Here is a 54,465-nt window from a genome sequence, read left to right as displayed (position 1 = left end):
ATTCGAGGTCACCGCGGTCTGCTGGTTGATGTCCTCCCAGCCGACGAAGTCGACCTTGACCTCGACGCCTGTCTCCTTGGTGAATTTCGCCGCGTTGGCGCGGAACACGTCCTCGTCGGCCTGGACGAAGCGCACCGGGCGCAGCATGCGTAGCGATGCGCCTTTCTCGATCTCGAGCTTGGGTGCCGGAACATCGGCAGCTTTGATAGTGGATGGCTGTGTTTGCGCTGCAGCACCGGTGGCAGCGAGCGTTGCGGCGGACAGGCCCAGCGCCAAGGCGTCACGACGTGTAAGGTCGTTCCTCATCAGTTCCTCCCTGTTGTCGTCCCTTCCCGGCGTTGATCGCCGGTGAAGGGTCTCTTCCGTCTGTGGCGCCTGTGCGCGCCGTCCGCCTAGCTGTTCGGCCCGCGATCCATGCTGACGGGCTGCCAGCGGCGGAGCGCGGTGTCTTGCAGCACCGACGGATTGACACAGCTTACCGGCCACATGCCCTGAAGCACCAGTGACAATTCGTAGCCCACGCGGCGCTTGCGCGCCTCGTCGAACCGTGCCGAGGCCGAGGCGACATGGGCGGTCAGGGTCACGTTCTCCATGCTGAGGATCGGGTTGTTGTGCGAGGGCGGTTCCTTCTCCAGCACGTCGAGCGCGGCGTGCGCGATCCAGCCCTCCTGCAGCGCCTTGATCAGGCTCTCCTCGTCGACCGTGGCGCCGCGGCCGGTGTTGATGAAGATCGAGCCCTTCTTCATCTGCCGAAAGTGCTTCTCGGTCAGCATGTGATGCACCTCGGGCCTTGCCGGAGCGTGCATCGAGACGAAGTCGGATTGCGACAGCACCTCGTTCAGCGTCGCCGGGATGACGCCGTGGTCGTACATCAGCGTCTCCTGGATGAAGGGATCGTAGGCCATCATGCGCAGGCCGAACGGCGCTGCGCGTTTCGCAACCGCGCGCGCGACGCGGCCGAACGAGACGAAGCCGAGCGTCTGGCCCATCAGCCGCGGAATCTTCAGGAGCGCCGGCCGGCCCTCGGCCCAGCGGCCGTCGCGCACCATGCGGTCCTGCTCGACCAGACGGCGGAACCCCGCGAGCAGCAGCATCATGGCGTGGTCGGCGACCTCCTCGATGAAGGTGTCGGGGATGTTGGTGACGGGAATGCCACGGGCGGTGGCGGCCTTGACGTCGACGCTGTCGACGCCGACCGAGCCGAGCGTGATGACCTTGCAATTGTCCAGCGCGTCGATGATCGACTTGGTGATCGGGATGCCCTTGGCGTAGATGGCGTCGGCGGTCTTCGCGGCGGCGATGAATTCGGCCTCGTTGGCGGGGGCCTCGACGATCTCGGCGTCGATCGGATCGAGCGCCTCGCGCTCGTAGGAATAATCGCTGCCCGCGACCGTGAAGCTCGCGCCCTTCGGCGTCACCACCCTGTATTTCGGCATGTCTTGCTCCCGATTTGGTTTGTCGGTTCTTGTTGCGACCCGGCCTTCTTGAGCGGGCCTTTGCGTCTTTTACGCGAAATCGATGCGAGCGCGTACAATTCCCGGTTGTCCGTCGCGAGGATTTTTGCCGATTTCAGCGGCATGTTCCGGGCTTCTACGGAGGCACGTAAGTAACTTGCTAAGGGGTCTCACACTAAAAGTTGATTCAATTTGTATCGATTCACTCGCGTGCCGTATCCCTTTCTCGCCGGAGCCATCCCGTGAAGTTGAGCAATCTGAAGATCGCCCCCAAGCTGGGCATCCTTGTCGGCGTCACCCTGTTCGGTCTGTGCATCTCCGGCGTTCTGGCCGGGTACCTGATGAAGCAGGAGATGCTGAGCGCCCGTATCGAGCAGACCAAATCGATCGTCGATCTCGGACGCAATTATGCGGCCGCGCTGAAGAAGCGCGTCGACGCCGGCGAGATGACGAAGGACGCGGCCATGGCCGAGCTTCGCCGCTACGGCAACGCGATGACCTACGACAACGGCGCCGGCTATCTGTTCGGCACGTCCTATGACGGCATCACGCAGCTCGCGCCCGATCCGAAGCAGATCGGCACCAACCGCATGGACGTCGTGACCAACGGTCGCAAGCTGTCCGTCGAGCTGATGGACGGCGTCAAGGCCAACGGCTCGATCCTGCTGCATTATGAATATGTGAAGCCCGGCCAGGAGAAGCCAATCCGCAAGATCGGCTATGCCGTGGCCGTTCCCGGTTTCGACATGTATCTCGGCACCGGCGCCTATCTCGAGGACATCGATGCCAAGATGGGGCCGGTCTACTGGATGCTCGGCTTCGCCATGCTCGGCATCGTCATCGTCGCCGGCAGCGTCGCCTGGATGATCGGCCGCAGCATCAGCCGTCCGCTCGCTCTGCTCGGCGCCCGCATGAAGGACCTCGCCGACGGCAAGCTCGAGGGTGATATCCCCGGCGTCGGCCGCGGCGACGAGGTCGGCGCGATGGCGTCCACCGTCCAGATCTTCAAGGACAACGCAGTGCGCATCCGCGACCTCGAGAAGACCGAGGCGGACGCCAAGGAACGTGTCGCGGCGGAACGTCGCAGCGCGATGGAGGGAATCGCCAACGACTTCGAACGCAGCGTCAACGGCATCGTCCGCTCGGTCTCCTCGGCCGCGGCGGGCATGCAGTCGACGGCGCAGTCGATGACCGCGACCGCGAGCGATGCCTCCTCGCGAGCGGCCACCGTCGGCGCGGCCTCGTCGAAGGCCTCCGGCAATGTCGGCACGGTTGCCGCCGCCGCGGAAGAGCTGTCTAGCTCGGTTGCGGAAATCTCCCGCCAGGTCACCCGCTCGACCGAGGTGGCGAGCAAGGCCGTCAACGACGCCGAGCGCACCAACGCCACCGTCCAGGTGCTCTCCTCCGGCGCCGAGAAGATCGGCGAGGTCGTCAAGCTGATCCATTCGATCGCGGCGCAGACCAACCTGCTCGCGCTCAACGCCACCATCGAGGCGGCGCGCGCCGGTGAATCCGGCCGCGGCTTCGCCGTCGTCGCCTCCGAGGTCAAGGCGCTCGCCAACCAGACCGCGAAGGCGACCGAGGAGATCTCGGCGCAGGTGGCGGCGATGCAGACCTCGACCAGCGACGCGGTCGCGGCCATCACCGGCATCACGCAGACGATTGCCGAGATGAGCGAGATCACCGCCGGCATCTCCGCCTCGATCGAGCAGCAGGGCGAAGCCACCCGCGAGATCGCCCGCAACATCCAGTCGGTCGCGGCCGGCTCGAGCGAGATCAACGCCCATATCGGCAGCGTCACCTCGGCTGCGGAGGCGACCGGCACGGCGGCCACCGACGTGCTCACCAACGCCCGCGAGCTGGATCACCAGTCCGGCGCGCTGCGCAGCGCGGTGGACGGCTTCCTCGCCAAGGTCCGCGCGGCGTAAGTTCTTGCACTGAATTCGTAGGGTGGGCAAAGACGCGAAGCGTCTTGCCCACCTTTTCTTTTTGAACTTTGTCAGCTGTCATGCCCCGCGAAGGCGGGGCATCCAGTACGCCGCGGCCCATCGGGTCAATCACTGCCGTCTCGGAATACTGGATCGCCCGCTTTCGCGGGCGATGACACCTTCCTAGAACGCTACTGCTTCTCGATCCCCGCGTCCCGGATCAGCCGTTCCCACAGCACCAGCTGCTCGTTTACGAACGTACCGAGCTCCTCCGGCGTGCCGGAGAACGCGTCCATGCCGAGGATGGCAAGCTGGGCCTTGATCTCCGGCTTCTCGACGATCTTGCGGATCTCGGCATTGAGCCGCGTCACGATCTCCTTGGGCATGCCGGCGGGGCCGAAATAGCCCTGCCATGAGGAGATGTCGAAATCAGGCACGCCGGCCTCCTGCATCGAGGGCAGGCTCGGGATCAGCGGCGTGCGCTCCTTGGTGGTGACGGCGAGCGCGCGCAGCGCGTTGCCCTGGACGTGGGGCAGGCCGGTGAGGATGTCCACGAACATCATCGAGACGCGGCCGCCCATGACGTCGTTGAGCGCCGGCGGCGAGCTCTTGTAGGGCACGTGCAAGAGGTCGAGCCCGGCATTGTGCGCAAAGGTCGCACCCGACACGATCGCCGAGGACGAGCCCGAGGCGTAACTCAGCTTGCCCGGATTGGCCTTGCCGTAGGCGACGAGCTCGGCGACCGTCTTGGCCGGCACGTCGGGGTGGATCACCAGCATGAAGGGCAGATCGCCGGTCCGCGCGATCGGCGTGAAATCCTTGACGGGATCGTAGGTCAGGCTCTTGAGCAGATAGGGATTGGCCGAATGCGTGGTGTTGGTCGTCACCAGCAGCGTGTAGCCGTCGGGCGCGGCGCGCGCGACATAGGTCGCGGCGATCATGCCGTTGGCGCCGGCCTTGTTCTCGATCACGATGCCGACGCCGAGCGCCTGCGACAAATGCTGCGAGATCAGCCGCGTCGTGGTGTCGGTGCCGCTGCCGGCCGCGAACGGCAGCACCAGCGTGATGTTGCGGCTCGGCCAGGTATCGGCCTGCGCGGTGGACGCGGCGGCGAGGCACAGCGCGGCGGTGCCGATCGTGCGCAGGTTTCGAAGCAGCCCTGAAAGCATGTGTGGTCGTTCCCTCATTTTCGTTGGCGGGGAACCTAGCCGGTCCACATCAAAATCGGAAGACGGCAGGCAGGCGCAGCGCGCCCGCGGCGCGGAATTACTTCACCGCAGAGCCCTGGCGCGAGGCGATCACGACGCCGGCGAGCACCAGAACGTAGCCGATCAGATGAAACGGCTGCAGCTTCTCGCCGAGCAGCAGGATCGCCATCGCCGAGCCGAACACCGGCACCAGATGGAAGAACGGCGCGGCGCGGTTCGGGCCGATCAGCGCGACGCCGCGGTTGAAGAAGAGATAGGCGAGCGTCGAGGGGAAGATCAGGATGTAGCCCAGCGTCGCCAGCGTCACGGTGTCGAATTGCAGCACGCTGCCGCTCCAGGTCTCCCAGATGGCGGCCGGCAGCAGCATCGTCGCGCCGCAGCAGGTGGTGAAGGAGAGAAAGGAGAGCTGGTGGATCTTCGGCCGGCGCGGGATGAAGGCGGAATAGAGTCCGAACGCCACCAGCGAGGAGGCGAACATGAGGTCGCCCCTGTTGAAGCTGATGCCGGCGAGCGCGGCGAGATCGCCGCGCAGGATGATGATCAGTACGCCGAGCAACGAGATCGCGATGCCGGCGAGCTGTCCGCCGGTCAGCCGCACGCCGAACAGCACCAGCGACCACAGCGCCACGAACAGGGGACCTGCCGACTGGATCAGCAACGCGTTCAGCGCCTCCGTGTACTGCATCGCCCAGTACGAGATCGCGTTGTTGAAGGCAAAGCCGACCAGCGACAGGAACAGCATCAGGGGCAGGCTGTTGCGCAAGGCGGGCCAGTCGCGCTTCAGATGCGGCCAGGAGAATGGCAGCAGGATCAGGAACACGCCGAACCAGCGGATCGTGGTCACTGTCAATGGCGGCACATGCGCGCCGACATGGCGCGCGAGCACGATGTTGCCGGCCCAGAACAGCGAGCTCAGGCTGAGCAGCAGGTAAGGCTGGTTGTTGAGCCAGCTGGCCGGATTGGCGGCCGGTGGCGCGGGCGAAGCAATCGTCATGGGCGTTCGATACGAGCTTGCGCCGGATCGCCGTCATGACACAAGTCACGCCGCCGCAATGCTACAATGCGCGCACCAGCTGAGGAGGTGTCATTGGCGGTTAATATGTTGAACATCGAAGGCCTGGAACGCCTCGACCGGAACGCGCCTGTGGTGATGCTGAACCTGATGCGTTTCCACGCGCGCTCGCGCGACGGCGACGGTTCGGGCTGGGATGCTTATCTCCGCTACAGCGCGGTGACAGTGCCGATGATCAAGGCGCGCGGCGGCACGCTGCTGTGGACCGGCGAGGCCAAGGCGATCGCGCTCGGCCCGCATGCGGGCAATGCGTGGGATTTCGTCGCGCTGGTCTATTATCCGACGGTCGCGGCGTTCCTGGACATGATGACGTCGCAGGCCTACGAGCTTGAAGCCGACCCGCACCGCGTCAACGGCTGCGCCGAGCACGTCATCATCGCGACGAGCGAGGCCTACAGCAAGTTCAAGATGAAGTAGCTTATGTCTCCGCGAGTCCGAAATCGTAGGGTGGGCAAAGGCGCACTTGCGCCGTGCCCACCACCTCTCAATTATTACCAAAGAACGTGGGCACGCTTCGCTTTGCCCACCCTACGATATCTGTACGCTCGGCACTCATTTCTTCGGCTCCACCACCGCATCCACGGCGTCACGACAGGTCTTCTGCAACAGGCGGCAGACCTCCTCCACCGATCGCTGCCGGCTCAGCGATGCAAAGGTCGGATAGCTTGTCAGCACGAAGATCAGATCGACCGCATCCTGCACGGCGCCCTTTGCTGCCTGCTTGCCGACGATCCGCGGCAACAGCGCAGCCAGCAGCTCGCGCCGGCGCTCGTTGCGTCCGCGCAGGGAGTCGCCGAATTCGGGATCGGTCGCGATCGCCTGGTTGAGCCCGCCAATGGCAGGATCGTGCGACCAGAACCGACAGAAGATCGCGACCACCCGGTCGAGTGCGGCCCGCGGGTCCGCCATCGTCATCACCTCGGCCAGTTCGAACAGGCCGCCCTCGCGGGCAATGTGGTCGAACACGGCTTCCAGCAAGCCGCCCCGCGATCCGAACTGGTTGTAGACGGTGAGCCGCGTGACGCCGGCCGCCTTCGCCACGACGTCGAGGGAGAAGTTCGCGATGCCGGCATCCTTGCGCAACAGACGCGCGCCCGCCGCGATGACGCGCGCGCGTGTCTCCGCGGCCGCGGAGGCCCTCGCCGGGCTGACGTAGTTGCGCTTCGTCACGGCCTTGCGGTGTCCATAAATTGACTATACAATATGTATATCAAAATTGGAAAGCCGGAGCGTGCCATGCAGACTGCCCTCGTGATCGCCCTGTCGCTTCATGTCTTGTCGTCCGTGTTCTGGGCGGGATCAAGCTTCGCACTGGCGCGCACCGGCGGTGCCGGCGGGGAGCAACTCGTCTTTCCACAGCTTGGCGCAGCCATGATCGCAATCGTGACCGGAGGCTATCTCGGCCATCTCGTTCATGCCGGCAGCTTCGGCACGACGGAGCAGGTGCTGGCGCTTGGCGCGGCGTGCGCCTTGATCGCCGTCGGCGTTCAGGCGGCGATCGGCCCTCGCGCGGTCATCACCTTGCGTCGTGGCACCGGCGATCTCCAGGGCGTGCGTTCGCGCATTGCGACCGCGCAGCGCGTGGCGGCGGGGCTGCTCGGCATCACCGCGCTCTGCATGGGCGCCGCGCGCTATATCTGAGGGCGACCTTACGTCGTCTGCTTCCTTGACGCCACGAACACGCCCGACAGCACCAGCGCAAATCCGATGAAGTGGAACGCCTGCGGGTGCTCGCCGAGGAATGCCATCGCCATGATCGAGCCGAACACCGGCACGACGTGAAAGAACGGCGCGGCGCGGTTGGCGCCGATCAGGCGGACGCCGCGATTGAAGCAGAGATAGGCGAGCGTCGAGGGGAACACCGCGACATAGAACAGCGTCAAGAGGTTCGGCCCGTCGAGCTTCATCACGGGGCGCGCTGACAGCTCCCAGATCTCCAGCGGAATGAGACAGGCCGCGCCGGCGCCGAAGGTGAAGGCGAGGAACGACAGGCCGTGCATCGGCGGCCGCTTCAGGGTCAGCACCGAATACAGCGCGAAGATGATCAGCGCGCCGATGAAGATGAGGTCGCCCTTGTTGAACGCGATGTTCGACAGCGCGGTGAAATCGCCGTGCAGCAGGATGGTCAGCACGCCGCACATCGACAGCAGGACGCCGAACGCCTGGCCTGCGGTGAGGCGGACGCCGAGGATGGCCAGCGACCACAGCGCCACGATCAGTGGTGCGGCCGACTGCAGCAAGAGCGTGTTGAGGGCCTGAGTGTGCTCCAGCGCCCAATATTGCAGCGTGTTGAAGGCGCCGATGCCGGTGATCGAGAGCGTGATCATCAGGCCGAGCCGCCCCCGGATCGCGGGCCAGTCCTGGGCGAGGTGCTTCCAGGCGAACGGCAGCACCAGCAGGAAGGCGAAGGTCCAGCGCAGGAACGACAGTGTCACCGGCGGGATGTGGCCGGCGGCCAGCCGCCCGACGATGGCATTGCCGGCCCAGCACAGCGCGGTGATGCTGAGCAGCAGATAAGGCTGGTTGGCGATCCAGTTGTGGCGGGAGGTCTCGGTGGCTGTGGTCTGCCCGGTGGCGGTCATTGTGATTGTTATGGCCCCGCGTCATGCGCCGAGGCCCCGGCCCAGCGATATCAGGGCCGGCTGATAGCCCAGCCTGGCTCAAAGACACGGAAATCGCGGCTGCATCAACGGGGGGCGGACGCATCGCGACCATGCAGCGGCGAAGGCGGCTTCTCACGCTTTGGTCGAAGCCATGGCGCCGGCCGCCAAGGTTGCGAGATTTTAAGGGGATATCAAAGGCTTGGAGGGGCTTCCGAGCCCCGAAAAAGCCCCGTTCTTGCTTGCCTAGAAGGGCCGCTTCCTTTATCCGGTTGGGCTGCCTCGCGTGCGAACGGCCTTGGGCCGGGAATTGGGCTGGGCGCTAGGCGCGATCTTAGGAAAAGTGGATTCCGGTTTTCCGTTCGGATCGTGCCACCTACAGATAAATCTTCGAAGGATTACCCGCGAATGGCCAATGTTGTCGTCGTCGGCGCCCAGTGGGGCGACGAAGGGAAGGGCAAGATCGTCGACTGGTTGTCGGAGCAGGCGGACATCGTCGTCCGCTTCCAGGGCGGCCACAATGCCGGCCACACGCTGGTGATCAACGGCAAGACCTACAAGCTCGCGCTCCTGCCCTCGGGCGTGCTGCGCGAGGGCAAGCTCTCCGTGATCGGCAACGGCGTGGTGTTCGACCCCACCGCCTTCCTCGACGAGGTGACGAAGCTGCGCGCGCAGGGCGTTGCGGTCTCGCCAGAGAATCTGCGTGTCGCCGAGAACGTCACCCTGATCCTGCCGTTGCACCGTGAGCTCGATGCGCTGCGCGAGTCCTCCAACGCGGCGACCGCGATCGGCACCACCCGCCGCGGCATCGGCCCGGCCTATGAGGACAAGGTCGGCCGCCGCGCCATCCGCCTGATGGACCTCGCCGACCTCAACACCCTGCCGCACAAGATCGACCGCCTGCTGGCGCATCACAACGCGCTGCGCCGTGGTCTCAACCTGCCGGAGTTCGACGGCAAGGAGATCCTGAAGGAACTGAGCGCGCTGGCGCCGCAGCTGTTGCCCTACGCCGAGACGGTGTGGCGGCTGCTCGACATCGAGCGCCGCGCCGGCAAGCGCATGCTGTTCGAGGGCGCGCAGGGCGCACTGCTCGACGTCGATCACGGCACCTATCCCTACGTCACCTCGTCCAACACGGTGGCGGCGCAGGCCGCGACCGGTGCCGGCCTCGGGCCGGGCGCCGTCGGCTATGTGCTCGGCCTGTGCAAGGCCTACACGACCCGTGTCGGCCAGGGCCCGTTCCCGACCGAGCAGGACAATGAGATCGGCCGCAAGATCGGCGAGCGTGGCCGCGAGTTCGGCACCAACACCGGCCGTCCGCGCCGCTGCGGCTGGTTCGACGCCGTGCTGGTCCGCCAGGCGGTTCGCACCTGCGGCATCAACGGCCTGGCGCTGACCAAGCTCGACATCCTCGACGGCTTCGACACCATCGAGGTCTGCACCGGCTACAAGCTCGACGGCAAGGAGATCGACCATTTCCCGGCCGGCGAGGGCGCCCAGGCCCGGGTCGAGCCGATCTACGAGACCATCGAGGGCTGGAAGGAGCCGACTGCCAATGCACGGTCTTGGGCGGACCTGCCGGCCCAGGCCATCAAATATGTCCGCCGGATCGAGGAATTGGTGGGGTGCCCGGTGGCGTTGCTTTCCACCAGCCCCGAACGTGAAGATACTATCCTGGTGCAAAATCCGTTTGAGGCTTAACGAAATCTTACTGGGACGCGCGTATAGTTGAGTAGAAATGGCTGATTACTATCCGCTGATCGCCCGCGCTATTGCTGCCCTGGACCCGAACGCTCCCGGCGAGAGCCGTCGTGCGCTCTATGAGCGCGCGCGCACGGCGCTGATCGCGCAGCTGCGCAGCGTGCAGCCGCCGCTCTCCGAATCCGAGATCACCCGCGAACGGCTGTCGCTGGAAGAGGCGGTTCGCAAGGTCGAATCGGAGGCTGCCCAGCGCGCCCGCGAGGCCTCGCGGCCGGGTGGCGGCGGCACTGGGCGCAGTGGCAGCGGCGATGCGTTCCGGAAAGCCAGCACCCGCGCTGCCGAGGGCAATTCGGCCGCGCCTCCGCCGGGGGGCCCGCCGCGCACCCGTCCGGCCCCGACGCCGCCGCGGGCCGACCGTCCGTCCTTTAACGTCGATGACCAGGGCGATGCCCAGCGTCCGCCGCGGGCGCCGCGCTTCGACGCCCCGCGCCAGCCGGGTCCGCCCGGTCCGCCGATGCCGGAGCCGCCGGCGCCTCCGCAGGCCGGGCGCGATCGCGCCGGCGGGCGCCGTCCGCCGGACATCGGACCTCCGCCGCCGCTGCCGCCGGCGCCTGGCGTGCGCGGCTTCCGCGACATCACGGCAGATGCCAACGATCTCGGCGGCGCCGCCGCGCAGGCCAACCGCGCCGCGCGCCGCACCTACGCCAACGTGCCCTCGCCCTCGCCGGAATTCGACCGGCTGGAGCCGAGCCTGGAAAACCGCGCCGGCGGCGAGCAGGATCCGCCCTATTCCTACGACGAGTCGATCGAGGAGGCCGAGCGCTACGCGCCGCAGCCGCCGTCGCCGCGTCCGCGCATCGCGCCCGAGCGCGAGGCCAAGAAGCGCGCCCGCACCGGCTCGATGTTCCCGTTCAAGAGCGCGATCGCGGTCGGCATCGTGCTGATCCTGGTCGGCGCCGGCATCCTCTGGGGCAAGCAGCTGGTCCAGACCGCGACCAATCTGTTCAAGTCCTCGCCCACCCAGGTGGTGGAGGCGCCGAAGGATTCCTCGCAGCCGCAGAGCAAGCCGAAGATTCCGGACCGCGTCGGCCAGCCCTCGGCCAGCGACCAGCCGGTCGCGCCGGTGGCGCAGAAGGTCGTGCTCTATGACGAGGATCCGTCGGATCCCAAGGGTAAGCAATATGTCGGCTCGGTGGTGTGGCGGCTCGAGCCGATCAAGGCGTCGGGCAACCAGAAAGCCGACGTCGCCGTGCGCGCCGACATCGAGATCCCCGACCGCAAGTTCAAGATGACGATGTCGTTCCGCCGCAATACCGACTCCTCGCTGCCGGCGAGCCACACGGCGGAATTGACCTTCATCCTGCCGCCGGATTTCCCGGGCGGCAGCGTCTCCAACGTGCCGGGCATTCTGATGAAGTCGAACGAGCAGGCGCGCGGCACGCCGCTTGCCGGCCTCGCGGTCAAGGTCACCGACGGCTTCTTCTTGGTCGGCCTCTCCAACGTCGACGCCGACCGCGCCCGCAACGTCCAGCTCCTGAAGGAGCGCTCGTGGTTCGACGTGCCGCTGGTCTATGCCAACCAGCGCCGCGCCATCATCGCCATCGAGAAGGGCGCCCCGGGCGAGCGCGCCTTCAACGACGCCTTCGCGCAGTGGGGCGACTAGCCCGTTACCTCGACGTCGAGCCGATCGGATGCTCCGGCGAGCCAAGGCCCGAGCCGGAGCTGCCAATAGGCTGCCCGTTGGCGGTATGACCGACGCCGACACCGGCCGCGCCGACGGCGCCGGATGACTGGTCCGCTCCCGGTGCCGTGTTCGAACCGTTGATGGCCGTACTCCTCTGAGCGGACGCTGTCGCGCTCGGACCAATGAGTGACGGATCGGACGGCACGAAATAGTTCGTCGCCTTCCTCGGCGTTGGGACTAGGCCTGGGGTGCCTGTCGTTCCCACCGTGCTGCCTGTTGTTCCGCTCGTGCTGCCGGTCGGTCCCAGATTGGTCGCAGGCCGGATGGTGCCGGTCCCGCTATAAGCGCCGTAACCACCGGCACCATAGGCGCCGTTCCCGTAGGCGCCCGTCGAACCCGCTGCAGCGGCCGCGGCCGCGGAACCGGTGCCGCCCGAGCCGGCGGCAGCTCCGCTTGTGCCTTGCGCAAGGGCCGGCGTGACGATGCCGGCAAGGACGATCGCGACCAGCGTTCCAGATGTCCATGAAGCCATGATCCCCTCCGATGCTCGTTCGAAACGGATCAATGTCGGGAACCCGACAATGGTTTCCCTTGATGTCCAAGCGCGCGGCGCGCGCGTTGTCGCACCCGCCGCTGCTCGACGCTGTCGCCGGCGGAGCGCTTATTGCGCGGCTGCCTCCCGCTTGCGCGCGGCTGCGGCCGCGGCGTGCTCGCGGTCCATCACGGCGCGGCAGCCGGGGCTGACATGCGACTTGTTCCGGACCATGCAGGCGGTGATCCTGGGGATGTCCGGGATCTCGCTGGAGCACAACCGCATCGCGTCGGCGGAGCACATCTGCTGTGCTTCCGACGAGAAGGCGAGGCCGGGTGATGTCTGGAGTGCGATGGCGGCGGTGAAGGCGAATAGCGAAGCGATGGTGTGATAGCGTGACATGTAGAATACGTCCCCGAGTTCCTAGGGCTTGAGCCACTTGATTTTGGGGCGCCGCACGCGGCTTGATCTGCCGCATGTCACAGCCTTCACGCCGGGAGCCCGCTCCCGCATGTGGTCGCTCGATTTCCTGATGTCCGAATCGAAAAGTGCTGCGCCGCCCGATTCGAGTATGCGCCATTGTCACGGAGCTGCAATGGCTGGCGTGAAGGAATTCGCAGTTGTTGCACGCACGTCACTCGGAAAGCAGCAACGTGCGGGTCAGATCAGCCGATCGGACGATGCGTTCGCCTCGTCCGCATCATCAGCGCCGAGCGCGGCAGCGTGTTCCTCGACCGCGCTGATGCCCTTTGGTGTGAGCTCGAACAGATCTCCGTCCTTCATCACATAGCCGTCGGCGATCAGCTCGCCGATCTTGCCGTGTCGGTCGTCGGCGAAGGCAACGGATTGGCTGATGTCCCTGAGGATCGAGAGCTGTTCGTCGCGCAGCATGTCTGACATCTCCGATCTCGGCAGGGACTCGATCCTCACATGCCGTGGCTCTGGAAGACCTTGCTGCAGGCGCGCGACAGCTTGGCGCGGTTGGCTTGCAGGCAGCTCTGCACCGCACCGTCATTGCCAAGCTCCTTGCGGCAGAGCCGCGATGCGTCCCGCGAGCAGGCGTTCTGCTCCTGCGGCGTGCCCATGTGGCCTTGCGCAAGAGCGGGGGATAGGCCGCTCATGGCGACCAGCGTGATCGTCGCCAGGACAAGTTTGCGGGACATCGGCGGCTCCAATCCGGCAGGAATGTTTCAGGTCCTGTCTGAACTCGGCGCCTTGCCACTTGTTCCCCTCGAGACAGCGCCCGCGGCCGCTGTTCAAGGTTCCCGCAGCGCTGCTATAACGGGGCGAAGTAACGAGGGTGTTCGATGAAACGCTATCTGGTGTTTGCGCTGGTCGGTCCTTTCGTCGGCGGGTTCCTGCTGCTGCTGACCACCACCTACCAGTCCGGCTATTGGGCCCAGACCAACCTCGGCGAGGTCGGCAAGCTGTTCGCGGTGTTCTTCAAGTCCCTGCAATACAGCTATCTGTTCGGCTTCCTGCCCTCGCTGATGATCGGCGCGGTCGACGACATCCTGCTCCATGTCAGGCGGATCGGCCCGGTCGTGCGCATGCTGCTGGTCGGACTGTTCGCCTTCCTCCTGGCTTCCCTGACCTACAGCTCGCGCGGGCCGGACTCCGGCGCGGTTCAGTTCATCCTGTACGGCCTGGTCGGGTTCGTGCCGGCCGTGATTTCATCCTGGCTCGTGCATAGATATGTCGAGGAGCCGCGACCGGCGGCGGCCCCGACCTGAGCGCGCGACGTTCGGGCGCAGCAGCAACCTCCGCTGCGCCGGTGCGTTCTCAGAAGGCCATGACCATGTCCGACGACGACATCCTTGCTCCGCGCAAATCCCGTTCGGGAGAGCGCTCGCGTTTTTCGGACCGCGAGGCGCGCGGGCCGATCATCGACCAGGAGGGGCATGAGATCCGCCCTGAGACGCTGGACCAGGGCTTTCGCGAGTTTCGCTTCGAGTTCGGCAAGGATAATCCGTTCGGCAATCTCACCCGCGAGCAGCGCATCGCGCGGCTCGAGGCGATCGCCAAGCTGCTCGACGTCGCCTTCATCCTGCCCGGCACCAATATCCGCTATGGCATCGACGGGCTGATCGGGCTGATCCCCGTCGTTGGCGACATCATCACCACCGCGATCTCGCTGTGGCTGGTGCGCGAGGCGCGCGCCTTGGGCGCGCCCTGGTACATCACGGCGCGCATGCTCGGCAATGTCGCGGTCGACGGCGTGGTCGGCATGGTGCCGTTCGCCGGCGATGCCTTCGACGTCATGTTCCGCGCCAACATGCGCAACGTGCGCCTGCTCCGCCGCTGGCTCGACAAGCAGCCGCGGATGTGAGGTCCCCAAAAACGCAAAAAGCGCGATGGCCCTTCGGCAATCGCGCTTGCTGCGCACATCGGAGGCTTGCGAAGAAACTTACGCCGCGTCGGCGTCGGTCTCGGCGGCCGGGGCCGGCTTGGGACGGCGGGGCAGCGGGAAGGCTTCGCTCTCATAGAGCGAGCGGATGCCGTTCTGGTCGAAGCGCGCTTCCTCGACCTGGAGATAGGCGCCGTTCAGCGAATCCGTCGGCAACTGCTCCATCGCGAACTGCACGGCTTCGGCCGCGGTGCCGAACCGGCGATAGGTGAAGCCCGCGCGCTTCTTCTTGCGGATTGCGGCGGGGAACAGTTCGGCGGAAGTATTGAAGTTGAACGGACGCAGTGGACGCATGGTCAAAGACCTCGTGAGCTTCTCTGGGGCTTTAAGCGCGTGGGGTTTGGGAGGGCAGGGGCCGCAATCGAGCGGGCCCGCCGCACATGTCATTTTCGCCCACTAATATAGGCCGATTTGACAGAATTGCGACCCCTGCGATGGGAGATGATGAATCCACGCATGGCAGCCCCGCAGGGACGATAAGATAAGTAATTTCAATTACTTATATGGTTTACAGTTTGCCAAGAAGCAGCAGCACCAGCAACACCACCAGCACGACGCCGCCGATCCCCATACCGGAATGGCCCATGCCGTAGCCGTAGCCGCCGATCCGGCCGGACCAGCCGCCCAAGAGATAGATGATCACCAGGATGATCAGGATGGTCCCAAGCGTCATGGCATCCTCCCTGGCGGCCGGCGGACTGTGCGCATCGGCCGCACCGCCAGGAGAGAAAAGCATAAAGGTGCCATCGGGTTCCACTGGGGAACCCGATGGCACGCAATATTATTTCGGCTCGAGCTTCAGCGCCGCCGAATTGATGCAGTAGCGCAGGCCGTTCGGCCCGGGACCGTCAGGGAAGACGTGGCCGAGATGGCCGCTGCACTTGGAGCACAGGACCTCGGTGCGGATCATGCCGTGGCTCATGTCCCGCTCCTCGTCGATATGGCTCTCGACGGCGGGCTGGGTGAAGCTCGGCCAGCCGCAGCCGGAATCGAACTTGGCGTCGGATTCGAACAGCACATTGCCGCAGCCGGCGCAGACATAGGTGCCGGCGCGCGGGTCGTGCTCATACTCGCCCGTGAAGGGACGCTCGGTCGCCTTCTCGCGCAGCACCGCGTATTGCATCGGCGTCAGCTCGCGCCGCCACTGCTCCTCGCTCTTGATGACCTTGTCGTCGGTGGTTTTCGCTTTGGTGTCGGGCATGGGTCTCCCGTTTCTCTTGCGATCTTTCGATCAGTTGGTCGCCTTGCTGGCACTGACCAGCGTCGGCTTCTCGATGTAGTTATCCGCGAACAGCTTTTTCAGGTTCTCGACCTTGGGAAGGTCGTTGTAGGCGATGTAGGGCTGGTTCGGGTGCAGCGTCAGATAGTCCTGGTGATAGGCCTCGGCCGGGTAGAACGCCTCCAGCGCGCCGACCTTGGTCACGATCGGCCTCTTGAACACCTTGGCGCTGTCGAGCTGCGCGATATAGGCCTCCGCCACCTTCTTCTGCTCATCGGAGGTGGTGAAGATCGCCGAGCGATATTGCGTGCCGGTGTCGGGGCCCTGGCGATTGAGCTGGGTCGGATCGTGCACCACCGAGAAGTAGATCTGGAGGATCTTGCCGTAGGAGATCTTCTTCGGGTCGTACTTGATCTCGACCGACTCGGCGTGGCCGGTCCGGCCGCCCGAGACGGTCTGGTAGTCGGCGGTCGCCTTGGTGCCGCCGGCATAGCCGGAGACCGCGTTGACGACGCCCGCTGTGTGCTGGAAGACGCCCTGCACGCCCCAGAAGCAGCCGCCGGCAACCACGGCGGTCTGGATGCCGGTTGCGGGCGCCGCGTCCATGGCGGGAGCGGGGATCACGACCGCGTCCTCGGCGGCCCGTGACGGCAAGGCGAAGGCCAGCGTCGCGGCGGCGGTGGCGGCGAGCAGGGACAAAAGGACAGGTCGGCGCATGGCGGATCCTCTTTCGGAAGGGCTGGCAGTCTAGGGCGCTTGGGCTCGGGCGAACAGTCCGCCCGGCCGCGTTTTCGCGTCATCCGAGATACGGGCAGAGCCGGCGATTGTTACGCCGCCAGGCACACGAGGCTGTGAAGACCGCCGCGTGAGACGGCTGGCTTGGCGAGCTATGGAACTTCGGGTTAGAGCATGATCCGGAAAAGTGTGAGGCGGTTTTCCGCAAAGATCATGCGCAAACAATAGATGAACCCGCGCGATCGACGATCGACTTAGAAAAGTGGTGGCTGGAGCTGACCTGACAACATGCTGCGCGTCGTTTCCCTGACCCTCGTCGTCCTCATCGCGGGGGCCGCGATCGCCGCGGCCGAGCCGCAAGCCGGCGACGATCTCGCCATTTGCCGCGACCGCCAGGGCGAGGCCCAGGCCCGTGCGACAGCCTGCGACAATCTGCTCAATGCCGACCGTGTCACCGGCAAGGACAAGGCCATCGCGCTCTCGGTGCGCGGCAACACGCTGCTCAACAAGCGCGACTACGTCCACGCGATCGAAACCCTGTCCATGGCCATCGACCTCGATCCGGACTACGTCATCGCTCTCAACCTCCGCGGCCTCGCCTATGAGCGCAAGGGCCAGGATGATCTCGCGATGGCCGACTACAACCTCGCGCTCCAGAAGCGGCCGACCTACGGCGTGCCTTACAACAATCGCGGCGTCATCCAGTTGCGCCGGGGCGCGCTGCAAAGCGCGCTCGACGATTTCAACCTGTCGATCAAGTACACGCCGAAATTCCTGCTCGGCTGGACCAACCGGGCCCGCGTGCGCACCTTGATGAAGGATTACAACGGCGCGATCGCCGATTTCGCGGAGGCCGAGAAGATCGATCCAGCCGCGCCGCAGATCGCCAGCAACCGCTGCATCACCTACGGCCTGATGGGCAAGTACGACCAGGCCTTTGCCGATTGCAGCGGTCTGATCGAGCGGCAGCCGAAAAACGTCTACGCGATCAACAATCGCGCCGATGTCAGCATGATGAAAGGCGATCTCGATGCCGCGCTGAAGGACTACAACACGGCGATCCAGATCAATCCGAACAATGTCCGCGCCCATGCCGGCCGCGGCCAGATCTACGAGCGCAGGAAGGATCTCGCCCAGGCCCGCGCCGACTATCGCTCGGCGGCCTATTCGCTGACGAATTTCGACGAGATCGACGTTGCGCGCGCCCGCGCCATTGCGCGGGAGCGGCTTGCCGCGCTGACGCCGCAGGCGCCGGCCGCCGCGGGCAGCCGCCGTGTCGCGCTCGTGATCGGCAACGGCGCCTACAAGAACGTCCACGCCTTGCCCAATCCGCCGCGCGACTCCAAGCTGATCGCGAACGCGCTGCGCGATGTCGGCTTCCAGAGCGTGATCTCCGTCAGCGATCTCACCCGCGACAAGTTCTTCGAGGCGTTGCAGACGTTCGCAGCCGAAGCGGAGAAGGCCGACTGGGCCGTGGTCTATTACGCCGGCCACGGTTTCGAGATCGGTGGGGTGAACTACCTCGTTCCGGTCGACGCCAAGCTCGCCGCCGACCGAGACGCCGAGACCCAGGCGGTCGCGCTGGAGCAGGTCATCGCAGCAGTGGGCGCGGCACGTAAAGTGCGTCTCGTCATGCTGGATGCCTGCCGCGACAATCCGTTCGAGCCGACCATGCAGCGCACGCTGTCGCTGAAGCTGGTCGACAAGGGTTTTTCCAACATCGAGCCCGGCGCCGGCTTCATGGTGGTCTACGCCGCCAAGCACGGCGAGACCGCGATGGACGGCGACGGCGGCGCCGACAGCCCCTTCGCCATCGCGCTCGCCCGCGAGATCAAGGAGCCGAAGGTCGAGATCCGAAAGCTGTTCGACATCATCCGCGACGACGTCTGGGCCGCCACCAAGCACGAGCAGCAGCCGTTCACCTACGGCTCCCCGCCGGGCCGGGAAGATTTTTATTTCGTGGCGGGGAAGTGAGGACGGAGTGCGGGACGCGATGGCGGAGCCTCAATCTCCGCTGTCGTCCCCGCGAAGGCGGGGACCCATAACCCCAGGGAGGAGTCGTGGTGCGAGGCGCCCACTCCGAGTCTTCGCAAAACTTCTTCTTGTGGGTATGGGTCCCGGATCGGCGCTACGCTTGTCCGGGACGACAGCGGAGGTTGAGGCGACGGTGCCGTAGGGTGGGCAAAGCGAAGCGTGCCCACGCGTCTTATTGCTTATGGAGAGAGATCGTGGGCTCGGCGCTTTGCGCCTTTGCCCACCCTACGGCAGCGGAGTTCTAAACGACGATACTCAACCGCTTCGCCGCGCGCGTAATCCCCGTGTACAGCCACCTCGCGCGGCTGTCCTGAAACGCAAAACTCTCGTCGAACAGCACGACGTCGTCCCATTGCGAGCCCTGCGACTTGTGCACCGTCAGCACATAGCCGTAGTCGAACTCGTCGTAGGGCTTGCGCTGCTCCCAGGCGATCTGCTCGACGCCGCCCTCGAAGCAGTCGGCGCGCACCGAGACCTTCGTCACCTTGTGGCCGAAATCCTCGTCGGGCGACAGCCGCATCGAGAGGATGCGCGATTTCGAGCGCGAAGTGTTGCGCGACTTCACGCGCCAGAGGCCGCCGTTGAACAGGCCCTTCTTGCGGTTGTTGCGCAGGCACACCAGCTTGTCGCCGGCGACCGGAAAGACGTCCTCGATGTTCTGGCGCTGGCGCACCCGCATGTTGTAGGCGCGCCTCGTGTTGTTGCGGCCGACCAGCACCTGGTCGGCGCCCATGACGCGATCGGGGTCGAGTTCTTTCCGCGACACCACCTCGCTCTCGCCGTAACGGCCGATGTCGAGCTCGCGGCCCTCGCGCACGTCCATCGACATCCGCACGATCGGATCGTCCTGGGCCTGGCGGTGCACTTCGGTCAGCATCGCGTCCGGCTCGGAATTGGTGAAGAAGCCGCCGCCCTGGATCGGCGGCAGCTGCGCCGGATCGCCCAGCACCAGAAGCGGGCAGTCGAACGACATCAGGTCGCGGCCTAGTTCGGCGTCGACCATCGAGCATTCGTCGATCACGATCAGCTTGGCCTTTGAGGCCGGCGCGTCGTCCCACAATTCGAAGCTCGGCTGCTCCTCGCCGGATTCGCGGGCGCGGTAGATCAGCGAGTGGATGGTGGAGGCCTCGTCGCAGCCCTTGTTGCGCATGACGAGGGCCGCCTTGCCGGTGAAGGCGGCGAACTTCACCTCGCCGTCGACGCCTTCGGCGATGTGGCGCGCCAGAGTGGTCTTGCCGGTACCGGCAAAGCCGAACAGGCGGAACACCGGCGGCGTGTCGCCCCGGCCGGGTTTGGCCTTGAGCCAGTCGCCGACGGCCTTGAGGGCGGCATCCTGATGCGGGGTGAAAGTGGCCATATCTGTCTTGAGGAGGGGCGAAACGAGGCGATTCGCCGTCCGTCAAAACTAACCATTCGCCCCGCCCATTCAAGCGCGGGGAGACGCATCTTTGGGCCCTTTTCCGCGGCCATCCTGCGAGACGCCCGCCTTTGGCGGGCTCCCTCAGGATGAGGGCGGAGTACGCGGCGGCAATTTCAACGGGCACCGATGCCGATTAGCCTCGCGCAGCGGTCGTCTCGAAGGACGAGGCGCTTGCACGGGCCCCGCCAAGAGCAGCAGCGCTACTGCCAGCCGGGAACGCCGCGCATGTCGGGCAGGTGGTGGGCGATGCCCTTGTGGCAGTCGATGCAGGTCTTCTCGCCGGTGAACAGGAAGCGCTGGTGCGCCACCGACGCCCGCGGCGACTGCTTGGTGATGTCCATGGAATCGGCGCTGTGGCAGTTGCGGCACTCCAGGGAATCATTCGCCTTGAAGCGCGCCCATTCATGCGCGGCGAGCTCGAGCCGGTGATCCAGGAATTTTTCGCGCGTGTTGATCGTGCCGAAGATCTTGCCCCAGACCTCCTTGGAGGCCTGCATCTTGCGCGCGATCTTGTCGGTCCAGTTGTGCGGCACGTGGCAGTCCGGGCAGGTCGCGCGCACGCCGGAGCGGTTGGTGAAGTGGATGGTCGACTTCAGCTCGGCGTAGACGTTGTCCTTCATCTCGTGGCAGCCGGTGCAGAACTTTTCGGTGTTGGTCAGCTCCAGCGCGGTGTTGAAGCCGCCCCAGAAGATCACGCCGGCTATGAAGCCGGCGAGCACCAGAGTGCCCAATGCGAACACCGTGCTCGGCCGTGTCAGCACGCCCCAAAGCTCGAGCGCGAAGTCCCAGCTTCGCGCTAGAAAGCCGCGCTTGGCCTTCTGCTCCAGCTTTTCATTGGGCCCGTCGGCGGTCGTCGTCATCGCCGGCCACCCGGGCTTGCGCGCGACAGCAGCGTGTCGATGTCGGTGAAGTCATTGCTGACAGGCGGCATCGCGGTGTTCTGCGGCACGTGGCATTCCGTGCAGAAGAAGCGGCGCGGCGAGATCGAGGCCAGGAACTGGCCGTCGCGGTCCATGAAATGCGTGATCGAGACCATCGGCGCCTGCGATTCCGCCGTGCGCGCCCGCGCATGGCAGGACAGGCATTTGTTGCCGTTGAGGTCGATCTGGTAGCCGTCGATATTGTGCGGGATGACCGGCGGCTGCTCCGGATAGTTGCGCGACTCCCGCTCGGAGGTGTTGCGGTTCGGCAGCATCGGCGGCGCCGGGCCTTCGTCATTGAGCGGGGTCGGGCCGCGCAGGCCCGACGTCACCGTCTGCGCGGTCAGCGAGCTCGCGCCGGCCGCGATCGCGACCGCGAGCAGCGCTATGCCTAATCGTTTCATCATGACTGGGTCACCCGCTCGATGCGCACGGCGCATTTCTTGAAGTCGGTCTGCAGCGAGATCGGATCGGTGGCGTCCAGCGTCACCTTGTTGATCAGCTTGGACTCGTCGAACCACGGCACGAACACGAGACCCTTCGGCGGCCGGTCGCGGCCGCGCGTCTCGACGCGGGCGCGGATGAAGCCGCGGCGCGACACGACCTTCACCTCGTCGCCCCGGCGCACCTTCATGTCCTGCGCATCATCAGGGTGCATGAAGCAGACGGCTTCGGGGAACGCCTTGTAGAGCTCGGGCACGCGGCGCGTCATGGTGCCGGAATGCCAGTGCTCCAGCACGCGGCCGGTCGAGAGCCAGTACGGGTACTCCTGGTCAGGCGATTCCGCGGCCGGCTCGAACGGCAGCGCGAAGATGCGCGCCTTGCCGTCCGGATAGCCGTAGAACTGCACGTCGGTGCCCTGCTTGACGTAGGGGTCGCTGCCCTCGCGGAAGCGCCACCGCGTTTCCTGTCCGTTGACGACGGGCCAGCGCAGGCCGCGCTCCTTGTGATAGCTCTCGAACGGCGCGAGGTCGTGGCCGTGGCCGCGGCCGAACGAGGCGTACTCTTCAAAAAGCCCCTTCTGCACGTAGAAGCCGAACGCCTTGGATTCCTCGTTGGCGTAGCCTTCCTCGATCTCCGAGGTCGGAAACTTGTCGACCTGGCCGTTTTTGTAGAGCACGTCGAACAGTGTCTTGCCGCGCACCTCGGGCTTCTTGGCGATCAGCTCCTCCGGCCACACCTCCTCGATCTTGAAGCGTTTCGAGAACTCCATGAGCTGCCAGAGGTCGGACTTGGCTTCGCCCGGCGCATTGACGAGCTGGTGCCAGAACTGCGTGCGGCGCTCGGCGTTGCCATAGGCGCCTTCCTTCTCCACCCACATCGCGGTCGGCAGGATCAGGTCGGCGGCGAGCGCCGTCACGGTCGGATAGGCATCGGAGACCACGATGAAATTGTCGGGGTTGCGGAAGCCCGGATAGGTCTCCTCGTTGACGTTGGGGCCGGCTTGCAGATTGTTGTTGACCTGCACCCAATAGGCGTTGATCAGGCCGTCCTTCAGCATCCGGCTTTGCAGCACGGCATGCGCGCCGTTCTTGTCGGGAATGGTGCCTTCGGGCAGCTGCCAGATGTGCTCCGTCTTGTCGCGATGCTCCTTGTTGGTCACGACCATGTCGGCGGGCAGCCGGTGCGAGAACGTGCCGACCTCGCGCGCGGTGCCGCAGGCCGAGGGCTGGCCGGTCAGCGAGAACGGGCTGTTGCCGGGCGAGGAGATCTTTCCGGTCAGAAGATGGATGTTGTAGACGAGGTTGTTGCACCAGACGCCGCGGGTGTGCTGGTTGAAACCCATGGTCCAGAACGAGACCACTTTTGTCTTGGGATCGGCGTAGAGTTCGGCAAGCGCCTCAAGGCGATTGAGCGGCACGCCGGACATCTTTGCCGCCTTCTCCAGCGTGTAGTCCGACACGAACTTGGCGAACTCGTCGTAGCTCATCTCGGTGGAGTCATTGGCCTTCGCCGCGCCCGTCGCCTTCTTCTGCAGCGGATGCTCGGGCCGCAGGCCATAACCGATGTCGGTCTGTCCGCGCCGGAAGATGGTATGGGCGTTGACGAAGTCCTTGTTGACGCGGCCGGTCGTGATGATGTGGTTGGCGATGGCGTTGAGGATGTAGAGATCGGTCTGCGGCACGAACACCATGCCGATGTCGGCGAGATCGAACGAGCGGTGCTCGAAGGTGGAGAGCACGGCGACGCGGACATGCGGCGCGGAGAGCCGGCGGTCGGCGAGGCGCGTCCACAGGATGGGATGCATCTCCGCCATGTTGGAGCCCCACAGCACGAAGGCGTCGGTGGCCTCGATGTCGTCGTAGCAGCCGGCCGGCTCGTCGATGCCGAAGGTGCGCATCATGCCGGTCACGGCCGAGGCCATGCAGTGCCGCGCATTAGGATCGATGTTGTTGGTGCGGAAGCCGGCCTTGAACAGCTTCGAGGCCGCATAGCCCTCCCAGATCGTCCACTGGCCGGAGCCGAACATGGCGACGCCGTTCGGCCCGCGCTTCTTGATCGCCTCCTTCCACTTCGCCTCCATGATGTCGAAGGCTTCGGTCCAGGTGACGGGCGTGAAGTCGCCGTTCTTGTCGTATTTGCCACCCGTCTTGCGCAGCATCGGCTGCGTCAGGCGGTCGTGGCCGTACATGATCTTGGAGAGGAAGTAGCCCTTGACGCAGTTGAGGCCGCGATTGACCTCGGCCTTGATGTCGCCATGGGTGGCGACGACGCGATTGTCCTTGGTCGCGACCATCACGGAGCAGCCGGTGCCGCAGAAGCGGCAGGCGGCCTTGTCCCATTTCAATTCGCTGTTGTCGCGCTCGGTGACGAGATTGGCGGCAAGCGCAGGTGCCGGCATGCCGGCAGCGGCGGCCGCGATCGCGGCGGCTTCCAGCTTGAGCATCTGGCGGCGGTCGAGCTTCGGCGATGTCATGATGGCTCTCCGGCCCTTAAGTCGTTTCGATGGCGTGGAAGACGAGCGCCGCGGAATAGACGTGGCGCAGCGACTGGATGGTGTTGAGCAGGGTGCCGAGACTGCCGGCATCCGGCGCCTCGGTCACGACGACGAGTTTTCCGCGCGGGTCTCGTCCGTGAATTTCGCAGCCGGGAAGCGCAGCGATCTCGGCTTCCAACTCGGAAAGACGCTCGGGGCGCGCCTGCACGACGATGCTGGCGATCTCGCAGCCGGGCGGGGAGATAACGCGCTCGGCGCTGAGCACCCGGCCGGTGATCAGTGCGCGGCGGTTGAGTGTGGTTTGGGCCATGATGCCTGTCTTTCGCTTGTCGGGATCAATGCGGGGAGGGCGGCGGGCCGGGAGGACCGGCGAACATCTGGTAGATCCAGACGCCGAGGCCGTAGGAGCCGACCGTTCCGACCGCGAGGACGGGCATCACGACCGCGGTCAGGAACAGGAAGGCGAAAATCTCCATGCGCTTACGGCGCACGCACGAGGTCGTGTCGTCAGGGGCCGACATATTCGGTCTCTCTGAAATGGTATCGAGAATCGGGACGGCATCCGGGCCGTTGCCTTGCTGCATTTTAGATGCAGCAGGGCCGCTAACGCGTTGATCTGGATCAAGCTGTCGGGTTCGACGCACCGTGCAGGCCCGCGCCAGGACCGGCCCTGAGCATGATGCGCAGGCGAAGGATCGATCTCCCGCGCGGCGGAATTGCTGCTCCGTAGACAGCGCCGCCTCGCCCACTAAGATGAGCGCAACAAGAACAACCGGGCAAGAGAACTGGGAGAGGCGTCATGAAATTCGGCATCTTCTACGAGCTGCAGCTGCCGAGGCCCTGGGTCGCCGGGGACGAGCTCGCCCTCTACCAGAATGCCCTCTCGCAGATGGAACTCGCCGACAAGCTCGGCTACGACCATGCCTGGGTCGTCGAGCATCACTTCCTGGAAGAATACTCGCACTCGCCGTCGCCGGAATCCTTCCTTGCGGCCGCAAGCCAGCGCACCAGGAACATCCGTCTCGGCCACGGCATCCTCCAGCTCACGACCAATCATCCGGCGCGCGTCGCCGAGCGCGTTGCGGTGCTCGACCTGCTCTCCAACGGCCGCTGCGAATTCGGCATGGGCGAGAGCGCCTCCATCACCGAGCTGACGCCGTTCGGCCGCGACATGGAGACCAAGAAGGAGGTGTTCGAGGAGGCCGTCGCCGCGATCTTCCCGATGTTCAAGGACGCAGGGTCCGAGCACCACGGCAAATATTTCGACATCCCCTTGCGCAACGTCGTGCCCAAGCCCGTGCAGAAGCCGCATCCGCCGCTCTGGATGGCCTGCTCGCAACTGCCGACCATCGAGCGCGCCGGCCGTCACGGCTTTGGCGCGCTCGGCTTCCAGTTCGTCAGCGCCGATGCCGCGCATGCCTGGGTGCATGCCTACTACAACGCCATGACCAAGCGGCTGCACAAGCTTGCCGACTACGAGATCAATCCGAACATGGCGCTGGTGTCGTTCTTCATGTGCGCGAAGACGGACGAGGAGGCGCGCGCCCGCGCCGACGGCGCCACCTTCTTCCAGTTTGCGCTGCGCTTCTACGGCGCCTCGCAGAACCGTCAGCGGCCTGCGCCCTACACCGTCAACATGTGGGACGAGTACAACAAGTGGAAGCGCGACAACCCTGAAGCGCAGGAGGCGGCGCTGCGCGGCGGTCTGATCGGCTCGCCCGAGACGATCCGAAAGAAGCTGAAGCGCTTCCAGACCTCGCATATCGATCAGGTGATTCTGCTGAATCAAGCGGGCAAGAACAGCCACGAGCACATCTGCGAATCGCTCGAGCTGTTCGGCCGCGAGGTGATGCCGGAATTCCAGAACGATCCGGCGCAGGCCGCGTGGAAGCAGGGCGTGATGAGCGGCGAGATCAAGCTCGAAGAGATCGACACAGAGGCTTTCACGGATCGCTACGGCAAGCTCGCGATCAATGTCGCACCAGCCAAGGCGGCGGCGGAGTAGGCCGTTCGTCAGGTCATGTTGCTGACGCATTCTCTGTCTTAACCGGCGACAACGTAAAACACTGCGTGGGAACCACTTTGGTTCGCACGACGGTTCCATAGCCAAGGGGTTGGCACGAGTCCGTAAAAGTCCGGTGCAAGCTTGATGAACGCGTTCGCGTTCGCTTGCGCTGTTTGCGGTGTCGGGAACCGGCGATCTAAAAAATCACAGGAGTTATGATGTCGTTCCGCTCGAGCGCCGCAGTTTGCGGCGCCCTGGTTGCGCTTGCCGTTTCTGTTACCGTTGCTCGGGGTGAAACGCGTGGGGTTCCTTCAAGCACCGTCGTTGATGCCGCGTCCGGAAATGCAGTCGTCGGCGCTGCATCCATGTACAATCCATTCAAGCCCGGCAAGGAGGAGGGCGGGCCGAGCACAGCTTCCGGCGAGCGCTATAATCCGTCGGAGTGGACGGCGGCCATCAAGACGAGCTTGCGCAGGAAATTTGGTGGGGTCCTGTTTGGTGAGAGGCCGAAATATGCCCTCGTCGAGGCCGTCGGCAAGAAGGTCATCGTCAAGATCAATGATGTGGGACCACTCAGGCCCGGCCGCATCATCGACTTCAACGAGCGCACGATGCGGCACTTCGATCCAAGCCTCGAGCGCGGAGTGATCCAGGACGTCAAGGTCAGCCCGCTTTCAGGGGACGATTGGACACCGGGGCCAGTGGGCTGAACGTCTCATGCGATAAGCGCAAACAACAAGCCAAAGCGCGATGACGAGTTATCATGACCTCATCGCGCTTTAGCTCCTGCCGTACTGGTCCTGATCGTAGGACTGCAGGATGCGGACGAAATCAGCCATGCTGGATCGATCTCGGTTTTCGGCGATTGCCGCAACCTCGGTATTGGACGTGGACTGGCTTCCTTGCCAGAACCGCATCAGGAGATCGGTGATGTTTTTCATGGCGTACTCTCTGCGGCCAAGCGTGGCAGTAGACACCAATTGAGCGGCAACGCGCCGCTAAAGCGTGATCCGGAAAAGTGCGAAGCGGTTTCCCGGATAGATCGTGCGTAAAATCTAAAGGTCGAGAAAAGCCGGCGGGCGTTACGCCGCCGACCTTGCCCCGCAACTGCCGGCTCGCAAGACCGGTTCCGTTGCTTTGCACTCTCGATTGATTGGTAGCATCGGGCACTCGGATGGCGCCATTGCGCACGGGTATGAAGGGGGCATACTTAGGTTGGCTTTGACTAGTGAATCGGAATCGGTCGACCCCGCCGCTGCCTACGCCGGCCTCGCCGACTTCCGGTAAAATTCTCTTGCTGCTATCCTCCGGCAAAAGGCGTCTGACGGAGGAAACGATGCGGTCCTATGGGGCGGGCTCAGGCTTGGCGGCGGCTGACGTCACGTCCGCAGTGCTCGCCATCGGCCACCCCGACTTCCCAAAGGTCCTGATCGACACGCTGCGCCGGCAGGCCGGGGTTGGTCATTGCATGGTGTTCGCGCTGAGCCGCGCCGGCGCGGCGAGCTGTTTGCTCGATGCCGGCAACATCCCGACCGGCGCCGATCTCGGCGCGGCCTATGCCGGGCAATTCCACGAATCCGATCCCAATCGCGATGCGCTGTTCGAGGGCGAGGGCGGTGCGCCGATCATGCTGCCCTTGTTCGCGCCGCGCATGTACAGTGCGCGCTATCGAAAAATCTTCTTCAACGATTCCGACATCGTCGATAAATGCGCCACCGCGATCTGGACCGGCGACACCTGCTTCTATGTCAATTTCTACCGCATCACGTCTCAGGGGCGCTTCGGCGATGCCGAGCGTGCGCGGCTGCAAACGATCGCGCCGGCAATCGGCGCCAGCGTCGCACGTCATTTCCAGCAGATGGCCACTGCGACGCCAGACCAGAACCTCGCCGCACTGTTCGCAACGCGCGCGCCGCTCTCCGCGCTGACGCCGCGCGAGCAGGAGGTGTGCCGCCGCATCCTGCTCGGCTTCAGCTCCGAGGCGATCTCGCAGGCCCTCGGCATCAGCCTGCATTCGACCCTGACCTACCGCAAGCGCGCCTATGAGCGGCTCGGCATCTCCTCGCAGAACGAGTTGTTTGCGATCGTGCTGGGTCTGCTGGCGGGTCCGCGCGGCCTGAACTGAGGGAGATTCCAACTCAGCGACATCTGCTCTCGAGGGCAAAGCGGACATGCAGTCTGCCGCCAGGATCATCGCTTTTGAGCCGGAGCGACGTTTGCGCACTGAGCCCGAGCCTCGAAATTGCATGAAATGTGATGGACGTCACAGATTGGCTGCTTGCCTTTCGGCAGGCTGTGCATAGGCTGCGCACATATTGTCGGGGACTGTAATGGGCGCTTTTCGTTGGTTTTCTTTGTTTGTTTCGATTTGGCTGATGTGCGGCTCAGCATATGCGGAGCGCCGCGTCGCGCTAGTGATGGGCAACTCGGCCTATAAGAGCGTACCCAAGCTCTCCAACCCCGCGAACGATGCCGCCTTGGTCGGGGGCATGTTCAAGAAGGCCGGGTTCGACTGGATCGACATCAGGACCGATCTGAATGCTTCCGAGATGCGCAAGGCACTGCGCGACTTCGGCGGACGCGCGCGAGATGCTGAGGTTGCCGTCATCTACTATGCCGGTCACGGCATCGAGCTTGATGGCACCAACTACCTGATACCGACCGATGCGGCTCTTGAAACCGACAGCGACGTTCTCGATGAGACCGTGGGACTTGACCGTGCGCTGTTCGCCGTTGAGCCTGCCAAGCAGCTTCGGCTCATCATCCTTGATGCTTGCCGCGATAACCCCTTCGCCAAGACCATGAAGCGAACGGTTGCTGCCCGTGCCATCGGACGCGGCCTTGCCAAGGTCGAGCCAACCAGCCCGAACACCATGATAGCTTTCGCAGCGAAGGCCGGGTCCACGGCTTCCGACGGCGACTCAAGGAACAGCCCCTTCGCCGCAGCGCTGGTCGAGCGGCTGCCGACGCCCGGGCTCGATCTGCGGAAGGCGTTCGGCTTCGTCCGAGACGATGTTTTGAAGAACACCAGCTACAAGCAGGAGCCGTATGTCTACGGTTCGCTTGGCGGCGATGATGTGGCGCTCGTTGCTGCGAAGCCGATTTCCGGTGGGCCTCAGGCCAGCCCGGATGACGCGATACGCCGGAACTATGAGCTTGCCCTGCAACTCGGCACCCGTGATGGCTGGAACGTCTTCCTCGCCCAATACCCGGATGGCTTCTATGCCGGGCTTGCCAAGGGGCAACTCAACAAGATTGCAGCGGAGGAAGCTCGCGCACTGGCGGTCGAGAAGGCTCGGCAGGCCGAAGACGAAAAGGCACGCCTGGCCGCCGACCGCGCGAAGAAGACCGAACAGGACAAGGCCGCGGCCACGGCCAAGGCTGCCGAGGATGCACGGGTCGCCGCCGAGAAGGCCAAGCAAGTCGAGGAGGCAAAAGCCGCCGCAGCCGAGCAACGGCGTAAGGAGATTGAGGCCGCTGTTGCGAAGGCTCTGGCCGACAAGCAGGCAGCAGAGAAGAAAAGCGGCTCCGAAGCTGACCAGAAGGTTGCGGCCCTCCCATCGCCCGCACCTTCGGCTGAACCGGTGCAGTCGCCGCGAGAGCTCGCCAAGTCCGTCCAGTCCGAACTTCGCCGCGTCGGCTGTCTTGCCAATCTGGAGAATGGCGAGTGGAGCGCCAAGTCACAACGCTCCCTGGCACTGTTCAACAAGTACGCCGGAACGAAGCTTGATACGACGCTCGCAAGCGCCGATGCGCTGGACGCGATCAAGGCCCGGTCAAGCCGCGTCTGTCCGCTGGTGTGCGATCATGGTTTCAGGGCAGATGGAGATGCCTGCGTCAAGATCGCATGCCGCGCTGGCTATCGCGTCAACGACGACAACGAATGCGAGAAGGTCCAAGACAAGAAGCCGGTCGCCACGCGCGAAGATGCGACGAAGCGGGATGCGGAGCGTAGGAAAATCGAGGCTACACCGGCGAAGCCGCAGACGAGCGGACAGATCGTTTGCAATAGCGCCGGTTGCCGACCAGTATCCAAAGGTTGCCGATTGGAGTTTCGCAGGGGCGGCGGGAGTGCCAACACGCACACTGGCGAAAGTGTTGAAGTCTGTAACTAAGCCCATCCCCTCCATTCTGGTTCGGATCGCCGGCTCCAGCAATTTCTTGGGGTCGAGACAGGCGGGCAACGCCCCGTGCTTCGGAACTTTGCCGATGCCTCGTCGTTCCCGGTGAGCGGGCACGAACGTAGGCGGAATCTATGAAATGGATGTTGGTGGTTCTGGTAGGCGGGGTCTCGCCCGTCAACACCGATCTGGTGTTCGATAAGTTCAGCGACTGTCTCGCCGCCGAGGAGCAGATGCGGCAGCACTATGCCGATGCGTTCGATGCGTGGGACCGCATGGCTGCGGCTAGGATCGACCGGCGCAGGGACTACAAGAAGGCCCGCGATGTTGAGGCCAAGCGGCTGCTGAGCAATGTGGGGACATGTGTCCCGCATGGTGGCGGCGATCCGCAGACGGTCACCACTCCGCAGCAGCAACCTCCTGCTCCATCTTCGCAGCAGCCTGCTACGCCATCCCCGTCGCAGCCGGCGCCGCGAACTTAGCGGCGTTGATGCCCTGACACCTCAGACCGGCGCTTCAAGCGCGCCTATGAGCGGCTCGGCATCTCCTCGCCGAACGAATTGTTTGCGATCGTGCTGGGTCCGCTCGCGAGGCCGTGCAGCCTGAACTAACGCGAACTCCAAGTCCGCGATATCGGCTTCCGAGCGCAAAGCGTACAGGTAGTCTGCGGCCAGGATCGTCGCTTCTTGCCCAATGCGGACATTCGCTAGCAGGATCTCGCGCGCGCGCCGATCAGGGGCACGTGGCTCGGCCGGGATCCCTGTCGGCGTAACGAACCCCACGCGGCGAATCGCCGAAGCGAGCTCGGAACAGGCGATTGAAATGCGAAACATCCGAGAAGCCGACCTCCAGCGCGATATCGGAAATTAGCTGCGCGCCGGCGCGGGCCTCGGTCAACAGTTTGAACGCAAGTTGGAGACGTAGCTCATTCACGTGCCCGGTGAACGACGATCCTGATAACGCCATCAGGCGCTGCAGATAGCGAGGTGAGATGCCTTGGCGATGAGCGACCTCCTCGACGCTAAGCCCAGGCTTCTGAAAATTTGCCGCGATGTAGTCGAGTACGGCGCCGTGGCGCGCGGCCACGACCGCACTCGCATCGCTCTCGCCCAAGGGAGCGCGCTCGCCGACCGCGAGCGCAACAAGATCACAGGTGTGAGCTACGACCGCATCACGCAGCTTGGGGGCGGCCAGAGCCCCCTCCTTAAATGCTGACTTCAGATAGGTCATGAGGAGGCGGAGGGCTTCATTCCGCTGAGGAATCGGCCGCATGGCGAGGCTCTCGATGTCTGTCACGCGCTGCGCAAGCGCCTCGCGGGGTACCGCCAGACCAAATAATATTCCGTCGATATAGGTGACGGTAGCGGGCTCCGAATGCAGAATCGAGATTGCGTCGCCGGCGCAAAGCTCGATGTCGCGGCCGCGCTGCGACAAACGACTTTTGCCGGGTAAGCTGACGATGAGGCCGATCGAGTCCTCGCCGTCAGTAACGCTTGCCCGCAAGCGCTTGAAGCGCATGGGAGAGCCTTTCAGTGCGAGCGTGCGTAGCCCCCGGAGCGCTTGCAATGTTGCGTCGGCTTGAAACGGAACGTCCGTTAGAGGTTCGATATCTACGTGAACTATTCCCCGCACAAACCTCTCGCGCCATAGTGGAAGTCGCATCCGCTCCGGATGCTCGCGCGTCGAGAATCGATGCGTTACGAAATTGGCTGCGTCCGTAGACATGGGGACCTCCAGCCTTGGTAAGCGACTGCGTCAAAATGCTGCGGCAGGCCAGCTGCCGGTATCCGTATTTTGCAATTCGCGCACCGACCGTCTCCTCAGGTACGCAGGATTCCAAGAAGCTACTTCGTTTGTCTGCTAGTCTCATTCACCTGTGATAGATGCTGATGTGAACTGGCTCACGTGGCGACCAGAAAATTGCAGCAATTTTTGATTGCAAATGCCGCGTGCAAATATCTCCTTTAAGAGGAGATGATTGTAATGGCTCTATTTCAAATTGCTGCCATCGGATCCGGTTTGAACATCCCTGGCAGTCTGGAAGACCAGATCCAACTTTATTGCGCTGCTCGCGACTGATCGGGCTCATTGGCCCGCGGGCAGAAGTTCTGCAGAACAACACTGTGCTCTGATCCGGTTTCCTATCGTGCCTTGATCGCCGCATCACCTTTAAGGTCGTCGGACACAGATTACTTCCCGGCACTATTCCTTTTTAGCTGCCGGATGAAATGGTCGAAATCTGTCACATGGGACGTCGACGTGGCGATCAGGAAGAGGTTCGATCATGTCCATCATACTCGACATGCTTTATCGCGAGTACTGCCGGGCCCGCCTCACCGAAATGCGAAGCCAACTTTTGATACGGGGCGTTGGCGATAAAGTCCTGGAAGCGCCTTGGGAGGACGATGATCCTCCCGACCCTGGCGCTCGAAGGAGTAGCTGGGCGACGAAGGAGCCCCCATCACCCATCGGATAGCTGGAGCGCGTTATCGACCCTATGAGGCGCGAGCGCGGGCCAACAGATGGACGATCGAACTCAAACCTCGACGCGATTGTTCGGCGAAACTCCGCCGGAGTTCAGAGCGGCCGGCCGCGATCTGCGTATCGATGTCTGTCGCGGGATCGCGTTATGGTGGATCTTTCTCGATCATGTTCCCAATAACATCGGGAGCTGGCTGACACCGCGCAACTACGGTTTCTGCGATGCCGCCGAGATCTTCATGTTCCTCTCGGGCGTGACCTGCGCGCTGGCCTACGGCAGGGCGCGTGAGCGCGAGGGCTGGAGCGGCATGATCGGCCGTTCGCTGCGCCGGGGATGGGACATCTACGCGGCGTTTCTGCTGCTTACACTCGCTTGCGCTATTCTGGTCTACCTTGCGGGCAGCGATGATCTCGCCGACGGGAGCAATACGCGAATTCTGCTCGAACGTCCGGGCGCGACGCTTGCGCACGCCGCAATCCTGCAATACCGGCCTGTCAACACCGACGTCCTGCCGGTTTTTGTGATTTTTCACGTGCTGTTCGCGCCGCTGCTGTGGCTGCTGCTGCGAGCGCCGAACGTCACGCTTGGGGTGTCCTTGTTGCTCTACGCGCTCGTGCACGTCTTTGGTTGGAGAGTTCCCGCCTGGCCCAGCGGCGTCTGGTTCTTCAATCCGCTGGCCTGGCAGTTTCTGATCGTGCTGGGCGCATGGTGCGTCATTGAGGGAGAGAAATTCCGGCCGTGGGTGATGTCGCGCTTGACGCTTGTTCTGGCCGTCCTCTATCTGGTTTTCGGCCTAGTCCTTGCGCAGAGTTGGAGCATCGCGCCGCTGGTCGCGCAAATTTTGAGGGACCTGCCATTTCCACTGGATAAATCGAATCTCAGTCCGATACGGCTGCTGCATTTTGTGGCTCTTGCAATTGTGGCGCTACGATTCATTCCGCGGAATTGGGACGCGCTATCGACGCCGGTGCTGAGCTGCGCGAAGTGCTGTGGCGAGAATTCGCTGCCGATCTATTGTCTCGGCGTCCTTCTGGCGCTCGCCAGCCAACTTACGCTGCTCGACCTCTCGGAGGGGCTTGCGATGCAGATCGTGGTGAGTGTTGCCGGAGTGCTGATGATGATCGGCGTCGCGCGGTTACTGAACGCGATCGGCATCCAGCGCGAGCGGATGTCAGCGGGGACGCAGTCGATCGGGAAAGTTCCGCCGGTTCGCTAAGCTGGTAGATTGCGGGTGGAGCACGGAGGGTAGGGCGGCAGAGGCGAGGCTTCGAGAAATAAGTCCTGTTGCAACCTGTCACCCACGCTGGTTTTCGCGATGAGAAACGCATCGTCCTCGTCGCGACATTTCCAGCGGTACGCCAAATGCCGAACATGAGTTCGCGTTAACCATAGCGAACGGCTCCCGTCTGAGCGACATCGCTTCGAAGTTTCTTAAATTTTGCTGGGTACCTCTCTTGGACAGAGTGACCTGGGGAAAGATATGGCTAAGCGCGCCAAACGTGGAAAGGCGGAGACGTTCGCACTCCCAATGGCCGCGAGAGTTGCTATTGGCGTCGTGGCCGTCGCCGCGTTGGGGTACGGTTTGCTGACTCGCCCGGCGAGCGAGCAACCGGCACGGAAGCCCTCCGCGCAGGAAGCCCGGGCGTCGTCAACGCCCGTTTACGTGGCAACTCCAGTTCGTGCATCAGCGGCAGTTCCGGCTCCAGCGCCAGCTCCGATTCCGGCCCCCGCCCCGGCGCCTCTGGTCGAGCCACCAAAAGCCGCCGACGGTCCCGGAGCATTGGTCCGGCAGGTCATTGATTACGCCAGCCACCAGGCACCGGGCACCGTGATCATCGATACCAAGAACACGTTCCTCTATTTCGTCCTGAACGACAGGCAGGCGCTGCGCTACGGCATCGGTGTTGGCCGCGAAGGTTTCACATGGTCCGGTGAGCAGACTGTGGCCCGCAAAGCTGAATGGCCGGATTGGCATCCGCCCACAGAGATGATCGGGCGTCAGCCTTATCTGCCGCGGTTCATGGCAGGCGGTCCCGGCAACCCGCTCGGCGCCCGTGCGATGTATCTGGGCGAGACCGAATATCGCATTCACGGCACCAACAATCCCGATACGATCGGGAAGCGGGTTTCGTCCGGCTGTATCCGGCTGACCAATGACGACGTCGTGGACCTCTATGAGCGGGTGAAAGTCGGAGCGAAGGTGATCGTGCTTCCGGCAACCGTAGCCCGCCGGCCTTCCCAGGGCGCGCCGACCGACGCCGCGTTCCGGTTGCCGGACCCGGCATCTCCATCGAAGCGGCCCCTGGCGGCCAACGCGCAGATGCTGTCATCCGGACCGAAGATCGCCGAGGCGCAGTAGTTCGGTCCTCCGTGCCTGCAACTGAGGACAAGCAAACATTCAAGCCACCGGCGGCAAGCTCCGGCGCTTGCTCGTATCCATCTGCGACGATCTTGTAGCTTTCAACCAAAGCGAGTAGCTTGGGGTTGGGTATAGGGAGCCGTCGTCATGAGGTTCTCGTCACGTGCATTTGTCCCCTCTTTTTGCGTTGCTTTGTTGATTTGTGGATCGGGCAGTCCGGCGCTGTCGCAAACTGCAGGGTCCCTTCCCAGCGTCACGGTCGACGCCCCAACCGTCAGCCTGGCTCTGAAGTAGCAGAGCGTGTGCTGAACTGACGATGGCCGGCAGGGCTGGCGGCTTCAGTCGCATCATCTGTCTGTTCCTATCGCTAGGGACAGACGCCGGCGCGGTGGTGCGCTAGTCTCGCCTGGAGGAAACAAGAACCCAGGGGAGCCAGCCTTGAGCGCCGCGCATCGACATCGACCCGGCTGCGTTCTGGGCCGATCCTATCCGAAATGAGCGGTCCGGAAGCGCCGCAGACCGATTGTGCTCAACGTGGGTTTGGGGCGGCGATGAGGCGGCGCGAATTTATCTGGATGCTGGGAGGCTTGTGCACGTCATGTGCAGTCAGGGCGCATGCCGAATCGAGAGTCTACAGGGTCGCACTGCTAACGCTTGAACCGGACGCGGATGGCTCTCAACTCCTTGGACCATTGCACAAGTTGGGTTATCTCGAAGGCCGCAACCTCTTCTTCCAACACCGGTCCGCCGAGGGGGACCCCGGGCGACTCGCCGCACTGGCCAACGAACTTGTGCAATTGAAACCGCATGTGCTGGTGGCGGGTTGGGGAACGCTGGCGCCCAAAGCGCTCAAAGCAGCGACTGAGACTATTCCCATTGTGTTTTCGACCGTCGGCGATCCAATCGGGGCTGGCCTGGTGCAATCCCTGTCGCGACCAGGAGGGAATGCAACAGGCCTTAGCGGTCAATCCACCGACTTGAAAGGCAAGCAGCTTCAGTTGTTGCTGGCGTGCATTCCGGGGCAGCGCGTTGTCGGCGTGCTCCTGAACCCAGACACGCCATACAGTGCTCTGGCTCTAAGACAGTTGAAGGCGGCAGCTGATATGGAAAGCATAAGGCTCGAACCCCTGGAGATACGAAACGCGGCGGAGTTGACCGAATCCAGGATGGACGCGCTTGTCGCATCCGGTGCGACAAGTGTCATTGTTATCGAGGACCCGGTCACCGTCACCCTTCGGGAGACGGTCATCGATCAGGCAAACAGACGGCGACTTCCCACAATGACCGGCTTTGTCGAGTATGCTCGCTCAGGTGGCCTGCTGACATATGGCCCTGTACTGAAGGACGCGTACCAACGCGCCGCGGAATATGTCGACAAGATTCTCAAAGGTGCCAGTCCTGGCGATCTGCCGGTCCAGCAGCCGACTCAATTTCAGTTCGTGATCAACCTCAAGACCGCAAGGGCGCTAGGCGTGGCGATACCACCCTCATTGCTCGCCCTTGCCGACGAGGCTATCGAGTGAAGCGACGACTTCCGCCGTCACCTTGCGGCAATCGCAACGAGCTGGCTCGCCACTCTGCTCCAAATCCTTGATCTTCTGGAATTTCAGGATGTGGCCGCGCAGGCGGCCTTGCGGGAGCTTCATTCGAAATCGCGCATGGTGATCACGCGTTCTCACGTGTGCGTCATGGTTCTTCGAAACTCTTTCCCTTCAGGTTTCCACACCTCAATTTGCGGGATTATTGGCTGCTATCTCCAACAGGGCTTTCGCTGCGATGAGGGAACTCGGAAAGTTACGCTGGGCGCAGAAGGATGGCCGTCCCCCGCAACTGCTTCACGCTGAAAGACCTGCCGGCGAGAGCGGCGTCCGCGCATTTCGCGTGCGATTCGACGGGGGAGCCTATTTCCGCGCGACTGCGCTCCAGCATCTGATCTACTTCCAGATGTCGCCGTCGTCGCTGCGGATTGAATGCCGTATGGCCGGGCTGCACGCGAAGCAGGAAGCAGCCGCCGGCGCGCTCGCGATCGGTCCCGCAGGTATTGATTGTGAGGCTGAAAGCAACCAATCGGCGGACGTGCTGCTCATCGCGGTGGAGCCACGCCGGCTAGCGCTCGCGTCGGCAGAAGATCACGTCCCTAATGCAGAATTGTGCGAGCGCGTCTCTGGATACGATGAATCCCTTCTCCGGGCGGCGCGGCAGCTGGAATCAGAAGTTGCGGGTGGTTATCCGCGCGGCCCCTTGTTCTGGAGTGAGGTTGCGAGCCGTCTCATCGGCCGCCTTCTGGTTGGCCATACGTCAAATCCACCCGCTTCATCCCGCGGCAGGCTGGGCCGATACGCGCTGGAGCGGATCAGGGATTACGTGTTTGCCCACATCGCAGAGCCGATCCAGGTGGCCGAGCTTGCCGCACTGATTGGCCGCAGTGAGTTCCATTTCTCGCGTGTGTTCGCCCGCTCCGTCGGCATGACGCCGTATCGCTATGTGGTCCATCTTCGCCTTCACGCGGCGGTCCAGCACATCCGGGACGGGCGCATGGGACTGGCTGAAATTGCGGCAGAGACCGGGTTTGCAGATCAAAGCCATTTGTCGCGATGGGTCCGCCGTGTACACGGCGTCGCGCCCTCGGAGCTCGCCTGATTGCTCTCGCAAAAGAGCAGGAATCTTCACGAACGTCTGTCCGCTTCTCCGTAAACCGGTCGTCAGTCGCGCCAAATGTTCCGCTCGCGCGAAATCAACGGAGAGCAAGACCATGTCGGATTCCATCGAAAGCGCGTTCCTGGGCCTGAGTGGTAAAATCGCCGGGCGCGTCTCGTTGCCTGGAAGCGAACGCTATGTCGCCGCAACCGGTCTCTGGGCAAAGCAAACCGACGTTTCGCCTCGGGCCGTCGTGCACTGCGAATCCGCTGCCGACGTGCAGGCCGCCATTCGTGCTGCGCGCGAGCACGGGCTGCCGCTTTCGGTTCGCGGTGGCGGCCACGACTGGGCGGGCCGAGCTCTCTGCAACGGTATCGTCATTGACTTGAGCAACATGCGACACGTGGTGCTCGGCTCCGACCATCGCTTCGTCACGATTGCCGGCGGCGCCCGCGTCGCCGACGTCACGGCGGTGACGGACCCAGCCGACCTTGCTGTCGTGGCGGGCTCCGTCTCCTGCGTCGGCATGGCCGGGCTCACGCTCGGCGGCGGCTACGGCCCCTTGATCGGACGTTTCGGGCTCGCGCTCGACAATATGCTCGCCGCACAGGTGGTGCTGGCGGACGGACGAATCGTGTCTGCGGATGACGACAACGATGCCGACCTGTTCTGGGCGCTGCGGGGCGGCGGCGGCAATTTCGGCGTGGTCACGCAGATGCGTCACCGCGTGCATGAGTTGCCGAACGTCCTTTCCGGTCTGCTGGTCTATCCCTTTGCCGAGGCGCGCGCCGTACTCGAAGGATGCGCTTCGTTGACGGCATCGGCACCGGATGAGTTGACGGTGCAGGCGGGGCTCGTCGCCGATCCCTCGGGCACGGTTGCGGTCATGTTGATTCCAGCCTGGAGCGGCCGACCGGAAGAAGGCGGGGCCAAGCTTGAACCCTTTCTCAAGCTAGGGACCTTGCTCGCCGGCCGGATCGAAAGAAAATCCTACGGCGCGCTGCTCGGCGTGTTCGATCCCTACCTCGTCGATGGATTGCGGGCTGTCATGGAGACGTGCTCGTTGCCCGTGTTCGACCGCAGATGCATCGACACGTTCGTCGATGCGATGGAAGCGGCGGTATCGCCGGGCTGCGCCATCTTCACCCACGAGTTCAGGGGCGCGGCATCCGGTGTCCCGGAGGCCGCGACGGCCTTCGGTCTCCGCCGTGATCATGTGCTGGTCGAGATGCTCGCGACCTTCCCCGACCGGGCCGACGCCGAGGACGAGCCACTGCATCGAGATTGGGCGCGCTCCACCCGCCAGGCCTTCGCGGCGGCGCTGCCTGGCGGATATCCAAACTTGCTCGGCCCCAACGATCCCGATCGCGCCCGGCATAGTTATGGCGGCAATGCGAAACGATTGATGGAAGTAAAGCGCCGCTACGATCCGGACAATGTTTTCTCGTCCGCCATTCCGTTGCCGCGTGCCCTGTAGCAAGCGGCAGACCGCACGGCGCGCGGATGAGGATTTTGGCCTTTAGGCGAACACTCGCTCATGTATCGTCGATGCCCGGTGTCGTGGGCATGCGGACTTCGTCATCGAACCGCGCGCGTGCTCGACCTTGGACGACGCGGCCAGAGACCGTCTGTCCCTATTGCTAGGGACAGACGCCGGCCCCGGATTTCGCTAGTCTCGCCTGGAGGAAGCGAGAATCCCAGGGGAGAGACCGCCTTGAGCACCGCGCCGCGCATCGACATCGACCCTGCTGCATTCTGGGCCGATCCCTATCCGATGCTCGCCAAAATGCGCAAGGAGGCGCCGATCGCGTTCGTGCCGCAGCTCGGCTCGACGCTGCTGACGAGCCGCGACGACATCTCGATCTCGGAGAAGCAGATCGATGTGTTCTCCTCGCACCAGCCCGCGGGCCTGATGAACCGCCTGATGGGCCACAACATGATGCGCAAGGACGGCGAGGCGCATCAGGTCGAGCGGCGCGCGATGTTTCCGACGATCTCGCCGAGGACGGTGAAGGCGCACTGGACCGCGCTGTTCCAGGCCCATGCCGACCGCATCATGGATGGCGTCGTGCCCGGGCGGATCGACTTCATGCGCGACTTCGCGCTGCCGTTCTCCGGCGAGTGCCTGAAGTCGATCACCGGCCTCACCAACATCCGCTTTGAGGACATGGATGCGTGGTCGCAAGGCATGATCGAGGGAATCGCCAATTATGCCGGCGATCCCGCGGTCGAGGCACGCTGCCACGCGGCGACATCAGGCATCGACGCGGCGATCGACGACATCCTGCCGGTGATGCGTAGGCATCCCGACCAGAGCATTTTGGGCGTTCTTCTTGCCTCCGGCATGGCCATGGAGAGCGTGCGCGCAAATGTAAAACTCGCGATCTCGGGTGGCCAGAACGAGCCGCGCAAGGCGATCGCCGGCACCGTATGGGCGCTCTTGACCCATCCCGACCAGCTCGATCTTATCAGGCGCGGTGAAGTGTCCTGGCTCCAGGCCTTCGAGGAATACGCCCGCTGGATCTCGCCGATCGGCATGTCGCCGCGGCGTATCGCGAGGCCCTGGAGCATTCGCGACGTATCCTTCGAGCTGGATGAGCGCGTGTTCCTGATGTTCGGCTCCGCCAATCGCGACGAGACGCATTTTGAGCGCGCCGACCAGTTCGACCTGCGACGCGACACGTCCAAGAGCGTCGCCTTCGGCGCCGGTCCGCATTTCTGCGCCGGCGCCTTCGCCTCGCGCGCGATGATCGCCGACGTCGCCCTGCCGACGGTGTTCGCGCGTGCGAGTCGTCTTGAACTTGCCAACGACGAACCGGTCCGGATCGGCGGCTGGGCCTTCCGGGGCTTGCAGAATTTGCCGGTGAGGTGGTCGCAATAGGCCGGCGAGGGGCTATGCGCATGAACAGGGTTGTCGCACGCGTTCCATCGTACAAATTCGGTGTCATCGCCCGCGAAGGCGGGCGATCCAGTATTCCAGAGACAGTCGTTGGATACGGAGACGCCACGGCGTACTGGATTCCCCGCCTTCGCGGGGAATGACAGCAGAGGGGGGGAGGGAGCTTCGCGCTCCTCAGCCCTCAGTCCGCGACGATGGCATTATGCCCCTGTTTTGCCCGACGTGTCAAACGGCGTTCGGATAATCAGCAATTCATCGATTTCGTACGCCCCGGCTACTGTGCATGGGGTTGTTTTCGCGTTTTTGTTCCGATCGCACAAGCGTCGGACAAAAATCCGCGCCGCTCTCACATTCGTGTGCGGAAAAATTCCGTCTGCATCATCGCAGGCGATTGAAAGATTAATCATGCCTGCCGCCACGCGCGCAGTGTGCGCATCGCTATTTTTCCCGATGTCTCGACAGCTCCGCTGACCCACACCATCATTCCCGCATCGCAATGAACGACGGCCGCACCCGGCCGGGAGTGATGAATGCAGCGTCGTGACTTTCTCAAGCTTTCCGTCGGAACGGCCGCCGCCGCTGCGTTCGCATCGCCCGTAATCGCGCAAGGCGCGGTGAAGGAAATTCGTATCGGCTACCAGAAGAACGGCGTGCTGGTCATCACGCGCCAGCAGGCCGCGCTGGAAAAACATTTTTCCCCGCAAGGCATCGAGGTGAAGTGGGTCGAGTTCTCCTCGGGCCCGCCGATGATGGAGGCGATGAATGTCGGCAGCGTCGATTACGGCGCGGTCGGCGATTCCCCGCCAGTGTTCGCGCAGGCCGCGGGCGCAGCGATTGTCTATGCCGCCGGCCAGCCCATCACCAACGGGCAGGGCATCCTGGTGCCCAAGGACTCGCCGATCCGCATCATCACGGAGTTGAAGGGCAGGCGCGTCGGCTTCACCAAGGGCTCGAGCGCCCACAATATCGTGGTGCAGACGCTGGAGAAGGCGGGCCTCACCTATGCCGACATCACTCCGGTCTACCTGACGCCGCCCGATGCAGGCCCGGCCTTCGCCAATGGCAGCATCGAGGCCTGGGCGATCTGGGATCCGTATTTTGCGATCGGCGAGACCAAGCAGAACGGCCGCATCCTGATCAATGCGCGTGAGGTCACCAAGACCAACTCCTTCTACATCGCCAACCGCGACTTCGCGAAAAACCACGGCGCGATCCTGCAACAGATCGTCGACGTCACCACCGCGACCGCCAAATGGGCCGAGCAGCACCGCGACGAGGTCGCCAAATCGCTCGCCGCCGTGACCGGCATTCCGCTGGATATCCAGACCATCGCGGCCAACCGCTCGTCCTTCGTGGTCGGCCCCGTCACCGACGACATCGTTACGACCCAGCAGGGCGTCGCCGACCGCTTCCACAAGCTCGGCCTGATCCCGAAGCCGATCGTGATCCGCGACATCGTCTGGCGCAACCCGGCAGCCTGATCGTGCCGACCACTCTTCCCACGCACAAGGGTTTGAACATGAGGCGTATCATCCAGCGTCTGATCGCGGCCGTCATGCTGTCGATCGGCATCGTCGCCGCCGCGGTCGGCACGTCCTACGGCTAGAGGCAGAGCCATGAGCCAATCCAACGCCAACATCCTCTGGTTCCTGCCGACCCACGGCGACGGCCGCTATCTCGGCACCGGCATCGGTGGCCGCGAAGTCAATTTCAACTATCTGCGCCAGATCGCGCAGGCCGCCGATCAGCTCGGCTATTACGGCGTGCTCTTGCCGACGGGGCGCTCCTGCGAGGATTCCTGGATCGTCGCCTCCAGCGTCGCGCCGTTCACCGAACGGCTGCGCTATCTCGTCGCCGTTCGCCCCGGCCTGCAATCGCCGAGCGTCGCCGCGCGCATGACCGCGACGCTCGACCGCGTCACGGGCGGCCGGCTGCTCGTCAACGTCGTCACGGGCGGCGATCCCGTTGAGAACAAGGGCGACGGCATCTTCCTCGCCCATGACGAGCGCTACGAGGTCACCCGCGAGTTCCTCAACGTCTATAGCGACCTGCTCGCCGGCAAGACCGTCAATGTCGAGGGCAAGCACATCCGCATCGAGGACGGCAAGCTGCTGTTTCCTCCGGAGCAGTCGCCGCGCCCGCCGCTTTATTTCGGCGGCTCGTCGGACGCCGGCATCGACGTCGCGGTCGACACCGTCGACAAATATCTCACCTGGGGCGAGCCGCCGGCGCTCGTCGCCGACAAGATCGCGAAGGTGAGGGAGGTCGCGAGCGCACGCGGCCGAAAGCTCTCTTTCGGCATCCGCCTTCATGTGATTGTTCGCGAGACCAATGACGAGGCCTGGCGAGCTGCCGACGAGCTGATCAAGCATGTCAGCGACGACACCATCGCCAAGGCGCAGAAGAACTTTGCCCGCATGGACTCCGTTGGCCAGCAGCGCATGGCGCAGCTGCATGGCGGCCAGCGCGACAAGCTCGAGATCGCCCCGAATCTGTGGGCCGGCGTTGGCCTCGTGCGCGGCGGCGCCGGCACGGCGCTGGTCGGCGACGCCAAGGCCGTCGCCGCCCGCATCAAGGAGTATCAGGATCTCGGCATCGATACCTTCATCATGTCGGGCTACCCGCACCTCGAGGAAGCCTATCGCTTCGCCGAGCTGGTGTTCCCGCTGCTCTCGCTGGAGCAGCCGACCAACGTCGCCAAGCTGCACTTCAACGGCGGTCCCTTCGGCGAGACCGTCGGCAGCGACTTCCGTCCGCAGCACAGGGTGTCGCAGTCATGAGCCTGATCGACAGCGTTTCACTTCCGCGCGGCTTCCGCCTGCCGCGCGTCGACGGCCTCATCCAGTGGATCGTGCCACTCGCCATCGTCGCGATCTGGCAGGTCGCGAGCGTCACCGGCTTCGTGCCGACGCGCGTGCTGCCGGCGCCCAGCGACGTCGTGCTCGCCGGCTGGAAGCTGCTGCTTTCCGGCGAGCTCGGCCGCAACATCTGGGTCTCGTTCTGGCGCGCCTCGATCGGCTTTCTGATTGGCGGCGGCATCGGCTTCGCCTTCGGCCTTGCCAACGGCCTGTCGCAGCTCTCGGCCAAGCTCACCGACACCACGCTGCAGATGGTGCGCAACGTGCCGCATCTGGCGCTGATTCCGCTCGTCATCCTCTGGTTCGGCATCGACGAGAGCGCAAAACTGTTCCTGGTGGCGCTGGGCGTGTTCTTCCCGATCTATCTCAACACGCTGCACGGCATCCGCACCGTCGATCCGCAGCTGATCGAGATGGGCCGCATCTACGGCATGACCGACGGCGAATTGTTCCGCCGCGTCATCTTCCCGGGCGCGCTGCCCTCGATCTTCGTCGGCATCCGCTTCGCCCTCGGCATCATGTGGTTGACGCTGATCGTCGCCGAGACCATCGCAGCGTCCTCGGGCCTCGGCTACATGGCGATGCAGGCGCGCGAGTTCATGCTGATCGACGTCGTCGTGCTCTCGATCCTGATCTACGCCCTGCTCGGCAAGCTCGCCGACAGCGCCTCCCGCGTGCTGGAGCGCCTCACGCTCTCCTGGCACCCCGCCTATTGGAAACGTTGAGCAGAAATACTGGGAATCACATGCAGACAGCGCTTCGTACGTCCCTTCCCGAAACCGAGCTCGCCAGCCGCGCCAATTTCGCCCCTCACGCCCGCGTGGTGCGCGAGGAGCGGCAAGAAGAACGCCGAGTGCAGAGCAGCGGCCTGCCGCTCAGCATCCGCGGCTTGCGCAAATCCTTCGGCGACAATGAGGTGCTGCGCGGGATCGACCTGCACATCCCTGCCGGTCAGTTCGTCGCCATCGTGGGCAAGAGCGGTTGCGGCAAGAGCACGCTGCTGCGTCTCATCGCCGGCCTCGAAAAGATCGATGCCGGCAGCGTGAGCTTTGGCCAGGATGTTCAGGCGGAAGACATCCGCGTGATGTTCCAGGAGCCGCGGCTGTTGCCCTGGGCGCGCGTGCTTGCCAATGTCGAGGTCGGTCTCGGCCGCGACCGCGCCTCCGCCGATGCGCATGCGCGCGCCGAGAAAGCCCTGGGCGAGGTCGGTCTTGCCGACAAGCGCGATCAGTGGCCCTCGGTGCTGTCGGGCGGCCAGAAGCAGCGCGTCGCGCTCGCTCGCGCGCTGGTGTCGCGGCCGCGCGTGCTCGCCTTCGACGAGCCGCTCGGCGCGCTGGACGCGCTGACCCGGATCTCGATGCAGCGCCTCCTGGAGCGCGTCTGGCGCGACCAGGGCTTTACCGCGATCCTGGTGACCCACGACGTCTCTGAGGCTGTCGCGCTGGCCGACCGAGTGCTGGTGATCGAGGAGGGGCGCATCGCCCATGACGTCACGGTTAACGCCGTCCGGCCGCGCGAACGCGGCTCGGTCGAGCTCGCGGGCCTCGAAGGCTCGATCCTGAGCCACCTGTTGTCGGCGGACGATCGTACCTAAATAAAGAGGAACCCCGCTTCGGGGAGCAAGCCATGAATGTAGTGCCCCGCGACCTCATGACCGAAATTCCCGTCTCGCCCGCCGATTTCCGCGGCGCCATGCGCCATCTCACCGGCGGCGTCAGCATCATCACCGCCGGGCGGGGCAAGGACATCACCGGCATGACGGTTACATCCGTAACCTCGCTGTCGGTCGAGCCGCCGACGCTGCTGGTCAGCATCAACCGCGATGCGTCCTCGTTCCCGCTGATCAAGCGCCACGGCGCCTTCGGCGTGAGCATCCTCAATGCCGACCAGCTCGACGTCGCCGAGCGGTTTGCCGGCAAGGGCGGGCTGAAGGGCGCCGATCGCTTTGCCGGCAGCCACTGGGTGACGGCGGTCTCGGGCGTTCCGCTGCTGGTTGGCGCATTGTCGGTGTTCGACTGCGAGGTCGAAGAGATTCTCGAGCGCCATTCGCACGGCATCGTCATCGGCCGCGTCAGGGACGTCAGGAACTCGACCCGCAACGCCGCGCTGGCCTATTGGCATGGCCAGTATGTGGCGGTCGACCAGGACGAGGACGCGGCGAGGCTCGCCGATGTCAGCGTTCCCGCGCGGAGCCGGCGCGGCATTTGATCGCCGTCAGTCTCAGGCCGTACGGGCTGGTCTTTTCCTCATCATCGCTCTAGAAGCGCCCCGAGCCGTCCCGCCGGGACGGCAATGGAGCGGAACGATGAAGCGCGTCGCGACCTTCGCCTTCTACGCCATCGGCGCGCTCGCGATCGCCTATCTCGCGCTCTATGCCTATGCGACGTTCCGCGGCCAGCCGATCATTCCCGGCGACCCCATCCACATCTTCCGCAAGCCGGACGCGCCGAGTTATTCGTGAGGTCTTTCCTCGTCATGGCCGGGCTTGACCCGGCCATCCACGTGCATCGGCGCTTTCGGAAAGACGTGGATGCCCGGGTCAGGCCCGGGCATGACGACGGAGTGTGCGGCGGCTAGCCTCTCAAGATCGCCAGTCTCGTAGGGTGGGCAAAGGCGCACTTGCGCCGTGCCCACCACCTCTCTGCTGCCGCGAAAGGTTCGTGGGCACGCTTCGCTTTGCCCACCCTACGGCACCTTCCTTCACCCCCGCAAAATCGCCAGCGCCAGCGCCTGTGCGCGCGGCACGATGCTGTCGATCTCGAGATATTCCTCCGGCGTGTGCGCGAGGCCGCCGACCGGCCCGAGGCCGCAGATGGTCGGCGTGCCCACCGCCGCGGTGAAGCCGGAATCGGCGCAGCCGCCGGAAAACTCGCCCTGCAGCGTGGTGAGGCCCGCTTGCCTTGCGGCGGCCTGATAGCTCTCGAACAGCGCCTTCGAGTCCGCGCTCTGCACCACCGGCACGAACTCGCCCTTGACCGTCAGCGTCGCGCTGGTGCCCGGCACGTAAGATGTGGCAACGATCGTCTCGATCGCGCCCATGATCCGCGCGCGATCGGCGGGATCGACATAGCGCAAATCGATCTGCCCTTCCGCATAAGGCGCCGTGGTGTTAACGGACTGGCCGCCCGAGACCAGGCCGACATTGAGCGTGATGCCCTTGTCGAGATCGGTCAGCGCATGGATGTGAATGATCTTCTGCGCGAGCTCGCCGATGGCGCTGACGCCGGCGGCGAAGTTGGCGCCGGAATGCGCGGCCTTGCCGGTGATGGCCATGTGCATGAAGATGCCGCCCTTGCGCCCCGTCACGACGTTGCCGGTCGGCCGCCCCGGCTCGGAATTGAACACCGCGCGGGCGGCGCGTCCCTCGCGCTCGATCACGGGGCGGGAGGAGGGCGAGCCGATCTCCTCGTCCGAAGTGATCAGCACCTTGATCGGATGCGGCGCGCCGCCGAATTTGTGGAAGGCGGTGGCCACGAACACGTTCATGACGAGGCCGGACTTCATGTCAGCGACGCCGGGGCCGTAGGCGCGGCCGTCCTTGATCGTGAACGGACGCCGCCCAGCCTCGCCCTTGCCGAACACGGTGTCGCGATGGCCCATCAACAGCACCGGTTTCTCGTTGCTGCCGGGCTTTGCGACCTCGGCATGGATGGCGTCGCCGAAGGTATCGTTGCTCTCACGCCGGCAGGGAATGCCGTGCTCGGCAAAGTGCCGCTCGAACCGCGCGCCGACCGCATCGACGCCTGCCTTGTCATAGGATCCGGAATCGATGTTCACGACATCGCGCAGCAGGTCGATCATGGCCTGCTTCTGCGACGCCAGCCAGTCCGTGATTTGAGCTTGAGACATTGTCATCCTCGCGTGGTTCTCACGCGAGGATATAGAGCCTTGCCCAGGCGTGACCTAGTCGCCGGATGCGGTGCGGCCATGTGTTCGGCGCTTTGAAAAAGGCAGCCGGCTTAGCGGCTCGGCTGCGCCATTGCCTCTACGCCGCGAAGCTGCGTCGCGACGGTCAACGCGCCGATCTTTCGGCCCATGTCCTTGCCGACCTCGGTCGAGAAGCGGTAGTGAAAGCCGGCCCAGATGCGCGCGTTGGCGACTTCGTCGCTATAGTCCTGGAGCCGCGACCATCTGCGTGTGACGCCGGGTGCCGTGGGGCTGGTCAGTGAGAACTCGCCAAAATCTCCAACGACCGTTTGCAGCACGGTCGAAATCGCGGCCGAGACGATGCAGTGCGCGCAGGGATATTCCGGATGCATCGGCGTGTCCCCGAGCGGCAGCCAGGACGGATCGCGAGGCGTTGCGGCATTCGCCGTCAGATCGGCATTACGTATGGCCGTGATCGGTCGCCAGAAATTGTAGGTGTACTTGGCGTCGAACACGGCAACGATGGCATCGTTGCCGGTCATCGATGTCAGGGCGAACAGGCGGGCGCAGTCGACGAGATCCATGCCCTTGGCCATCGCAGCCTGCCTCACGATGGGGTTGTAGGTGCGGGCGCCGACGAAGAACCAGAAGCGGCCGATCGTGGTTTGCTCAGACGTCCGGGTCGGGCTGCCTCGGCTGCCGACCTCGCGGATTTCGTTGACGTCCTTGGTCCAAACCTCTGAATCGAGCGCGGGCGGGGGGCCGGGGCGGAACTGCGATCCCGACGTCATGACCCAGGGCGTCGTCGCGCCGGTGGTGGAGAACAGCGGGACCACGGTTGGAACATAGGCGCCCGGCTTGGTCAGGGGCCGGTACGTTTCCACGGCGTTGCTGCCGTCTTTGGCGCGAAGCTCGATGATCTGCACCGCAGCCTCCTTCCCGAGCGCGATGCCGGCGGTCTTGGACTCGCTATCGGCAATCGGCGTCAGCGCATTCGTGAGCGTCGCATCCAGATCTGGCTTGAGGTCTGGATAGATCGACAGCAGCACATCGTGAGCGGCAACCGCCGCTGCGGCTTNCCGCGACGTCGAGCGGTCGGCCGACAACGAGAGCTTATAGGGCGCGTAGCGGTGGTCGATCGCATTGACCGCCTCGAACATCGCGACGTGCATCATGGACAAGGCACGGCTGTGGGGCGCCGGAGTGATTTGCTTCTCGGCGGCGATCGCGTCAGCCTTTGCGTTCCAGTCCATGATCACGTCAGCGCGCGCAAGCGTCACCGAGGCGGCGAGCAACATCGGGATCATCGATAGACGGGAGATCGTCCACGAAGAATATTCCATGGCATTCCCCTTCGAGTTGAACCACGTTTGAGAAGGCAGACGCGGTCTGTGGCCGACATCACCTCACTCCAAAACTCTATCGATCCTGATGCGTATCGATAGTGAACTGCTTCACTCGCGGCGACACGATAGTCGCGCCCCCAAATGGGTAGGCTTGGCTTACCGTTCGCGCCGTATCGCGGAGTTGGTTATAGTTGACACAAGCTGCCAGTTGGACGTGCCGAGGTCCGCAGCTCTATTTCAAGGCAGCTCGCGTGCTGTCGGCAGGCCGTGCCTTGCTCTCGCTCGGAGAGCTCTTTCCAAGACTACAGATGTTGTCGCTCTAACTTCGACGGAGAGAAAACATGCCGCTGTTCATCTCATACGTCTCGTACTCAAATGCCGGCATCAAGGGATTGGTCGACAAACCGTCCGATCGTAGCGCGGTCATCGGACCGATTATCGAAAAAGCCGGCGGAAAGCTCCAGGGAGCGTTCATGACAACAGGCGCACATGACGCGCTCATCGTTGCGGAGTTCCCCGATGGAGCCGATGCTGTCGCCCTCGGAATGGCGGCCGCGGCAAGCGGCGCCATCGCCAAGATCGAAACCGTACGCGCCTGGAAGATGGGTGAATTCAAGATCGTCGCGGAAAAGGCCGCGAAGCTTGCAAGCGTCTACGTTCCGCCTGGCAAGTAGCCTCTTGTGAGCGTGACGCCGCCATGAGGCGAGACACTCGGTGGCGGTGGCTGGGCTCGTCCCGGCCACTCGCACGCTTCATGCGAATGCCCGGGCGGGCTTGACGAGATCGATGAGCTGTTTGCTCACCCCATGGCCGGCATGCGCGGATACTCGCCCGGCGTGCCCGCGGGCGGGATCGGGATGCCGCCGTCGGCGTATTCGTTCAGCTTGTTGCGCAGCGTGCGGATCGAGATGCCGAGGATGTTGGCGGCATGGGTCCGGTTGCCGAGGCAGTGCTTCAGCGTCTCCAGGATCAGGTCGCGCTCGACGTCGGCGACAGTGCGTCCCACCAGCGCGCGCGTCACCTGCTCGGCGGCCATGGTCGCGTGCGCCACGGCGGGTGCGGTCTTGGCAAGGTCGAGACGGTCGCCGTCCGGGGTGATGATGGCGTCCGGGCCGATCTCGTCGCCCTGCGCCATCAGCACCGCGCGGTGCATGGTGTTTTCGAGTTCGCGAACGTTGCCCTGCCAGCGGTTGGTGGAGAGCACGCGGCGCGCCTCCGCCGAGATCGGGCGCATCGGCACGCCGTTGGCCTCGGCATATTTCTTCACGAAATGCTGGGCGAGCTCCATGATGTCGGCGGGACGCTCGCGCAGCGGCGGGATCTTCAGGTTCACAACGTTGAGGCGGAACAGCAGGTCCTCGCGGAAGGTGCCTTCGCGCACGGCTTCCGCCAGATTGCGGTTCGAGGTCGCGATGATGCGGATGTCCACCGGCACCGGCTTGGTGCCGCCGACACGGTCGATCACGCGCTCCTGAATGGCGCGCAGGAGCTTCGATTGCAGGCGGACGTCCATCTCCGAGATTTCGTCCAGCAGCAGCGTGCCGCCGGTCGCTTCCTCGAACTTGCCGATGCGGCGGGCGACCGCGCCGGTGAAGGCGCCTTTCTCGTGGCCGAACAGCTCGGACTCCAGCAGGTGCTCGGGAATGGCGGCGCAGTTGATCGAGATGAACGGGCGCTTGGCGCGGGCCGAGCGGGTGTGGACGTAGCGGGCCAGCACTTCCTTGCCGGTGCCGGACTCGCCGGTGATCATCACCGAAGCGTCGGAGCCTGCGATCTGCTGGGCCAGCTTGATCACGCGCGCCATGGCGTCGTCGCGATAGACCAGCTCGCGGGAGTCGTTGGCGACGGCGGCCAGCACCGCGGCGATCAGCTCGGGGTCCGGCGGCAGCGGGATGTATTCCTTGGCGCCAGCGTGGATCGCGGCGACCGCGGCGCGGGCATCGTTGGTGATGCCGCAGGCGACGATCGGCGCGTGGATGTGCTCGGCTTCCAGCCGCATCACGAGGTCGCGGATGTCGAGGGCGACATCGACCAGCAGGAGGTCGGCGCCCTTGCCGCCGCGTAGCACGCGCATCGCCTGCTCGTGATCCTCGGCATGGGTCACGGTGGCGCCGTTCTCCATCGCGATCTTGGTGGCGGTGGTGAGCTGGCCCTTCAATGTGCCAACGATGAGAAGCCGCATGTCAGTCTCCTGTCGGTCTGGTCGCGCTGTTGCGCGTTATCACGTGCGTTCGGTCTTGATGATTTCGGTCATGGTCACGCCGAGCTTGTCCTCGACCAGGACGACCTCGCCGCGGGCGACCAGCTTGTTGTTGACGTAGATGTCGATGGCCTCACCGACGCGGCGGTCGAGCTCCAGCACGGTGCCGGGTCCGAGCTTGAGCAGCTCGCCGACATCCATCTTGGAACGGCCGAGCACGGCCGAGACCTGCACCGGCACGTCGAACACGGCCTCGAGGTCGGCGGCGGCGCGCGCCGCATATTCGTCCTCGTTGTAGCCGACATCCGCGTTGGTCGGCGGCAGCGGACCGTTGAGATCGGGCAGCGGGACCTGTCCGTCGGTGTCGCTCATGGCTTAGCTCCCCCTCCGGGACGCGATATAGCGTCCGACCATTTCGTCGATCTTGGCCGCGATGGCGCCGCGCTCCAGCACGACACCGCCATCGGCCCATTCGATCCGGCAGTCGCCGGTTGCGATTTCAGGCTCGGCCAGGATCACCAGCCGGCCCTCGAAGCCGCTCTGCTTGGCGAGCCGCTCGATCTTCTCGCGCGCGGCGTCGTAGAGCGCATCGTTGATGCGGACGACCAGATGCGGCGTCGCGACCAGGTGCGCGAAGCAGTCCTTGACCAGCGCCATGATCTCGCCGAGCGGCTCGGCAGCGACGAGGTCGGCGCACAGCTTGCGCGCCACCGCGATCGCAACCTCGACCGCCTCGGTCTCCATCCTGGTTTCGATGTTGCCGATGCCGGCGGCGACGCCGCGGATACCGATGTTGATCTCTTCCATGGCTAGCGCGACGCGGCGGTCGCTCTCGGCCTTGGCCTCGCGCTGGCCGGCGGCAAAGCCGTCCTGATAGGCGCGCGCCTCGGCTTCGGCGACCTTCTGGGCGATCTCGGCCGCGGTCGCGGCCTTCTCGCGCGGCGAGCGCTCGGGAGCCGCGAAGTCGGTATCGAACAGGAATTTTGCCGGAGCGGCCATCAGTACACCAGCTCGTCGTCGGCGCGGTTCTTGGTCAGCATGATCTCACCCTTGGCGGCGAGGTCCTTGGCGAGGTTGACCAGCAGCGCCTGGGCCTCGTCGACGTCGCGCAGGCGCACCGGGCCCATCGCCGCCATGTCGTCCTGCAGCATCTTGGCCGCGCGCGAGGACATGTTGCCGAAGAAGAAGTTGCGAACGTCCTCGTTGGCGCTCTTGAGCGCGACGCCGAGCTTGTCCTTGTCGACGTTGCGCATCAACGTCTGGGCGGAGCCGGAATCCAGCTTCACGAGATCGTCGAAGGTGAACATCAGCGCCTTGATGCGCTCGGCGGACTCGCGGTTGTCTTCTTCCAGCGAGGTGATGAAGCGGGTCTCGGTCTGGCGGTCGAAATTGTTGAAGATCTCCGCCATCACCTCGTGGGCGTCGCGGCGGCGGGTCTGCGACAGGTTCGACATGAACTCGGTGCGCAGCGTCTTCTCCACGCTCTCGATCACCTCCTTCTGCACCGCTTCCATCTTCAGCATGCGGTTGACGACGTCGAGCGCGAGCTCCTCGGGCAGGATGCCGAGCACACGGGCGGCGTGCTCCGACTTCAGTTTGGAGAGCACCACGGCGATGGTCTGCGGATATTCGTTCTTGAGATAGTTGGCGAGCACCTCTTCCTGCACGTTGGAGAGCTTCTCCCACATGTTGCGGCCGGCAGGGCCGCGGATCTCGTCCATGATGCCGTTGACGCGCTCCGGCGGCAGATATTGCTGCAGCAGGCGCTCGGTGGCGTCGAAATTGCCCATCAGCGCGCCCGAGGCCGACATGCGCGAGACGAATTCGAGCAGCATGTCCTCGACGGTGTCGACCTCGACGGTGCCGAGCGTCGACATTTCCAGCGAGAGCTGGCGCACCTCGTCGTCGTCGAGCAGGCCCCAGATCTTGCCACCATACTGCTCGCCGAGTGCAAGCATCAGGATCGCGGCGCGTCGCGGCCCGGTCAGTGCTTCGACCTTGCCCGCACGATTGCCGGCGCGCTGGCCGAGCGTGGAGATCACGCTGGTGATGTCGTTCGAGTTGGCGTTTTGCAGTGAGGCGGCCATGTCAGATCACTTCTTGATTCACTTGGCAGTTACTTGGCTGGCTCGGTGAGCCACTGGCGGATGATGGCGACGGTTTCGTTGGGGTTGCGCTCGGCGAGCTCGCCGACGCGGTGAACGGACTGGGCGTGGACCTGGCCCTGAATGGTGGCGACGTCGATCGCGCTCGCGGCACCGCCCGGTAGAAGCGGCTGGCCGCCGGCGGCAGGTGCGGCCTCGTCGCTCCCGGCCGGGCCTGCGAGGACGCCGGAGATGGCGGCGGCGACCTCGTCGGACGCCAGGATGCGCTTGACCAGCGGGCGGATCACCATGAACAGCACGACGAGGCCGAGCAGCATCATCACGCCGAGCTCGACGAAGTACATGACGTCGTCCTTGGTGAACTGGAGCATGCCGAGGAAGCCGGAGGGCTCGCCGATCGGGGCGGTGGAGGGCGCATCCGCAAAGCGCAGGTTGACGACCTCGACCTGGTCGCCGCGCTTCTGGTCGAAGCCGATCGCCGAGCGCACCAGCGCGGCGATGCGGTCGAGCTGCTCCTTGGTGCGGTCCTGATAGGCGAGGTCGCCCTTCTCGTTCTTGGAATAGATACCGTCGACCAGCACCGCGACCGAGATGCGGTTGACCCGGCCGGCTTCGGTCACCTCGGTTTTGGTGGTGCGGGAGATCTCGTAATTGTTGGTCTCTTCGGTCTTCTTGCTCTGGTCCTTGGCCGCGACGCCGTTGTTCTGCTGGTTGCCGGGCAGCTCGTTGTTGACGGTGACCTGGCCGTTGTTGTCGGCGGTGAGGCTGCTCTCTTCCCGGGTCTGGCTGGAGCGCAGCACGCGGCCCTCGGGGTCGAATTTGTCCGAGGTCTGGGTCACCTTGTTGAAGTCGAAGTCGGCGGAGAGCTGGACGCGGGCGCGGCCCGAGCCGACCACGGAGGAGACGATGTCCTCGACCTGCTTGCGCATCCGCTTCTCGAAGGCGATGCGGCGCTCGTCGCCGACCGCCTGCTCCGGATCGGTCGCGGCGCCGTCGGCGAGCAGCTGGCCGGCCTCGTCGACGATCGAGACCCGCTGCGGCTTCAGCCCGTTGACGGCGGAGGCGACGAGATGGCGGATGGCGCGGATCTGCTGCGCCTCCAGCGAGCCGCGGACGCGGACCACGATCGAGGCCGACGGCTCCGGCGCCTCGCGCGAGAACAGCGGGCGCTCGGGCAGCACGAGGTGGACGCGGGCGGCCTGGATACGGTCGATGGCGCGGATGGTGCGGGCGAGCTCGCCTTCGAGCGCGCGCAGATGATTGATGTTCTGGACGAAGGAGGTGGTGCCGAGCGCGTCCGACTTGTCGAACACCTCGTAGCCGACGCCGCCGCCCTTGGGCAGACCGCCCTCGGCGAGCTTCATGCGCAGCCGCGTGACCTTGTCCTTGGGCACCATGATGATGCTGCCCTCATTGCGCAGCTCGAACTGGATGCCCTGGCGTTCGAGGTCCTTGATGATGCTGGAAGAATCTTCGACGCTGAGATCGGTGAACAGCGTCGTCATCTGCGGCGTGGTGACGCGCATGATGACGAAGGCGAAGAAGCCGATGAGCGCGGCGGTGACCGCGATCATCGCCCCGAACCGGGCGGCGCCGATACTTTTTAAGAAGTCCGCAAGACCTTGCAAGCAACCGCCCCGACAGCTTCGACCCGCATTCCAAGAGCGGCCGACTGGGCAATTATTGCCTAGGTGATGGTTTCGATATGGTTAACGAAGGTTAAGAGGTCGGACA

56 protein-coding genes (1 of these 56 only partly in view) are annotated in these 54,465 nt (G+C 64.4%); 27 read left to right on the top strand and 29 right to left on the bottom strand.

Annotated elements, in window-relative coordinates; translation table 11 throughout:
- A protein-coding gene (locus BRAGE_RS0132105) for an ABC transporter substrate-binding protein (RefSeq protein WP_027560985.1) crosses the window boundary here: on the bottom strand, window positions 1-306 show its 5' portion. Its footprint begins 1,044 nt before the window's first position; 306 of the gene's 1,350 nt are visible here — the first part of the coding sequence; its start codon is at window positions 304-306; its stop codon lies beyond the left edge, outside the window.
- An 86-nt stretch (window positions 307-392) separates the two neighbouring features.
- Window positions 393-1,436: a C-terminal binding protein gene (locus BRAGE_RS0132100; RefSeq protein WP_027560984.1), complete on the bottom strand. Its 1,044-nt coding sequence runs from the start codon at window positions 1,434-1,436 to the stop codon at window positions 393-395.
- A gap of 260 nt (window positions 1,437-1,696) precedes the next feature.
- Between BRAGE_RS0132100 and BRAGE_RS0132095 the strand changes: the two genes are divergently transcribed.
- Window positions 1,697-3,382: a methyl-accepting chemotaxis protein gene (locus tag BRAGE_RS0132095; RefSeq protein ID WP_027560983.1), complete on the top strand. Its 1,686-nt coding sequence runs from the start codon at window positions 1,697-1,699 to the stop codon at window positions 3,380-3,382.
- A gap of 191 nt (window positions 3,383-3,573) precedes the next feature.
- Here the strand turns inward: BRAGE_RS0132095 and BRAGE_RS0132090 are convergent, their stop codons facing one another.
- Window positions 3,574-4,551 (bottom strand): Bug family tripartite tricarboxylate transporter substrate binding protein, encoded by a 978-nt coding sequence (locus tag BRAGE_RS0132090; protein ID WP_027560982.1) that lies wholly within the window; start codon window positions 4,549-4,551, stop codon window positions 3,574-3,576.
- 97 nt (window positions 4,552-4,648) lie between these two features.
- Window positions 4,649-5,584, bottom strand: a complete 936-nt coding sequence (locus BRAGE_RS0132085; RefSeq protein WP_027560981.1) for a DMT family transporter — start codon at window positions 5,582-5,584, stop codon at window positions 4,649-4,651.
- Between the two features lie 105 nt (window positions 5,585-5,689).
- Between BRAGE_RS0132085 and BRAGE_RS0132080 the strand changes: the two genes are divergently transcribed.
- A complete protein-coding gene (locus tag BRAGE_RS0132080) occupies window positions 5,690-6,079 on the top strand; it encodes a DUF1330 domain-containing protein (RefSeq protein WP_181411704.1) in 390 nt (129 codons plus the stop codon).
- A 135-nt stretch (window positions 6,080-6,214) separates the two neighbouring features.
- On the opposite strand, the gene BRAGE_RS0132075 is transcribed toward BRAGE_RS0132080, so the two are convergent.
- The gene (locus tag BRAGE_RS0132075) at window positions 6,215-6,832 is read right to left on the bottom strand and encodes a TetR/AcrR family transcriptional regulator (protein WP_027560979.1); all 618 of its coding nucleotides are present in this window, start codon (window positions 6,830-6,832) and stop codon (window positions 6,215-6,217) included.
- 66 nt (window positions 6,833-6,898) lie between these two features.
- On the opposite strand from BRAGE_RS0132075, the gene BRAGE_RS0132070 reads away from it, so the two are divergent.
- Entirely contained in the window at window positions 6,899-7,303 is a 405-nt protein-coding gene (locus tag BRAGE_RS0132070) for a hypothetical protein (protein ID WP_027560978.1), read from the top strand.
- 8 nt (window positions 7,304-7,311) lie between these two features.
- Here the strand turns inward: BRAGE_RS0132070 and BRAGE_RS0132065 are convergent, their stop codons facing one another.
- The gene (locus tag BRAGE_RS0132065) at window positions 7,312-8,244 is read right to left on the bottom strand and encodes a DMT family transporter (RefSeq protein ID WP_027560977.1); all 933 of its coding nucleotides are present in this window, start codon (window positions 8,242-8,244) and stop codon (window positions 7,312-7,314) included.
- Between the two features lie 426 nt (window positions 8,245-8,670).
- On the opposite strand from BRAGE_RS0132065, the gene BRAGE_RS0132060 reads away from it, so the two are divergent.
- Together BRAGE_RS0132060 and BRAGE_RS0132055 are read left to right on the top strand one after the other, a co-directional pair.
- Window positions 8,671-9,963, top strand: coding sequence for an adenylosuccinate synthase (locus BRAGE_RS0132060; RefSeq protein WP_027560976.1), 1,293 nt, complete (start codon window positions 8,671-8,673; stop codon window positions 9,961-9,963).
- 37 nt (window positions 9,964-10,000) lie between these two features.
- A complete protein-coding gene (locus BRAGE_RS0132055; RefSeq protein ID WP_027560975.1) occupies window positions 10,001-11,626 on the top strand; it encodes a hypothetical protein in 1,626 nt (541 codons plus the stop codon).
- 4 nt (window positions 11,627-11,630) lie between these two features.
- Here the strand turns inward: BRAGE_RS0132055 and BRAGE_RS0132050 are convergent, their stop codons facing one another.
- The 4 genes from BRAGE_RS0132050 to BRAGE_RS0132035 all read right to left on the bottom strand — a co-directional run bounded on the left by BRAGE_RS0132050 (window position 11,631) and on the right by BRAGE_RS0132035 (window position 13,342).
- Window positions 11,631-12,179 carry a hypothetical protein gene (locus tag BRAGE_RS0132050; protein WP_027560974.1) on the bottom strand — a complete coding sequence of 183 codons (549 nt, stop codon included), beginning with the start codon at window positions 12,177-12,179 and terminating at the stop codon, window positions 11,631-11,633.
- A 129-nt stretch (window positions 12,180-12,308) separates the two neighbouring features.
- Entirely contained in the window at window positions 12,309-12,581 is a 273-nt protein-coding gene (locus BRAGE_RS50480) for a hypothetical protein (RefSeq protein WP_231164214.1), read from the bottom strand.
- Between the two features lie 258 nt (window positions 12,582-12,839).
- Window positions 12,840-13,079, bottom strand: a complete 240-nt coding sequence (locus tag BRAGE_RS0132040) for a hypothetical protein (protein WP_231164215.1) — start codon at window positions 13,077-13,079, stop codon at window positions 12,840-12,842.
- Window positions 13,080-13,105: 26 nt separating this feature from the next.
- Window positions 13,106-13,342, bottom strand: coding sequence for a hypothetical protein (locus BRAGE_RS0132035; RefSeq protein WP_027560972.1), 237 nt, complete (start codon window positions 13,340-13,342; stop codon window positions 13,106-13,108).
- Window positions 13,343-13,486: 144 nt separating this feature from the next.
- Between BRAGE_RS0132035 and BRAGE_RS0132030 the strand changes: the two genes are divergently transcribed.
- Together BRAGE_RS0132030 and BRAGE_RS0132025 are read left to right on the top strand one after the other, a co-directional pair.
- Window positions 13,487-13,912: a DUF5413 family protein gene (locus tag BRAGE_RS0132030; RefSeq protein WP_027560971.1), complete on the top strand. Its 426-nt coding sequence runs from the start codon at window positions 13,487-13,489 to the stop codon at window positions 13,910-13,912.
- 59 nt (window positions 13,913-13,971) lie between these two features.
- On the top strand, window positions 13,972-14,508 hold the full coding sequence (locus tag BRAGE_RS0132025) for a DUF4112 domain-containing protein (RefSeq protein ID WP_027560970.1): 537 nt from the start codon (window positions 13,972-13,974) through the stop codon (window positions 14,506-14,508).
- Between the two features lie 78 nt (window positions 14,509-14,586).
- Here the strand turns inward: BRAGE_RS0132025 and BRAGE_RS0132020 are convergent, their stop codons facing one another.
- The 4 genes from BRAGE_RS0132020 to msrA all read right to left on the bottom strand — a co-directional run bounded on the left by BRAGE_RS0132020 (window position 14,587) and on the right by msrA (window position 16,522).
- Window positions 14,587-14,880: a hypothetical protein gene (locus BRAGE_RS0132020; RefSeq protein WP_027560969.1), complete on the bottom strand. Its 294-nt coding sequence runs from the start codon at window positions 14,878-14,880 to the stop codon at window positions 14,587-14,589.
- Between the two features lie 214 nt (window positions 14,881-15,094).
- The gene (locus tag BRAGE_RS50475; RefSeq protein WP_035731827.1) at window positions 15,095-15,259 is read right to left on the bottom strand and encodes a DUF3309 family protein; all 165 of its coding nucleotides are present in this window, start codon (window positions 15,257-15,259) and stop codon (window positions 15,095-15,097) included.
- A gap of 108 nt (window positions 15,260-15,367) precedes the next feature.
- Window positions 15,368-15,787, bottom strand: coding sequence for a peptide-methionine (R)-S-oxide reductase MsrB (gene msrB / locus BRAGE_RS0132010; RefSeq protein ID WP_027560968.1), 420 nt, complete (start codon window positions 15,785-15,787; stop codon window positions 15,368-15,370).
- A 30-nt stretch (window positions 15,788-15,817) separates the two neighbouring features.
- Window positions 15,818-16,522: a peptide-methionine (S)-S-oxide reductase MsrA gene (gene msrA / locus BRAGE_RS0132005; RefSeq protein WP_027560967.1), complete on the bottom strand. Its 705-nt coding sequence runs from the start codon at window positions 16,520-16,522 to the stop codon at window positions 15,818-15,820.
- Window positions 16,523-16,828: 306 nt separating this feature from the next.
- On the opposite strand from msrA, the gene BRAGE_RS0132000 reads away from it, so the two are divergent.
- Entirely contained in the window at window positions 16,829-18,514 is a 1,686-nt protein-coding gene (locus BRAGE_RS0132000) for a caspase family protein (RefSeq protein WP_027560966.1), read from the top strand.
- A gap of 301 nt (window positions 18,515-18,815) precedes the next feature.
- Here the strand turns inward: BRAGE_RS0132000 and BRAGE_RS0131995 are convergent, their stop codons facing one another.
- From BRAGE_RS0131995 to napE, 6 genes are all read right to left on the bottom strand, one after another.
- Window positions 18,816-19,931, bottom strand: coding sequence for an ATP-dependent DNA helicase (locus BRAGE_RS0131995; protein ID WP_027560965.1), 1,116 nt, complete (start codon window positions 19,929-19,931; stop codon window positions 18,816-18,818).
- A 263-nt stretch (window positions 19,932-20,194) separates the two neighbouring features.
- A complete protein-coding gene (locus tag BRAGE_RS0131990; protein ID WP_027560964.1) occupies window positions 20,195-20,854 on the bottom strand; it encodes a NapC/NirT family cytochrome c in 660 nt (219 codons plus the stop codon).
- Entirely contained in the window at window positions 20,851-21,321 is a 471-nt protein-coding gene (locus tag BRAGE_RS0131985) for a nitrate reductase cytochrome c-type subunit (protein WP_027560963.1), read from the bottom strand. The genes BRAGE_RS0131990 and BRAGE_RS0131985 overlap by 4 nt, the downstream gene beginning before the upstream one ends.
- Window positions 21,318-23,831, bottom strand: a complete 2,514-nt coding sequence (napA, locus tag BRAGE_RS0131980; RefSeq protein WP_027560962.1) for a nitrate reductase catalytic subunit NapA — start codon at window positions 23,829-23,831, stop codon at window positions 21,318-21,320. Before napA ends, BRAGE_RS0131985 begins: the two co-directional genes overlap by 4 nt.
- A gap of 16 nt (window positions 23,832-23,847) precedes the next feature.
- Window positions 23,848-24,162 carry a chaperone NapD gene (locus BRAGE_RS0131975; RefSeq protein WP_027560961.1) on the bottom strand — a complete coding sequence of 105 codons (315 nt, stop codon included), beginning with the start codon at window positions 24,160-24,162 and terminating at the stop codon, window positions 23,848-23,850.
- Between the two features lie 25 nt (window positions 24,163-24,187).
- Entirely contained in the window at window positions 24,188-24,373 is a 186-nt protein-coding gene (napE, locus tag BRAGE_RS0131970; protein WP_027560960.1) for a periplasmic nitrate reductase, NapE protein, read from the bottom strand.
- A gap of 278 nt (window positions 24,374-24,651) precedes the next feature.
- Here napE and BRAGE_RS0131965 point away from each other — a divergent pair, with 278 nt between their 5' ends.
- Entirely contained in the window at window positions 24,652-25,857 is a 1,206-nt protein-coding gene (locus BRAGE_RS0131965; protein ID WP_027560959.1) for an LLM class flavin-dependent oxidoreductase, read from the top strand.
- A gap of 215 nt (window positions 25,858-26,072) precedes the next feature.
- Complete coding sequence (locus BRAGE_RS50470; RefSeq protein WP_027560958.1) at window positions 26,073-26,567, top strand: septal ring lytic transglycosylase RlpA family protein; 495 nt, start codon at window positions 26,073-26,075, stop codon at window positions 26,565-26,567.
- A gap of 69 nt (window positions 26,568-26,636) precedes the next feature.
- Here BRAGE_RS50470 and BRAGE_RS56145 read toward each other — a convergent pair whose 3' ends face one another.
- On the bottom strand, window positions 26,637-26,798 hold the full coding sequence (locus BRAGE_RS56145; protein ID WP_167336536.1) for a hypothetical protein: 162 nt from the start codon (window positions 26,796-26,798) through the stop codon (window positions 26,637-26,639).
- Window positions 26,799-27,193: 395 nt separating this feature from the next.
- Here BRAGE_RS56145 and BRAGE_RS0131950 point away from each other — a divergent pair, with 395 nt between their 5' ends.
- From BRAGE_RS0131950 to BRAGE_RS0131940, 3 genes are all read left to right on the top strand, one after another.
- The gene (locus tag BRAGE_RS0131950; protein ID WP_027560957.1) at window positions 27,194-27,982 is read left to right on the top strand and encodes a helix-turn-helix transcriptional regulator; all 789 of its coding nucleotides are present in this window, start codon (window positions 27,194-27,196) and stop codon (window positions 27,980-27,982) included.
- A gap of 205 nt (window positions 27,983-28,187) precedes the next feature.
- On the top strand, window positions 28,188-29,972 hold the full coding sequence (locus BRAGE_RS0131945; RefSeq protein ID WP_027560956.1) for a caspase family protein: 1,785 nt from the start codon (window positions 28,188-28,190) through the stop codon (window positions 29,970-29,972).
- A gap of 140 nt (window positions 29,973-30,112) precedes the next feature.
- Window positions 30,113-30,460 (top strand): hypothetical protein, encoded by a 348-nt coding sequence (locus BRAGE_RS0131940; RefSeq protein WP_027560955.1) that lies wholly within the window; start codon window positions 30,113-30,115, stop codon window positions 30,458-30,460.
- Between the two features lie 250 nt (window positions 30,461-30,710).
- Here the strand turns inward: BRAGE_RS0131940 and BRAGE_RS0131930 are convergent, their stop codons facing one another.
- On the bottom strand, window positions 30,711-31,640 hold the full coding sequence (locus tag BRAGE_RS0131930) for a helix-turn-helix transcriptional regulator (RefSeq protein WP_231164362.1): 930 nt from the start codon (window positions 31,638-31,640) through the stop codon (window positions 30,711-30,713).
- 860 nt (window positions 31,641-32,500) lie between these two features.
- Between BRAGE_RS0131930 and BRAGE_RS0131925 the strand changes: the two genes are divergently transcribed.
- The 3 genes from BRAGE_RS0131925 (at window position 32,501) to BRAGE_RS0131915 (ending at window position 36,342) form a co-directional block, all read left to right on the top strand.
- On the top strand, window positions 32,501-33,676 hold the full coding sequence (locus BRAGE_RS0131925; protein WP_027560952.1) for an OpgC family protein: 1,176 nt from the start codon (window positions 32,501-32,503) through the stop codon (window positions 33,674-33,676).
- A 264-nt stretch (window positions 33,677-33,940) separates the two neighbouring features.
- Window positions 33,941-34,819 carry a L,D-transpeptidase gene (locus BRAGE_RS50460; protein ID WP_027560951.1) on the top strand — a complete coding sequence of 293 codons (879 nt, stop codon included), beginning with the start codon at window positions 33,941-33,943 and terminating at the stop codon, window positions 34,817-34,819.
- 701 nt (window positions 34,820-35,520) lie between these two features.
- On the top strand, window positions 35,521-36,342 hold the full coding sequence (locus BRAGE_RS0131915) for an ABC transporter substrate-binding protein (RefSeq protein ID WP_159073938.1): 822 nt from the start codon (window positions 35,521-35,523) through the stop codon (window positions 36,340-36,342).
- On the opposite strand, the gene BRAGE_RS55190 is transcribed toward BRAGE_RS0131915, so the two are convergent.
- A complete protein-coding gene (locus BRAGE_RS55190; RefSeq protein WP_156950890.1) occupies window positions 36,307-36,465 on the bottom strand; it encodes a hypothetical protein in 159 nt (52 codons plus the stop codon). The two genes, BRAGE_RS0131915 and BRAGE_RS55190, sit on opposite strands and share 36 nt — an antisense overlap.
- 130 nt (window positions 36,466-36,595) lie before the next feature.
- Here BRAGE_RS55190 and BRAGE_RS51925 point away from each other — a divergent pair, with 130 nt between their 5' ends.
- The 10 genes from BRAGE_RS51925 (at window position 36,596) to BRAGE_RS56140 (ending at window position 45,674) form a co-directional block, all read left to right on the top strand.
- Entirely contained in the window at window positions 36,596-37,459 is an 864-nt protein-coding gene (locus BRAGE_RS51925; RefSeq protein WP_027560949.1) for a helix-turn-helix domain-containing protein, read from the top strand.
- A gap of 112 nt (window positions 37,460-37,571) precedes the next feature.
- On the top strand, window positions 37,572-38,933 hold the full coding sequence (locus BRAGE_RS0131900) for an FAD-binding oxidoreductase (RefSeq protein ID WP_027560948.1): 1,362 nt from the start codon (window positions 37,572-37,574) through the stop codon (window positions 38,931-38,933).
- 237 nt (window positions 38,934-39,170) lie between these two features.
- The gene (locus BRAGE_RS0131895) at window positions 39,171-40,337 is read left to right on the top strand and encodes a cytochrome P450 (protein WP_027560947.1); all 1,167 of its coding nucleotides are present in this window, start codon (window positions 39,171-39,173) and stop codon (window positions 40,335-40,337) included.
- A gap of 548 nt (window positions 40,338-40,885) precedes the next feature.
- Complete coding sequence (locus BRAGE_RS0131890) at window positions 40,886-41,836, top strand: sulfonate ABC transporter substrate-binding protein (RefSeq protein WP_027560946.1); 951 nt, start codon at window positions 40,886-40,888, stop codon at window positions 41,834-41,836.
- Window positions 41,837-41,838: 2 nt separating this feature from the next.
- On the top strand, window positions 41,839-41,961 hold the full coding sequence (locus BRAGE_RS57670; protein ID WP_265442147.1) for a hypothetical protein: 123 nt from the start codon (window positions 41,839-41,841) through the stop codon (window positions 41,959-41,961).
- Between the two features lie 10 nt (window positions 41,962-41,971).
- A complete protein-coding gene (gene ssuD, locus BRAGE_RS0131880; protein ID WP_027560945.1) occupies window positions 41,972-43,135 on the top strand; it encodes an FMNH2-dependent alkanesulfonate monooxygenase in 1,164 nt (387 codons plus the stop codon).
- The gene (gene ssuC, locus BRAGE_RS0131875) at window positions 43,132-43,938 is read left to right on the top strand and encodes an aliphatic sulfonate ABC transporter permease SsuC (protein WP_027560944.1); all 807 of its coding nucleotides are present in this window, start codon (window positions 43,132-43,134) and stop codon (window positions 43,936-43,938) included. The genes ssuD and ssuC overlap by 4 nt, the downstream gene beginning before the upstream one ends.
- Before the next feature lie 20 nt (window positions 43,939-43,958).
- Window positions 43,959-44,807 carry an ATP-binding cassette domain-containing protein gene (locus BRAGE_RS0131870; RefSeq protein WP_027560943.1) on the top strand — a complete coding sequence of 283 codons (849 nt, stop codon included), beginning with the start codon at window positions 43,959-43,961 and terminating at the stop codon, window positions 44,805-44,807.
- A 32-nt stretch (window positions 44,808-44,839) separates the two neighbouring features.
- Complete coding sequence (locus BRAGE_RS0131865; protein WP_027560942.1) at window positions 44,840-45,421, top strand: flavin reductase family protein; 582 nt, start codon at window positions 44,840-44,842, stop codon at window positions 45,419-45,421.
- Between the two features lie 97 nt (window positions 45,422-45,518).
- Window positions 45,519-45,674: a hypothetical protein gene (locus tag BRAGE_RS56140; protein ID WP_027560941.1), complete on the top strand. Its 156-nt coding sequence runs from the start codon at window positions 45,519-45,521 to the stop codon at window positions 45,672-45,674.
- Window positions 45,675-45,913: 239 nt separating this feature from the next.
- Here BRAGE_RS56140 and BRAGE_RS0131855 read toward each other — a convergent pair whose 3' ends face one another.
- Entirely contained in the window at window positions 45,914-47,062 is a 1,149-nt protein-coding gene (locus tag BRAGE_RS0131855) for a M20 family metallopeptidase (RefSeq protein ID WP_027560940.1), read from the bottom strand.
- Between the two features lie 1,705 nt (window positions 47,063-48,767).
- On the opposite strand from BRAGE_RS0131855, the gene BRAGE_RS0131845 reads away from it, so the two are divergent.
- Window positions 48,768-49,100 carry a GYD domain-containing protein gene (locus BRAGE_RS0131845; RefSeq protein WP_027560938.1) on the top strand — a complete coding sequence of 111 codons (333 nt, stop codon included), beginning with the start codon at window positions 48,768-48,770 and terminating at the stop codon, window positions 49,098-49,100.
- 125 nt (window positions 49,101-49,225) lie between these two features.
- Here BRAGE_RS0131845 and flbD read toward each other — a convergent pair whose 3' ends face one another.
- The 5 genes from flbD to fliF are packed head-to-tail and all read right to left on the bottom strand — an operon-like array spanning window position 49,226 to window position 54,359.
- Window positions 49,226-50,608 (bottom strand): sigma-54-dependent transcriptional regulator FlbD, encoded by a 1,383-nt coding sequence (gene flbD, locus BRAGE_RS0131840; protein WP_027560937.1) that lies wholly within the window; start codon window positions 50,606-50,608, stop codon window positions 49,226-49,228.
- A gap of 39 nt (window positions 50,609-50,647) precedes the next feature.
- Window positions 50,648-50,998: a flagellar motor switch protein FliN gene (fliN, locus tag BRAGE_RS0131835; RefSeq protein ID WP_027560936.1), complete on the bottom strand. Its 351-nt coding sequence runs from the start codon at window positions 50,996-50,998 to the stop codon at window positions 50,648-50,650.
- Window positions 50,999-51,001: 3 nt separating this feature from the next.
- On the bottom strand, window positions 51,002-51,625 hold the full coding sequence (locus BRAGE_RS0131830) for a FliH/SctL family protein (RefSeq protein WP_027560935.1): 624 nt from the start codon (window positions 51,623-51,625) through the stop codon (window positions 51,002-51,004).
- Complete coding sequence (gene fliG, locus BRAGE_RS0131825; protein WP_027560934.1) at window positions 51,625-52,713, bottom strand: flagellar motor switch protein FliG; 1,089 nt, start codon at window positions 52,711-52,713, stop codon at window positions 51,625-51,627. Before fliG ends, BRAGE_RS0131830 begins: the two co-directional genes overlap by 1 nt.
- Before the next feature lie 29 nt (window positions 52,714-52,742).
- Window positions 52,743-54,359, bottom strand: a complete 1,617-nt coding sequence (fliF, locus tag BRAGE_RS0131820; protein ID WP_027560933.1) for a flagellar basal-body MS-ring/collar protein FliF — start codon at window positions 54,357-54,359, stop codon at window positions 52,743-52,745.
- Window positions 54,360-54,465: the final 106 nt, after the last annotated feature.

The sequence above is a fragment of the Bradyrhizobium genosp. SA-4 str. CB756 genome, assembly GCF_000473125.1.
Taxonomy (GTDB): domain Bacteria; phylum Pseudomonadota; class Alphaproteobacteria; order Rhizobiales; family Xanthobacteraceae; genus Bradyrhizobium; species Bradyrhizobium arachidis.
The sequence above is the reverse complement of the archived record's forward strand: the minus strand, read 5'-3'. Positions and strand labels throughout refer to the sequence as shown.

What these genes read in the sequence shown, in the direction of transcription:
- BRAGE_RS0132100 (WP_027560984.1), bottom strand. Translation starts at nt 1,436, where the DNA reads ATGCCGAAATACAGGGTGGTGACGCCGAAGGGCGCGAGCTTCACGGTC.
- BRAGE_RS0132090 (WP_027560982.1), bottom strand. Translation starts at nt 4,551, where the DNA reads ATGCTTTCAGGGCTGCTTCGAAACCTGCGCACGATCGGCACCGCCGCG.
- BRAGE_RS0132085 (WP_027560981.1), bottom strand. Translation starts at nt 5,584, where the DNA reads ATGACGATTGCTTCGCCCGCGCCACCGGCCGCCAATCCGGCCAGCTGG.
- BRAGE_RS0132080 (WP_181411704.1), top strand. Translation starts at nt 5,690, where the DNA reads ATGTTGAACATCGAAGGCCTGGAACGCCTCGACCGGAACGCGCCTGTG.
- BRAGE_RS0132070 (WP_027560978.1), top strand. Translation starts at nt 6,899, where the DNA reads ATGCAGACTGCCCTCGTGATCGCCCTGTCGCTTCATGTCTTGTCGTCC.
- BRAGE_RS0132065 (WP_027560977.1), bottom strand. Translation starts at nt 8,244, where the DNA reads ATGACCGCCACCGGGCAGACCACAGCCACCGAGACCTCCCGCCACAAC.
- BRAGE_RS0132060 (WP_027560976.1), top strand. Translation starts at nt 8,671, where the DNA reads ATGGCCAATGTTGTCGTCGTCGGCGCCCAGTGGGGCGACGAAGGGAAG.
- BRAGE_RS0132055 (WP_027560975.1), top strand. Translation starts at nt 10,001, where the DNA reads ATGGCTGATTACTATCCGCTGATCGCCCGCGCTATTGCTGCCCTGGAC.
- BRAGE_RS0132050 (WP_027560974.1), bottom strand. Translation starts at nt 12,179, where the DNA reads ATGGCTTCATGGACATCTGGAACGCTGGTCGCGATCGTCCTTGCCGGC.
- BRAGE_RS50480 (WP_231164214.1), bottom strand. Translation starts at nt 12,581, where the DNA reads ATGTCACGCTATCACACCATCGCTTCGCTATTCGCCTTCACCGCCGCC.
- BRAGE_RS0132040 (WP_231164215.1), bottom strand. Translation starts at nt 13,079, where the DNA reads ATGTCAGACATGCTGCGCGACGAACAGCTCTCGATCCTCAGGGACATC.
- BRAGE_RS0132035 (WP_027560972.1), bottom strand. Translation starts at nt 13,342, where the DNA reads ATGTCCCGCAAACTTGTCCTGGCGACGATCACGCTGGTCGCCATGAGC.
- BRAGE_RS0132030 (WP_027560971.1), top strand. Translation starts at nt 13,487, where the DNA reads ATGAAACGCTATCTGGTGTTTGCGCTGGTCGGTCCTTTCGTCGGCGGG.
- BRAGE_RS0132025 (WP_027560970.1), top strand. Translation starts at nt 13,972, where the DNA reads ATGACCATGTCCGACGACGACATCCTTGCTCCGCGCAAATCCCGTTCG.
- BRAGE_RS0132020 (WP_027560969.1), bottom strand. Translation starts at nt 14,880, where the DNA reads ATGCGTCCACTGCGTCCGTTCAACTTCAATACTTCCGCCGAACTGTTC.
- BRAGE_RS50475 (WP_035731827.1), bottom strand. Translation starts at nt 15,259, where the DNA reads ATGACGCTTGGGACCATCCTGATCATCCTGGTGATCATCTATCTCTTG.
- msrB (WP_027560968.1), bottom strand. Translation starts at nt 15,787, where the DNA reads ATGCCCGACACCAAAGCGAAAACCACCGACGACAAGGTCATCAAGAGC.
- msrA (WP_027560967.1), bottom strand. Translation starts at nt 16,522, where the DNA reads ATGCGCCGACCTGTCCTTTTGTCCCTGCTCGCCGCCACCGCCGCCGCG.
- BRAGE_RS0132000 (WP_027560966.1), top strand. Translation starts at nt 16,829, where the DNA reads ATGCTGCGCGTCGTTTCCCTGACCCTCGTCGTCCTCATCGCGGGGGCC.
- BRAGE_RS0131995 (WP_027560965.1), bottom strand. Translation starts at nt 19,931, where the DNA reads ATGGCCACTTTCACCCCGCATCAGGATGCCGCCCTCAAGGCCGTCGGC.
- BRAGE_RS0131990 (WP_027560964.1), bottom strand. Translation starts at nt 20,854, where the DNA reads ATGACGACGACCGCCGACGGGCCCAATGAAAAGCTGGAGCAGAAGGCC.
- BRAGE_RS0131985 (WP_027560963.1), bottom strand. Translation starts at nt 21,321, where the DNA reads ATGATGAAACGATTAGGCATAGCGCTGCTCGCGGTCGCGATCGCGGCC.
- napA (WP_027560962.1), bottom strand. Translation starts at nt 23,831, where the DNA reads ATGACATCGCCGAAGCTCGACCGCCGCCAGATGCTCAAGCTGGAAGCC.
- BRAGE_RS0131975 (WP_027560961.1), bottom strand. Translation starts at nt 24,162, where the DNA reads ATGGCCCAAACCACACTCAACCGCCGCGCACTGATCACCGGCCGGGTG.
- napE (WP_027560960.1), bottom strand. Translation starts at nt 24,373, where the DNA reads ATGTCGGCCCCTGACGACACGACCTCGTGCGTGCGCCGTAAGCGCATG.
- BRAGE_RS0131965 (WP_027560959.1), top strand. Translation starts at nt 24,652, where the DNA reads ATGAAATTCGGCATCTTCTACGAGCTGCAGCTGCCGAGGCCCTGGGTC.
- BRAGE_RS50470 (WP_027560958.1), top strand. Translation starts at nt 26,073, where the DNA reads ATGATGTCGTTCCGCTCGAGCGCCGCAGTTTGCGGCGCCCTGGTTGCG.
- BRAGE_RS56145 (WP_167336536.1), bottom strand. Translation starts at nt 26,798, where the DNA reads ATGAAAAACATCACCGATCTCCTGATGCGGTTCTGGCAAGGAAGCCAG.
- BRAGE_RS0131950 (WP_027560957.1), top strand. Translation starts at nt 27,194, where the DNA reads ATGCGGTCCTATGGGGCGGGCTCAGGCTTGGCGGCGGCTGACGTCACG.
- BRAGE_RS0131945 (WP_027560956.1), top strand. Translation starts at nt 28,188, where the DNA reads ATGGGCGCTTTTCGTTGGTTTTCTTTGTTTGTTTCGATTTGGCTGATG.
- BRAGE_RS0131940 (WP_027560955.1), top strand. Translation starts at nt 30,113, where the DNA reads ATGAAATGGATGTTGGTGGTTCTGGTAGGCGGGGTCTCGCCCGTCAAC.
- BRAGE_RS0131930 (WP_231164362.1), bottom strand. Translation starts at nt 31,640, where the DNA reads ATGCGACTTCCACTATGGCGCGAGAGGTTTGTGCGGGGAATAGTTCAC.
- BRAGE_RS0131925 (WP_027560952.1), top strand. Translation starts at nt 32,501, where the DNA reads ATGGACGATCGAACTCAAACCTCGACGCGATTGTTCGGCGAAACTCCG.
- BRAGE_RS50460 (WP_027560951.1), top strand. Translation starts at nt 33,941, where the DNA reads ATGGCTAAGCGCGCCAAACGTGGAAAGGCGGAGACGTTCGCACTCCCA.
- BRAGE_RS55190 (WP_156950890.1), bottom strand. Translation starts at nt 36,465, where the DNA reads ATGAAGCTCCCGCAAGGCCGCCTGCGCGGCCACATCCTGAAATTCCAG.
- BRAGE_RS51925 (WP_027560949.1), top strand. Translation starts at nt 36,596, where the DNA reads ATGAGGGAACTCGGAAAGTTACGCTGGGCGCAGAAGGATGGCCGTCCC.
- BRAGE_RS0131900 (WP_027560948.1), top strand. Translation starts at nt 37,572, where the DNA reads ATGTCGGATTCCATCGAAAGCGCGTTCCTGGGCCTGAGTGGTAAAATC.
- BRAGE_RS0131890 (WP_027560946.1), top strand. Translation starts at nt 40,886, where the DNA reads ATGCAGCGTCGTGACTTTCTCAAGCTTTCCGTCGGAACGGCCGCCGCC.
- ssuD (WP_027560945.1), top strand. Translation starts at nt 41,972, where the DNA reads ATGAGCCAATCCAACGCCAACATCCTCTGGTTCCTGCCGACCCACGGC.
- ssuC (WP_027560944.1), top strand. Translation starts at nt 43,132, where the DNA reads ATGAGCCTGATCGACAGCGTTTCACTTCCGCGCGGCTTCCGCCTGCCG.
- BRAGE_RS0131870 (WP_027560943.1), top strand. Translation starts at nt 43,959, where the DNA reads ATGCAGACAGCGCTTCGTACGTCCCTTCCCGAAACCGAGCTCGCCAGC.
- BRAGE_RS0131865 (WP_027560942.1), top strand. Translation starts at nt 44,840, where the DNA reads ATGAATGTAGTGCCCCGCGACCTCATGACCGAAATTCCCGTCTCGCCC.
- BRAGE_RS56140 (WP_027560941.1), top strand. Translation starts at nt 45,519, where the DNA reads ATGAAGCGCGTCGCGACCTTCGCCTTCTACGCCATCGGCGCGCTCGCG.
- BRAGE_RS0131855 (WP_027560940.1), bottom strand. Translation starts at nt 47,062, where the DNA reads ATGTCTCAAGCTCAAATCACGGACTGGCTGGCGTCGCAGAAGCAGGCC.
- BRAGE_RS0131845 (WP_027560938.1), top strand. Translation starts at nt 48,768, where the DNA reads ATGCCGCTGTTCATCTCATACGTCTCGTACTCAAATGCCGGCATCAAG.
- flbD (WP_027560937.1), bottom strand. Translation starts at nt 50,608, where the DNA reads ATGCGGCTTCTCATCGTTGGCACATTGAAGGGCCAGCTCACCACCGCC.
- fliN (WP_027560936.1), bottom strand. Translation starts at nt 50,998, where the DNA reads ATGAGCGACACCGACGGACAGGTCCCGCTGCCCGATCTCAACGGTCCG.
- BRAGE_RS0131830 (WP_027560935.1), bottom strand. Translation starts at nt 51,625, where the DNA reads ATGGCCGCTCCGGCAAAATTCCTGTTCGATACCGACTTCGCGGCTCCC.
- fliG (WP_027560934.1), bottom strand. Translation starts at nt 52,713, where the DNA reads ATGGCCGCCTCACTGCAAAACGCCAACTCGAACGACATCACCAGCGTG.